This window comes from Dietzia sp. IBK-p2-16D, from assembly GCF_057773085.1.
Map to the genome: position 1 here is coordinate 630601 of NZ_JBYMTL010000002.1, position 56243 is coordinate 686843.

At 71.6% G+C, this 56243-nt stretch carries 52 protein-coding genes and 1 pseudogene (1 of these 53 running past the window's edge); 36 read left to right on the forward strand and 17 right to left on the reverse strand.

The genetic code is table 11. The features are described 5' to 3' along the window. Nucleotides 1-275 precede the first annotated feature (275 nt). Together AC3DE3_RS07305 and AC3DE3_RS07310 are read left to right on the forward strand one after the other, a co-directional pair. On the forward strand, nucleotides 276-1130 hold the full coding sequence (locus AC3DE3_RS07305; RefSeq protein ID WP_488369512.1) for a nitrilase-related carbon-nitrogen hydrolase: 855 nt from the start codon (nucleotides 276-278) through the stop codon (nucleotides 1128-1130). Further along, nucleotides 1127-2287 (forward strand): hypothetical protein, encoded by a 1161-nt coding sequence (locus tag AC3DE3_RS07310; RefSeq protein ID WP_488369513.1) that lies wholly within the window; start codon nucleotides 1127-1129, stop codon nucleotides 2285-2287. Before AC3DE3_RS07305 ends, AC3DE3_RS07310 begins: the two co-directional genes overlap by 4 nt. 121 nt (nucleotides 2288-2408) lie before the next feature. Here the strand turns inward: AC3DE3_RS07310 and AC3DE3_RS07315 are convergent, their stop codons facing one another. Next, nucleotides 2409-3716, reverse strand: a complete 1308-nt coding sequence (locus AC3DE3_RS07315; protein WP_488369514.1) for an FAD-binding oxidoreductase — start codon at nucleotides 3714-3716, stop codon at nucleotides 2409-2411. Between the two features lie 155 nt (nucleotides 3717-3871). After that, nucleotides 3872-4555: a hypothetical protein gene (locus AC3DE3_RS07320; protein ID WP_488369515.1), complete on the reverse strand. Its 684-nt coding sequence runs from the start codon at nucleotides 4553-4555 to the stop codon at nucleotides 3872-3874. 180 nt (nucleotides 4556-4735) lie between these two features. Here AC3DE3_RS07320 and AC3DE3_RS07325 point away from each other — a divergent pair, with 180 nt between their 5' ends. Continuing rightward, complete coding sequence (locus AC3DE3_RS07325) at nucleotides 4736-5857, forward strand: DUF368 domain-containing protein (RefSeq protein ID WP_488369516.1); 1122 nt, start codon at nucleotides 4736-4738, stop codon at nucleotides 5855-5857. On the opposite strand, the gene AC3DE3_RS07330 is transcribed toward AC3DE3_RS07325, so the two are convergent. Both AC3DE3_RS07330 and AC3DE3_RS07335 read right to left on the reverse strand, forming a co-directional pair. Then, nucleotides 5818-6801 carry an SRPBCC family protein gene (locus AC3DE3_RS07330; protein WP_488369517.1) on the reverse strand — a complete coding sequence of 328 codons (984 nt, stop codon included), beginning with the start codon at nucleotides 6799-6801 and terminating at the stop codon, nucleotides 5818-5820. The two genes, AC3DE3_RS07325 and AC3DE3_RS07330, sit on opposite strands and share 40 nt — an antisense overlap. 39 nt (nucleotides 6802-6840) lie before the next feature. Continuing rightward, the gene (locus AC3DE3_RS07335) at nucleotides 6841-7233 is read right to left on the reverse strand and encodes an ArsR/SmtB family transcription factor (protein ID WP_488369518.1); all 393 of its coding nucleotides are present in this window, start codon (nucleotides 7231-7233) and stop codon (nucleotides 6841-6843) included. 157 nt (nucleotides 7234-7390) lie between these two features. On the opposite strand from AC3DE3_RS07335, the gene AC3DE3_RS07340 reads away from it, so the two are divergent. Then, a complete protein-coding gene (locus tag AC3DE3_RS07340) occupies nucleotides 7391-10777 on the forward strand; it encodes a DEAD/DEAH box helicase (RefSeq protein WP_488369519.1) in 3387 nt (1128 codons plus the stop codon). Nucleotides 10778-10820: 43 nt separating this feature from the next. Here the strand turns inward: AC3DE3_RS07340 and AC3DE3_RS07345 are convergent, their stop codons facing one another. Further along, the gene (locus AC3DE3_RS07345) at nucleotides 10821-11612 is read right to left on the reverse strand and encodes an ROK family protein (RefSeq protein WP_488369520.1); all 792 of its coding nucleotides are present in this window, start codon (nucleotides 11610-11612) and stop codon (nucleotides 10821-10823) included. 156 nt (nucleotides 11613-11768) lie between these two features. Between AC3DE3_RS07345 and AC3DE3_RS07350 the strand changes: the two genes are divergently transcribed. After that, nucleotides 11769-12386: a malonic semialdehyde reductase gene (locus AC3DE3_RS07350; protein ID WP_488369521.1), complete on the forward strand. Its 618-nt coding sequence runs from the start codon at nucleotides 11769-11771 to the stop codon at nucleotides 12384-12386. 27 nt (nucleotides 12387-12413) lie between these two features. On the opposite strand, the gene AC3DE3_RS07355 is transcribed toward AC3DE3_RS07350, so the two are convergent. Both AC3DE3_RS07355 and AC3DE3_RS07360 read right to left on the reverse strand, forming a co-directional pair. Further along, entirely contained in the window at nucleotides 12414-13271 is an 858-nt protein-coding gene (locus AC3DE3_RS07355) for a hypothetical protein (protein ID WP_488369522.1), read from the reverse strand. Nucleotides 13272-13275: 4 nt separating this feature from the next. Then, nucleotides 13276-13875 carry an Ltp family lipoprotein gene (locus tag AC3DE3_RS07360; protein ID WP_488369523.1) on the reverse strand — a complete coding sequence of 200 codons (600 nt, stop codon included), beginning with the start codon at nucleotides 13873-13875 and terminating at the stop codon, nucleotides 13276-13278. 223 nt (nucleotides 13876-14098) lie between these two features. Here AC3DE3_RS07360 and clpB point away from each other — a divergent pair, with 223 nt between their 5' ends. The 12 genes from clpB to AC3DE3_RS07420 all read left to right on the forward strand — a co-directional run bounded on the left by clpB (nucleotide 14099) and on the right by AC3DE3_RS07420 (nucleotide 26094). After that, nucleotides 14099-16651, forward strand: coding sequence for an ATP-dependent chaperone ClpB (gene clpB, locus AC3DE3_RS07365; protein ID WP_488369524.1), 2553 nt, complete (start codon nucleotides 14099-14101; stop codon nucleotides 16649-16651). 533 nt (nucleotides 16652-17184) lie between these two features. Beyond that, a complete protein-coding gene (locus tag AC3DE3_RS07370; RefSeq protein WP_488369525.1) occupies nucleotides 17185-17868 on the forward strand; it encodes a hypothetical protein in 684 nt (227 codons plus the stop codon). A 1-nt stretch (nucleotide 17869) separates the two neighbouring features. Beyond that, nucleotides 17870-18844: a hypothetical protein gene (locus AC3DE3_RS07375; protein ID WP_488369526.1), complete on the forward strand. Its 975-nt coding sequence runs from the start codon at nucleotides 17870-17872 to the stop codon at nucleotides 18842-18844. Nucleotides 18845-18981: 137 nt separating this feature from the next. Further along, the gene (locus AC3DE3_RS07380) at nucleotides 18982-19866 is read left to right on the forward strand and encodes a sulfurtransferase (protein WP_488369527.1); all 885 of its coding nucleotides are present in this window, start codon (nucleotides 18982-18984) and stop codon (nucleotides 19864-19866) included. Nucleotides 19867-19968: 102 nt separating this feature from the next. Then, the gene (locus AC3DE3_RS07385) at nucleotides 19969-22176 is read left to right on the forward strand and encodes a hypothetical protein (protein ID WP_488369528.1); all 2208 of its coding nucleotides are present in this window, start codon (nucleotides 19969-19971) and stop codon (nucleotides 22174-22176) included. Between the two features lie 134 nt (nucleotides 22177-22310). Next, complete coding sequence (pyrE, locus tag AC3DE3_RS07390; protein WP_154829749.1) at nucleotides 22311-22868, forward strand: orotate phosphoribosyltransferase; 558 nt, start codon at nucleotides 22311-22313, stop codon at nucleotides 22866-22868. A gap of 5 nt (nucleotides 22869-22873) precedes the next feature. After that, nucleotides 22874-23638, forward strand: a complete 765-nt coding sequence (locus tag AC3DE3_RS07395; RefSeq protein WP_488369529.1) for a lysoplasmalogenase family protein — start codon at nucleotides 22874-22876, stop codon at nucleotides 23636-23638. Next, entirely contained in the window at nucleotides 23635-24447 is an 813-nt protein-coding gene (locus AC3DE3_RS07400; RefSeq protein ID WP_488369530.1) for an SDR family oxidoreductase, read from the forward strand. Before AC3DE3_RS07395 ends, AC3DE3_RS07400 begins: the two co-directional genes overlap by 4 nt. Next, complete coding sequence (locus AC3DE3_RS07405) at nucleotides 24444-25133, forward strand: TrmH family RNA methyltransferase (protein ID WP_260488920.1); 690 nt, start codon at nucleotides 24444-24446, stop codon at nucleotides 25131-25133. Before AC3DE3_RS07400 ends, AC3DE3_RS07405 begins: the two co-directional genes overlap by 4 nt. 72 nt (nucleotides 25134-25205) lie before the next feature. Then, complete coding sequence (locus AC3DE3_RS07410; RefSeq protein WP_488369531.1) at nucleotides 25206-25685, forward strand: DUF2975 domain-containing protein; 480 nt, start codon at nucleotides 25206-25208, stop codon at nucleotides 25683-25685. Beyond that, nucleotides 25685-25891 (forward strand): helix-turn-helix domain-containing protein, encoded by a 207-nt coding sequence (locus AC3DE3_RS07415; RefSeq protein WP_260488918.1) that lies wholly within the window; start codon nucleotides 25685-25687, stop codon nucleotides 25889-25891. The genes AC3DE3_RS07410 and AC3DE3_RS07415 overlap by 1 nt, the downstream gene beginning before the upstream one ends. Further along, complete coding sequence (locus AC3DE3_RS07420; RefSeq protein ID WP_260488917.1) at nucleotides 25888-26094, forward strand: hypothetical protein; 207 nt, start codon at nucleotides 25888-25890, stop codon at nucleotides 26092-26094. The genes AC3DE3_RS07415 and AC3DE3_RS07420 overlap by 4 nt, the downstream gene beginning before the upstream one ends. A 19-nt stretch (nucleotides 26095-26113) precedes the next feature. Here the strand turns inward: AC3DE3_RS07420 and AC3DE3_RS07425 are convergent, their stop codons facing one another. Continuing rightward, a complete protein-coding gene (locus AC3DE3_RS07425) occupies nucleotides 26114-26806 on the reverse strand; it encodes a DedA family protein (RefSeq protein ID WP_488369636.1) in 693 nt (230 codons plus the stop codon). Between the two features lie 78 nt (nucleotides 26807-26884). Here AC3DE3_RS07425 and AC3DE3_RS07430 point away from each other — a divergent pair, with 78 nt between their 5' ends. From AC3DE3_RS07430 to AC3DE3_RS07440, 3 genes are all read left to right on the forward strand, one after another. After that, on the forward strand, nucleotides 26885-27880 hold the full coding sequence (locus AC3DE3_RS07430) for an MsnO8 family LLM class oxidoreductase (protein ID WP_488369532.1): 996 nt from the start codon (nucleotides 26885-26887) through the stop codon (nucleotides 27878-27880). 130 nt (nucleotides 27881-28010) lie between these two features. After that, a complete protein-coding gene (gene fbaA / locus AC3DE3_RS07435) occupies nucleotides 28011-29054 on the forward strand; it encodes a class II fructose-bisphosphate aldolase (protein ID WP_260488915.1) in 1044 nt (347 codons plus the stop codon). A 217-nt stretch (nucleotides 29055-29271) separates the two neighbouring features. Continuing rightward, nucleotides 29272-30885, forward strand: a complete 1614-nt coding sequence (locus AC3DE3_RS07440) for an HNH endonuclease signature motif containing protein (protein WP_488369533.1) — start codon at nucleotides 29272-29274, stop codon at nucleotides 30883-30885. A 54-nt stretch (nucleotides 30886-30939) separates the two neighbouring features. Here AC3DE3_RS07440 and AC3DE3_RS07445 read toward each other — a convergent pair whose 3' ends face one another. The 3 genes from AC3DE3_RS07445 to AC3DE3_RS07455 form a co-directional block, all read right to left on the reverse strand. Continuing rightward, the gene (locus tag AC3DE3_RS07445; RefSeq protein ID WP_260488913.1) at nucleotides 30940-31533 is read right to left on the reverse strand and encodes an Rv0361 family membrane protein; all 594 of its coding nucleotides are present in this window, start codon (nucleotides 31531-31533) and stop codon (nucleotides 30940-30942) included. Between the two features lie 143 nt (nucleotides 31534-31676). Beyond that, a complete protein-coding gene (locus tag AC3DE3_RS07450) occupies nucleotides 31677-33317 on the reverse strand; it encodes an alkaline phosphatase D family protein (RefSeq protein WP_488369637.1) in 1641 nt (546 codons plus the stop codon). Between the two features lie 209 nt (nucleotides 33318-33526). Then, nucleotides 33527-34921, reverse strand: a complete 1395-nt coding sequence (locus tag AC3DE3_RS07455) for a trimethylamine monooxygenase (RefSeq protein ID WP_488369534.1) — start codon at nucleotides 34919-34921, stop codon at nucleotides 33527-33529. Between the two features lie 290 nt (nucleotides 34922-35211). Here AC3DE3_RS07455 and AC3DE3_RS07460 point away from each other — a divergent pair, with 290 nt between their 5' ends. Then, nucleotides 35212-35628, forward strand: a complete 417-nt coding sequence (locus tag AC3DE3_RS07460) for a DUF3151 domain-containing protein (RefSeq protein WP_260488911.1) — start codon at nucleotides 35212-35214, stop codon at nucleotides 35626-35628. Next, nucleotides 35585-36874: an FUSC family protein gene (locus tag AC3DE3_RS07465; protein ID WP_260488910.1), complete on the forward strand. Its 1290-nt coding sequence runs from the start codon at nucleotides 35585-35587 to the stop codon at nucleotides 36872-36874. The genes AC3DE3_RS07460 and AC3DE3_RS07465 overlap by 44 nt, the downstream gene beginning before the upstream one ends. On the opposite strand, the gene AC3DE3_RS07470 is transcribed toward AC3DE3_RS07465, so the two are convergent. Continuing rightward, entirely contained in the window at nucleotides 36819-37487 is a 669-nt protein-coding gene (locus AC3DE3_RS07470) for a hypothetical protein (RefSeq protein WP_260488909.1), read from the reverse strand. The genes AC3DE3_RS07465 and AC3DE3_RS07470 overlap by 56 nt on opposite strands. A 44-nt stretch (nucleotides 37488-37531) precedes the next feature. Here AC3DE3_RS07470 and AC3DE3_RS07475 point away from each other — a divergent pair, with 44 nt between their 5' ends. The 6 genes from AC3DE3_RS07475 (at nucleotide 37532) to AC3DE3_RS07500 (ending at nucleotide 43109) form a co-directional block, all read left to right on the forward strand. Beyond that, on the forward strand, nucleotides 37532-38404 hold the full coding sequence (locus tag AC3DE3_RS07475) for a LamB/YcsF family protein (RefSeq protein WP_488369535.1): 873 nt from the start codon (nucleotides 37532-37534) through the stop codon (nucleotides 38402-38404). After that, nucleotides 38401-39195 carry a 5-oxoprolinase subunit B family protein gene (locus tag AC3DE3_RS07480; RefSeq protein ID WP_488369536.1) on the forward strand — a complete coding sequence of 265 codons (795 nt, stop codon included), beginning with the start codon at nucleotides 38401-38403 and terminating at the stop codon, nucleotides 39193-39195. The genes AC3DE3_RS07475 and AC3DE3_RS07480 overlap by 4 nt, the downstream gene beginning before the upstream one ends. 16 nt (nucleotides 39196-39211) lie before the next feature. Next, a complete protein-coding gene (locus AC3DE3_RS07485; RefSeq protein WP_488369537.1) occupies nucleotides 39212-40111 on the forward strand; it encodes a 5-oxoprolinase subunit C family protein in 900 nt (299 codons plus the stop codon). A 107-nt stretch (nucleotides 40112-40218) separates the two neighbouring features. Further along, nucleotides 40219-41505 (forward strand): adenylosuccinate synthase, encoded by a 1287-nt coding sequence (locus AC3DE3_RS07490; RefSeq protein WP_488369538.1) that lies wholly within the window; start codon nucleotides 40219-40221, stop codon nucleotides 41503-41505. A gap of 157 nt (nucleotides 41506-41662) precedes the next feature. Continuing rightward, nucleotides 41663-42280, forward strand: coding sequence for a hypothetical protein (locus AC3DE3_RS07495; protein ID WP_488369539.1), 618 nt, complete (start codon nucleotides 41663-41665; stop codon nucleotides 42278-42280). 277 nt (nucleotides 42281-42557) lie between these two features. Beyond that, complete coding sequence (locus AC3DE3_RS07500) at nucleotides 42558-43109, forward strand: hypothetical protein (protein ID WP_488369540.1); 552 nt, start codon at nucleotides 42558-42560, stop codon at nucleotides 43107-43109. A 60-nt stretch (nucleotides 43110-43169) separates the two neighbouring features. Here the strand turns inward: AC3DE3_RS07500 and AC3DE3_RS07505 are convergent, their stop codons facing one another. Together AC3DE3_RS07505 and AC3DE3_RS07510 are read right to left on the reverse strand one after the other, a co-directional pair. Then, the gene (locus tag AC3DE3_RS07505) at nucleotides 43170-43604 is read right to left on the reverse strand and encodes a GntR family transcriptional regulator (protein ID WP_488369541.1); all 435 of its coding nucleotides are present in this window, start codon (nucleotides 43602-43604) and stop codon (nucleotides 43170-43172) included. Nucleotides 43605-43607: 3 nt separating this feature from the next. Further along, nucleotides 43608-44705, reverse strand: a complete 1098-nt coding sequence (locus tag AC3DE3_RS07510; protein WP_488369542.1) for a CaiB/BaiF CoA transferase family protein — start codon at nucleotides 44703-44705, stop codon at nucleotides 43608-43610. A gap of 343 nt (nucleotides 44706-45048) precedes the next feature. Here AC3DE3_RS07510 and AC3DE3_RS07515 point away from each other — a divergent pair, with 343 nt between their 5' ends. The 5 genes from AC3DE3_RS07515 (at nucleotide 45049) to AC3DE3_RS07535 (ending at nucleotide 49883) form a co-directional block, all read left to right on the forward strand. Further along, a complete protein-coding gene (locus tag AC3DE3_RS07515; RefSeq protein ID WP_488369543.1) occupies nucleotides 45049-45816 on the forward strand; it encodes a hypothetical protein in 768 nt (255 codons plus the stop codon). 113 nt (nucleotides 45817-45929) lie between these two features. Beyond that, nucleotides 45930-47198, forward strand: a complete 1269-nt coding sequence (gene purT / locus AC3DE3_RS07520) for a formate-dependent phosphoribosylglycinamide formyltransferase (protein ID WP_488369544.1) — start codon at nucleotides 45930-45932, stop codon at nucleotides 47196-47198. A gap of 41 nt (nucleotides 47199-47239) precedes the next feature. Continuing rightward, a complete protein-coding gene (locus tag AC3DE3_RS07525; RefSeq protein ID WP_488369545.1) occupies nucleotides 47240-47806 on the forward strand; it encodes a DUF1648 domain-containing protein in 567 nt (188 codons plus the stop codon). Between the two features lie 147 nt (nucleotides 47807-47953). Then, the gene (locus AC3DE3_RS07530) at nucleotides 47954-48403 is read left to right on the forward strand and encodes a hypothetical protein (RefSeq protein ID WP_488369546.1); all 450 of its coding nucleotides are present in this window, start codon (nucleotides 47954-47956) and stop codon (nucleotides 48401-48403) included. Continuing rightward, entirely contained in the window at nucleotides 48381-49883 is a 1503-nt protein-coding gene (locus tag AC3DE3_RS07535; protein WP_488369547.1) for an alpha/beta hydrolase, read from the forward strand. Before AC3DE3_RS07530 ends, AC3DE3_RS07535 begins: the two co-directional genes overlap by 23 nt. Nucleotides 49884-50083: 200 nt before the next feature. On the opposite strand, the gene AC3DE3_RS07540 is transcribed toward AC3DE3_RS07535, so the two are convergent. After that, on the reverse strand, nucleotides 50084-51553 hold the full coding sequence (locus tag AC3DE3_RS07540) for an FAD-dependent oxidoreductase (protein WP_488369548.1): 1470 nt from the start codon (nucleotides 51551-51553) through the stop codon (nucleotides 50084-50086). A gap of 80 nt (nucleotides 51554-51633) precedes the next feature. Here AC3DE3_RS07540 and AC3DE3_RS07545 point away from each other — a divergent pair, with 80 nt between their 5' ends. From AC3DE3_RS07545 to AC3DE3_RS07555, 3 genes and pseudogenes are all read left to right on the forward strand, one after another. Then, nucleotides 51634-52050 (forward strand): rhodanese-like domain-containing protein, encoded by a 417-nt coding sequence (locus tag AC3DE3_RS07545; RefSeq protein WP_488369549.1) that lies wholly within the window; start codon nucleotides 51634-51636, stop codon nucleotides 52048-52050. Nucleotides 52051-52087: 37 nt separating this feature from the next. Next, nucleotides 52088-53374 (forward strand): annotated as a pseudogene (locus AC3DE3_RS07550) (O-succinylhomoserine sulfhydrylase); the annotation flags it as partial. 17 nt (nucleotides 53375-53391) lie between these two features. Further along, nucleotides 53392-54543, forward strand: a complete 1152-nt coding sequence (locus AC3DE3_RS07555) for a glycosyltransferase family protein (protein ID WP_488369550.1) — start codon at nucleotides 53392-53394, stop codon at nucleotides 54541-54543. 61 nt (nucleotides 54544-54604) lie between these two features. Here the strand turns inward: AC3DE3_RS07555 and AC3DE3_RS07560 are convergent, their stop codons facing one another. Together AC3DE3_RS07560 and AC3DE3_RS07565 are read right to left on the reverse strand one after the other, a co-directional pair. Next, nucleotides 54605-55234: a hypothetical protein gene (locus AC3DE3_RS07560; RefSeq protein ID WP_488369551.1), complete on the reverse strand. Its 630-nt coding sequence runs from the start codon at nucleotides 55232-55234 to the stop codon at nucleotides 54605-54607. Nucleotides 55235-55402: 168 nt separating this feature from the next. Next, nucleotides 55403-56243 carry the 3' portion of a hypothetical protein gene (locus tag AC3DE3_RS07565; RefSeq protein WP_488369552.1) on the reverse strand. The gene runs 662 nt beyond the window's last position, so the window shows 841 of its 1503 coding nt (coding positions 663-1503); its start codon lies off the right edge, out of view; it ends in the stop codon at nucleotides 55403-55405.

Sequence of the window (56243 nt, forward strand, 5' to 3'; positions counted from 1 at the left end):
GCGGTTCCATCGCCAGCCTGGTCGGAATCGGGGCAGGCAGCCTCGCGGACAACCTCGAGCCGGTGCTCGAGGCCCTGACCTCGGCCAGTGATCGGGCCCCTGACGCCGGGAAGTAAGACTCCCGCGCATCCGGAGAATCGGCAACCGGCACCACCCTGTGCCCGACAAGTGGCGCGGGTAGCGTCGGGGCGACGAACGACCGGGATAGGTCGGCCGCCCGGCCATCCCGTAGCCGAAACCCCGTAGCCGACCCCAGCCGACGAGGAGGACGACCCGTGCGCATCGCCGCCGCCCAGATCCTGACCGGACGCGACCCGCAGGACAACCTTCGGCTGGTCCGCGAGTCGGTCGCCGAGGCCGCCGCGCAGGGGGCCCGGATCGTGGTGTTCCCCGAGGCCACCATGCGGGCGTTCGGTGCGGGCCGGCTGGACGAGATCGCCGAACCCCTTGACGGCCCGTGGGCGACCTCGGTGGCTGAATCGGCTCGGGAGCACGGTGTCCTCGTCGTCGTCGGCATGTTCACGCCCGGGCAGGGCGGCCGCGTCCGCAACACCCTCCTGGTCACCGGGCCGGCCGGCGACGCCGACGGCGGGCCGGACCGCGACCTCCACCTGGGGTACGACAAGATCCACCTGTTCGACGCGTTCGGGTTCGCGGAGTCCGACACCGTCGAGCCGGGCGACGCCACGCACGTCGTGACGGTCGACGGCGTGGGCGTGGGTCTGAGTGTCTGCTACGACATCCGCTTCCCGGGCCAGTACACGGCGCTCGCCACCGCCGGCGCCCGGATCACCCTGTGCAGCGCCTCGTGGGGCGCGGGCGAGGGGAAGGTCGACCAGTGGCGGTTGCTCGCCCGCGCCCGCGCGCTCGACTCGACCACGTTCCTGTTCGCCGTCGGGCAGGCCGATCCCGAGGTGGAGGGCGTGGAGGTCAAGCCCGGCGCCCCCACCGGCGTCGGCCACTCGCTGCTCGTCGGACCGGACGGGACCGTGCGCGCCGAGGCCGGCGCCGGATCGGAGCTACTGGTGGTGGATGTCGACGACGACGAGGTCACCGGCATCCGGAAGGTGATCCCGGTGCTCGCCAACGGACGGGTCACGGAGCCCTCCGGCGGGGAGGTCCCGCAGTGACCGGGCCGGACGGCCCGGACCGGGGCGGCCGACCCGCTGATCCGGAGCAGCCGGGCGACGACGCCGTCACCGAGCCGAATCCGGCGGTCGAGCCGGGTGCCGACCCGCCGACGCAGCACCTCCCGCCCACCGACCCGCCGACCGAGCACCTCCCGCCGGTCGGCTCGGGCGAGGGCAGCACGGCATGGTCGCAGTACCCGGCGGACGGTGGAGCCGCGGCCGCGGGTGGGGCTGCCGGTGCGGCCGGTGGTGCGGGGGCGTTCGGCGCGGCTGCCGGTTCCGGGGCGTCCGAGGTTGGTCCCGGCACGTCCGGCTATCCTACCGCCGCGGGCGTCCCCGCCTCTGGCCACCCCGCCGGGGACGTGCCGCCCCCGGGGGATGTCCCGCCTCCGGGGGACGGCGACGCCTGGGACGACGGTGGCGGTGACGGAGGGTCCACGCCGTGGATGATCGCCGCCATCCTGCTCGCGGTCGCATTGGTGGCGGCACTAGTGGTGTGGCTGGTCTCCGCGACCGGCGGCGAGGACCCGGTCGCCACCCCCACCACGACGACGCAGACCACCACCTCGCAGACCACCCGGACCACGCCGCCGACGACGCAGCCCACGACGACCGGCCCGCCGAGTCCCACCGAACGCTGTAGCCCGGGTTTCGTGGCCGACGAGCTGGGCAGCGGCACGACCGTGCGGGAATGCGACGAGCGGTTCCTGCTGGTCACCCGCGACGACGGGGAGATCGAGCTGCTCTCGTGGCGCGACGACGACTGGGAGTTCCTGGCCGAGCCCACCTCGGACGTGTGCCGCGAGCAACTCGAGCAGCTGGGCGTCCCCGACCGGTTCCGCCGCGTGTTCCAGCCGTGCGAGGCGCCCACCAGCACCACCACCTCGCAGACCAGTCCCACCACCACGACGGGGGCGACCACCTCCACTCCGCAGACCAGCACCGAGACTCCCGTCCCGCCGGCGGGTGAGCCCCAGGCCGGCGACGGCGACGGCCAGGGCGACGACGGCGGCGGCGGCGACGGGGACGGGGACGGCGGGGACGACGATGCGGGCGGCGGTACCGCAGCCGGCGACGGCGGTGACACGACCGACGACTCCGACGAGGGCGCGCCCGGCGCCGGCGAGGACGCCGACACCGTCGCGGCGGCGCGCTGATCCGGCCGCCGCGGCGCGTTCCCGCATCGAGAAGACAGTTCCGCACAGCCGCTCTCGGACGTCGTGTGCGGAACTGTCTTCTGGATGGCGACGTGGGTGGCTGCGCCGCGCGGCGGGATTGTCAGGGGCGGTCGTAGCTGATGTTCTCCCGCGGGGTGCCCGCCGCGACCAGGCCGCGGATCGTGGCACGCAGCATGTCGGGCGAGCCCGAGACGATCACCTGCCGGTCGGCCCACGATCCCCACTGCGTGACGGCCTCGACCAGGGTCCCGGACTGCCGTCGGTGCAGCGTGCGGGGCAGTTCCTGCCGGGGGCCGGCCCACCAGGGGTCCTCGTCGGACTCGGAGACGGGCTGGATGGTCAGCCACGGGGCGGTGGCGGCGAGGTCGACCAGGGTCGGCAGGTCGTAGAGGTCACCGGGGTAGCGGGCCCCGTAGAACAGGTGCACCCGCGGGTTGTGGGCGTGGCGCATCATGTCCAGCAGCAGGCACCGCAAGGGAGCGATCCCGGTCCCGCCGCCGATCATGAGCACGTCGCGGAACGGCTCGGTCCGGTCCACCTCGAGCAGTCCGAGCGGGCGGGCGACCACCCAGCGGTCGCCCACCCCCACGCCGCGGACCAGGGATCCGCTCAGCGCGCCGCCGGGTACGTCGCGGATGTGGAATTCGATCTGGCCGGCCGGGTTCGACGGGATCGACGGGCTGAGCCGTCGCCACACGCCGGGAGCGTAGGGCGTGAGCACGCTGAGGTACTGCCCCGGGTGGTAGTCGACCATCACGTCGCTGAGGAGCCGCACCACCACCACATCGCGGGTCGGCCGGAGGACCTCCACCACGGTCGCTCCGACGCGCGCGGGCCCCCGGTCGTCGGCGGCGGCGCCCTGCTGCAGCGCGGTCGACAGCACCCGGTAGGCGGTGCCCAGGGTCGTCTCGAGCCGGTCGTCCCAGCCGCGTCCGGTGAGGTGGCGCAGAGTGTGGGCCAGCGCCTCCCCGAAGCGCTGGTGATGCCCGGGCGTCAGTTCGAGCTTGCGGTGGTCGGCTCCCAGGTCGCGGGCGAACTCGACCACCTCCTCCACCTTGTCCCGGTCGCCGCGCGCGTGTTCGGTGGTCTCGAACGCCCACCGCATCGCCCGCGCGAAGTCCCGGAGCACCGGTGTGGCGTCGCGGGGGAACAGTTCACGGAAGTCGGGGTCGGCCGCCCGCAGGGCCCGGGCGAACAACGCGGGGAACCGCTCGTCGGCCAGCAGGTCGCGTAGAGCGAGCAGCGGCGGGGTCTGCGCCTCGACGGGGACCGGCTGCTCGAGCGGCTCGGCCAACGGATCGACGGGCGTGCCGAGGAACGGGTCCAGGTCGATGTCTCCCACGAGGCGCTCCAGCTCGGAGGCACGGAACGGTTCCTCGGCATGGTCCGGTCCGGGGCCGTTGCTCACCGTCGCACGCCTCCGTCCTCGTCGTCGTCGCTCTGGTCGTCGCTGCTGTGGTTCTCGCGGGCGTCGTCCTCGCGCCGTCCGCTGGCCCCACCCTATCCGCGCACGCGACCCGCCCGCCCGGTCACTGATCAGGGAGGCTCACCGATCAGGGCGGCTCACCGGCCCAGGGTGATGTCGACCCCCGCGCGCAGTTCGTCCTCGGTGTAGGTCAGTTGGCCGCGGCCGGCCAGTTCCACCATGTAGAACGAGCCACCGGCGGGGACGTCGGGGAACTCGAAGGTGAAGGTGCACGAGGACAGGTCGCCGCCGGAGTAGACGAGCATGGCGGTGCCGATCTGCGTGGTGCCGCCCTTGATGAGCGTGATGGTGGTGCCCTCGCCGATATCGGACAGTGTGATGGGCATGTCGCAGCCGGTGCGGTCGCCCGAGACGGGTTCTGCGGGGGTCGAGACGACGGTGAACGTGCCGTCGACGGTGAATGACCCGGACCCCGGCGCGCTGTCGGCCGGGGGGAGGACCTGGGGGAAGGGGCCGCGCGAGGGGTCGGTGCGGCGGCCGGGGTCGGATCCTGGTCCGAGGAAGACCACGCCCAGAGCCACGACGACGACGAGGGCCGCCACCCCGATGATCGCCGCGGCCGCGCCGGTGCCGCGCGGGCGGTCCTCTGCCGGGGCAACGGCGGGCGGTGGGCCGTCGCCGGGGCGGCCATCGGGGGCCACGGGTGTCCCGGGGGTCGCGGGGGTGTCCGGATCCGGCCCCGGGACCGGGGAGGGCAGTGGCCGGGGCGGGTCGCCGTAGCGGTAGGTGCCGTCGGACAGCGGGGGGTAGTGCATCGGCATCGTGCGCGCCCCCTTCCGGTCCGGCGCTCGCTCGCCGGCGTCGCACGGGTCCATCTCGCGTGTGGCGCCCGTCCAGGGGGCCGATTCTAGTCGCCGGGCAGGTGACGGGTTGGTCACAGGAGAGGTCGAGGAGCGGGTGGCGAGTAGTCGCGCGAGCGGTTCTTCGGGGATGGTGGAGGAATGTCTGCCGAGCAACCCCGTTCCGCCCCAGCTGCCACCGGTTCGGTGCACCACGACCCGGTGGCCGATTCCGACCTCGATCCCGCCACCCCGGTCCCGACCCGACCGGGGCCGATCGAGGCCGTCACCAACGTCGTCCGCGGCGCGCTCATCGGTCTCGCCGAGCTCGTGCCGGGCATCTCCGGTGGGACCGTGGCGTTGGTCGTGGGCGTCTACCCGCGCCTGCTGGACACCGGTGCGCACCTCGTCGACGGGATGCGGTCTGCCGTCCTCGGCCCTGACCGCCGGGTGCGGACACGGGCGGCGTTCCGACACGCCGACCTCTGGCTGCTGGGTCTGCTCGCGGTGGGCATGCTCGCGATGGTCTTCACGATGGCCGGTGTGATGGTGGGATTCGTCGAGGACTTCCCCGAGGTCTCGCGTGGGCTCTTCCTGGGCATGGTGACGATGAGTGTCGCGGTGCCGTGGGGGATGGCCCGCCGGGTCCCGGGTGGTCGGACGTGGGTGCTCGGCCTGCTGTTCGTGGTGGGCGCGGCCCTCGCGTTCGTTCTGTCCGGGCTGCCGAGCGGCACGATCGACGACCCGTCCCACCTCCTCGTGTTCGTCGCCGCGTCGGTGGCGATCTGCGCGCTCGTGCTTCCCGGGATGTCCGGTTCGTTCCTGCTCATGGCCATGGGTCTGTACGCGCCCACGATGAGTGCGGTGGAGAACCGCGACCTGGGGTACATCGGTGTGTTCGCGGCCGGTGCGTTCGTCGGCATCGCCTTGTTCGTCAAGGTGCTGGACCGGCTGTTGGAGGACTTCCGCAAGCCGACCCTGATCGTCATGGTGGGTCTGATGATCGGGTCGCTGAGGGCCCTCTGGCCGTGGCAGGACGATCAGGGCGGCATGCTCGCGCCGGGCGACAACTGGCTGACGGTCGTGGCGGCCGCGGTGGCCGGCGTGGCTGTCGTCTCGGTGGTACTGGTCGTGGAACGCAGGCTGTCCGAGACGATCGCCCATGAACACGAGGAGATGGACCACCATCACGACACGGCGAACGGCGGCGCCGCCACGACCACCGGCGGCGCCGCCACGACCGGTCAGGCGCGGGACAACACCTCCGACTCCAACCTCCGGTAGCCGGTCTCCATCCCGTCGACCATGCCGGTGCCGAGGATCATGTCGCGGAGCTCGGCGCTGTCGTAGGTGATGACGAGTGTCATGAGGGTCCCGCCCTCGACGGGCGTGAGGGTCTGTTCGTTGAGCGTCGGGGGCGCGCCGGCCCCCTCCATCGTCTCGGTGAACACCTCGCGGTGCGGGGGATCGGTCGAGACGAGCTCCCCGGTGAGCGCGAACGCTTCACCCTCGACGCCGTCGTCGGGGGCCCACTCGAATCGAGTGGTCTCACCGGGCGCCGAGGCGACGCGGCAGCCGACCAGGGCCCAGCCGTCGGGCCCGTGGAACCACCGGTCCAAAAGCTCCGGATCGTGGTGGGCGTCCCAGACCTGTTGCGGCGTGCCGCGCAGGATGCGGGAGAACCGCACCGTCCGGTCGTCGAGGAACCGGGACTGCGTGCCGGTGTCGGCCGCGAAGGTGGTGTCGTCGGTGACCACGGCCTCGATCTGGCCCATCGCCTCGCGGGTGCCCTCCTCGATGCCCATCTCGATGAGCTTCTCGAGTTCGTCCACGCTGTTGAAGTGGGTGGTGGTCTCGAGGCGGGAACCGGTGGCCGTCTCGCCGAAGGTGAACACCGCGCGCGTGGTGGGCAGATCGGTGTTCGGGCGGCCGTCGTCGTGGCTGAAGCCGTCGAGCACCTCGAACGAGCGGCCCTCGTCCACGGACAGGAATTCCCAGTACCCGCCGGCCCGGGTGCCGTCCGGGCCGGTCATGTAGTAGTCCGAGCGGCCGCCGGGGAAGACGTCGTGCCGGGTGAAGGTGGCCGGCCAGGTGGGTGGCCCCCAGAACTTCTCGAGCTGGCGTGGGTCGACGTACGCGTCCCACAGGCGGCGGACCGGCACCGGGAACTCCGCGGTGATGGTCAGGGTCAGCCGGTCGAGGTCTCTGTCTACGGATGTCACAGGCATGGCCTGCCTCTTTCCTCGTGATACTGCCGATGTGATGGGTCAGTCCTCGGCGAGGAGGGCGTCGAGCCTGTCGATGCGTCCCCGCCAGATGTCCTCGTAGGCGTCTAGCAGGCGTTGTGCCCCGTGGATCGCCCTGAGGTCTCCTCGGATCCGGCGTTCGCGCCCGATCCGGTGGTCTGTGATCAGTCCCGCCTCCTCCAGTACGTTGACGTGTTTGCGGACGGCCGCGAACGACATGTCGTAGTGGTCCGCGAGTTCGGAGACGGTGGATTCGCCGGCCAGGGTGCGCCGGAGGATGTCCCGCCGGGTCGCGTCGGCCAGGGCCCGGAAGATCCGGTCCACCTCGTCGTCGCTGAAGTCCGGCCCACTGGGGTCCGGCTCAGTGTGGTCCGGCCCACTGTGGTCCACTTCGTGTGCTCGATATGAAACCATGTGGTATCACGATAGGCCGGTGGTCGGTCACGGTCAATAGTCAGCCGGACACGCTGCCCGCATCCGGTTCTCCACAACCGGTTCCGCCTCCACAGGGACCCGGCCCACGGATCCGGTGTCCGGGCATCTCGTCGTCGTCGTCCTCTAGCCTGGCGGCGTGCCGGCATCGATCCCCCGGGTTCCCGAATCCCACGTCGCGTCCTTCGTGGGCTCCGCGGCGCTGGGACGTGCCCGCGCCTACGCGAACGCGACGCGGGTCCGAGACGTCGCGTACGACGCCGGCACCCACCGGCTCACCGCGAACGTCGAGGGCAGCGGAGGCAGGGGCGGCCGTGGTTGGTACTCCACGAGCGTCCACCTCACCGCGCCGGCCGCGGACGGCTCGGCCCGCCCGCTGCGCAGCATGTGTTCGTGTCCCGTCGCGCTGAACTGCAAACACGCCGCCGCACTCATGCTCTTCGCGGGAGCGCAGGCGAACCACGACGAGTCGGTCCCCGCCTGGCGCCGCCAGGCGGAGGAGTCGCTGCGCGCGCTCGACGCCCCGCGGCGGCAGCCCGAGGCCCCGGTGGTCGGACTCCAGCTCTCGGTGGTCCGGGACGAGCTGGCACCGGACGACGGCTCGGGCGGGTTGCGTCCCGGGCTGGGCAACCGCCTCAAGGCCCGGATCGTCGTGCCGGGCAGCGGTGGGCGTTGGAAATCGGCCGGCGTGGAGTGGGACCGGCTGCGCTACGGCTGGGACGGTGCACTGTCGATGGCGCAGGCCGGCTGGTTTCGCGCCGTCGACGCCCTCGCGCGGAGTCACCGACAGGCGCGTGTGTGGCTGGACCTGTGCGACGCCGAGGTCCCGGCGCTGTGGCCGCTCATCGCCACCGCGGCGGAGGCGGAGATCGAGATCGTCCCCGGTGACGGCCTGAGGGAGGTTGTGCCCGGACCACCCCGTCGCGTGGGACTGACGGCGTGGAGCCCCGACGGCGCGGAGCTCGTGTTGGTCGCCGCGGCAGAGGTGGAACCGGAACCGGGCGACGACGGCGACGACGAGGGCGACGACGACGACGAGGTCATCGACCGCCCCCTGCCCGGCGCCCTCGTGGGGGAGCACGGGGACATGGTCGCCCTGGTCAGGGGTCGCGTGCTGGAACTCTGCCCCGTCGGGCGTCTCGACCCCGGCGTGGCCCGGCGGCTCCGCGACTGGCAGACGCTGACCATCCCGAACGAGGCGGTCGGGGAGTTCTGCGCCGACTTCCTCCCCGACCTAGCCGACCGGTTCCCGGTGGTCGACCGGGTCGGGCGGCTCGAACTGCCCGAATTCGACCGCGTGGAGCTCGAGCTTACGATCCGCCCCCTCGCGGGAGCGGGCGCAGGCGGCGCCGGTGCGGCGGCCGCTGCGGGGCAGGGCCTCGAGCTGGTCCTGCAATGGCAGCGCGTCGACGTGATGCGGATGTCCGACGGCTCCGAGGCGGAGCGCCGGCGGCCGCTGACCGCGGTCGACCTGGGCGAACGGAGGCCTGCCCCTGCCGATCCCGCCGTCGTCACGCTGGCCGCCACGGTCGAGGCCGCGGGCTGGGAATGGACGATCGCGGAGGGCGCAATCCGGGTCTCCGGGCGCGACGCCGGGATGGTGCTCACCGACGGGATCAGGGAGCTCGGTGCCCTGGACGGCATCCGGGTGACGGTGCTCGACGGCGTCCCGCAGATCCGGCGGGCCACCGAGGGGCCGCGGATCCATGTGGCGACCGAGGACGACAGGTCCGGGATCGACTGGCTCGGGCTGACGGTCACGGTGACGGTGGAGGGACGCCCGGTGCCGTTCGCGGCGGTGTTCCGGGCGGTCGTCACCGGCCAGGAGGAGTTCATCACCGACGACGGGCTGCTCGTCCCGGTGGACCTCGAACGGTTCGGGGAGCTGCGCGTGCTGCTCGAGGAGGCGATGGAGGCCGCGGCCGACCGGGTGGGCAGGGAGCCGAACTCCACGGGCGTGCGGATCGGCCTGGGTCAGGCGGGCCTGCTCGCGGACCTGGCCGAGTTGGCCGACGACCTGGCCCCGCCCTCGGGCCGCGCCGAGGCGTTGCTCGAACTGGCCTCCGACACGCCCGCCCCCGTGCCGGTCCCCGCGATGCTCGAGGCCGACCTGCGGCCATACCAACAGCACGGTCTGGACTGGCTGGCGATGCTGTGGCGCCACCGGATCGGAGGCATCCTCGCCGACGACATGGGCCTGGGCAAGACCGTGCAGGCGCTCGCGCTGATCGCCCACGCGCACGAGACGGCCTGCGCCGCACCGGCCGGGGTCGACGAGGCCGGATCGCCGGGCCCGTTCCTGGTGGTGGCGCCGTCGTCGGTCGTGCCCAACTGGGAGGCCGAGGCCCGCCGGTTCGTCCCCTCACTCCGCGTGGCGCGACGATCGGCGACCGAGGCCAAGTCCGCCTCCACGGTCGCCGAGGACGCCCGCGCGCACGACATCGTGGTGACCTCCGCGACCGTGCTGCGTCTGGACGCCGAGTCCTACGCCGGCATCGACTGGGCCGGGGTGATCCTCGACGAGGCCCAGCAGGCCAAGAATCCCACCTCCAAACTCTTCGCGGCGCTGGCCGGGCTGCGCGCCGACTTCCTGCTGGCCGTGACCGGCACGCCGATGGAGAACAACCTCACGGAGCTGTGGGCGGTCGCGGCGCTGTCGTGCCGCGGTGTCCTGCCCGACGCCAGGGACTTCCGGTCCCAGTACCGCACGCCCATCGAGAAGTACGGTGACGCCGCTGCGCTGGAACGATTGCGGCGGCGGCTGCGACCGTTCCTGCTGAGGCGTCGCAAGGAACTCGTGGCCGGCGATCTGCCCCCGCGCACCGATGCGGTGATGGAGATCGAACTCTCGGCGACGCACCGCCGGATCTACGAGCGGGAACTGGCCAGGCAGCGGGCATCCCTACTGGCGTTGCTCGACGACTTCGAGGCCAACCGCATCAGCATTCTCGCCGGGCTCACGGTGCTCCGGCGGTTGTGTCTGGACGCCTCGCTGATCGACCCGGACCACGCCGGGGTCGGCTCGGCCAAGACCGATGAGCTCATCGCCTCGCTGCGGGAGGTGGTGGCCGAAGGGCACCGCGCGCTGGTGTTCAGCCAGTTCACCACCTACCTCGACACGGTGGTCGACAGGCTGCGCGACGAGGGGATCACCGTGGCCCACCTCGACGGCCGGACCACCGACCGCGCCGGCGCAGTGGGGGAGTTTACCCAGGGCGGTGCCCAGGTGTTCTGCCTCAGCCTCAAGGCCGGCGGCGTGGGGCTGAACCTCGTGGGCGCCGACTACGTTTTCCTGCTGGACCCGTGGTGGAACCCGGCGACCGAGGCGCAGGCCGTCGACCGGGCGCACCGCATCGGCCAGACCCGGCCGGTGCTGGTATACCGGATGGTCGCCCGCGACACCATCGAGGAGCGCGTCGTGGAGTTGCAGCGGCGCAAGGCCGAACTGTTCGCGTCCGTCCTGGACAGCGGGGAGCACTTCTCGGCGGCGCTCACCGCCGACGACCTGCGGGGGTTGCTGGACTAGAGACGGCCGGCCGGGTGTCGGGGACCCGACCGCGAGCGTGAACTCAGAGCCGCCCGGGGAACGCCAGTCCCGCGGCCACGGCCGCCCCGAACAGGGCGGTGTCACGAGAGGGTGAGTAGACCACCCGCGGGGTGGACACCGAGATCGGCAGCGACTGCAGCTGCTCGGCGACCGGACCGTGAAGCGCCTTGCCCAGGCCCACCACGATCCCGCCGGTGAGCAGTACGGTCTGTGGCCGGAACAGCTGGACGGCGTCCACGAGGAACGACCCGAGCCGGTAGGCGTAGATCTCGGCGGCACCGTCGCCGTGCTCGCGCTCGAGGTCGTACAGCCCGTGCCCGCCGAGCCCCCACCACGCCTCGGTGTTGGTGCCGTCCCCGACGATGCGCCAGTGCCCGAGATCCCAGCCGGTGTGACCGCACGGGTGGATGAGCGCCCCGTGGTGGTTGAGTGCCCCGAATGCCAGGGACGATCCGAGCGAGATGGCGATCCCGCCGAACTCGACATCCGGGAGCCGCGTCAGTGCCAGGGCGTGGGCGTCGCCGTCGCCGATGACGGAGACGGGCGCGTCGATCAGCGACACGAGTTCGGTTCGCAGGTCGCCCTCCGCCCAGGCGGCGGCCCGCGAGGACACCACGCGTCCCCGGTCCGCGTCGACGTGGCCGTGGAGGGACACGCCCACGCCGGCGGGGGAGTCGTCGACGGCGAGGACCGCTGCGGCGAGGTCCTCGGCCGTGGCGACCTCGGCCCCGTGGACGCCGACGACGTTGCCGTCGACGACCGCGCCGATCCGTGTGCCACTGCCGCCGATGTCGACGACGACGCCGTTCCTCATCGCGCTACCTCCGGTTCCTCCGCCAACATTCTCCCCACTTATTCGTAGCGGCCGCGGCGCGGGCTGGGTGGCGACTCCGGCTGACCGGGCCGGATGTGCCCGGAATCACAAGCGCTCTCGGGCATCGCCTGCCCGCCTACCTCGTTGATAGTAGATATGACTACAACTTTTGAGACCCAGAACGCGCTCGTGCTCGACGAGCAGGCTCAGGACCTGCTGTTCCGCGAGGCACGCTCCGCCAACGCGTTCAGCGACGAGCCCGTCACAGATGACCAGATCGCCGCGATCTTCGACCTGGTCAAGTGGGCTCCGACCGCGATGAACACCCAGCCACTCCGGGTGGTCGTCATCCGGTCCGACGAGGCCAAGGCCCGGTTGCTTCCGCACCTGGCGGAGGGGAACAGGGCCAAGACCTCCAACGCCCCGGTTGTCGCGCTGCTCGCGGCCGACATCGACTTCCACGACGAGCTGCCCACGCTCTTCCCGCATTTCCCCGGCGCGCGCGACCTCTTCGTCGGCGACGAGGCGACCCGCGCGGACGCCGCTCGACTCAACGCCGGACTGCAGATCGGCTACGCCATCATCGGCATCCGTGCCGCCGGACTCGCGGCCGGCCCGATGACGGGATTCGACGCGGAGGCCGTGTCCCGGGAGTTCTTCCCGGACGGTCGCCACCAGGTCCTCGTGGCGGTCAACATCGGCAAGCCCGCCGAGGACGCCTGGTTCGACCGGTTGCCCCGACTCGACATCGACGAGGTCGTCGAGACGATCTGACGTTCCACGTGGTCGGCGCCGGGCACCTCAGCTGGTGGGGGCGCCCGGGCAACCGACCACGTGTAGCGCGAAGCGGTCGCCATAGCCGAGGAGAACCTGGGGCTGGTGTCCCGGCCGCTCGGCCATGACCTCGGGCCCGTACGGCACCGCATGGGTGACCCCCAGTGCGTGCATGAGTTCGTGCAGAGTGAGGCTCCGGGTCCAGGCGTCGCCGGGGACGGGGGCGACGTGTTCGGGCCGAAGGGTGACGAATCCCTGGAGTACCAGCCCGCGTGGCCAGACCGCGACACCCCCGATGCCGGCCACGTCCGTCCCGTGGAAGTCCGGATGGTCCCCGTACGTGACGGAGATGGCCCCCTGGCCCTCCTTGTCGGCCTCCGAACCCGGCCCGACGAATCGCAGGGGCAACCCACTGGCGAACGCGAGCGTCTCGACGGCCCAGGCCAGGTCCGCGGCGCTGCCCGGGGGCGCCTGGTAGGACCGAACCGGGATCTCGTGTCCGCACGGCCAGTGCGCGATGAATCCGTCGTCGCCGGTCTCGATGGAGTAGTCGACCCCGTCGATGAGCCCGGCAGGCGGCCGGTAGTCCTCCGGGCGGCGTGGTGACCATTCCCCCTCCAGAGGCACCGGCGCGCCCGGGATGGTGGTGTCCACGGCGTGCGCGTCGCCGGCGCGGAAAATCCCGCCGTCGCCGCCGTCGCCGCCGGAGAGCCGGACCGCGCCGTCGCCGATCGCGGCGATGGTGTCGCGGTGTTGTTCCGGCACCTTGTCCAGAAGGGACGGGGTCGTCCCGACCACCGCGAGGGCGATGGCGACCGGAACGGTGACCGCCAGGAAGTAGATGACGCCTCGTGTGGCCCGTGCGACGGGACTGTAGTAATCCACCTCGCTACAGCCCGGCCGCGGTCGCCCCGTGGGCGGCTTGGTCCGCGGAGTAGCCCTCGTACTGGAGCTGTTCGATGAGGCCCGAGCGCGAGAACCCCGAGATCGACAGGTACTGCTCGGCCGATCGGGCGGCCTGGACGTTCCAGTCCACCGTCAGAGAGTCCACGGCGGCGGCGGCGTCCGCGACGGAATAGCCCTCGTACCCGAGCTGCCCGATCAGACCGGAGCGCGAGAACCCCGAGATCGACAGGTACTGCTCGGCCGACCTCGCAGCATTGCGCTGACCGGCGCTGACTCCTGTTCCGGCTCGGGGTGCGGCCGCGGGTGCCGCGGTGGTGGCGGCGGGGACGACGGCGTCCGTCGCGGCGGCGGTAGCGGTGGACCCGGTAGGGCCGGCGGTGACGGTGACCTCCCTCGTCACGGTGCTCGTCGTGGTGGCGGTGACGGTCACCGCGTCCGCCGCCTGCGCGGCGATCTGCGGATCGTCGCCGGGGGAGCAGGCGGTGGTGACGACGACGAGGGCGGCGAGTGCGGCGGCGGCCCGCGGTCTGCCGGGGGCACGGAACCGGCCGGGCGCGATCGTAGTCGGGGCAGGGGAGGGCATGGGGACGTGGTTAACGGGATCTGCCTGGGGCTCGAGGGGTGGAACGGGTGAGGGCGCCCGTCGGGATCTAAGAGTGTACTCATAGCGGACGGTGTTCACATCACATCGCACGACTTGAGTGGAATAGACTCAAGGTGGCTGTGGTTAAAGAGAGTGTCCGGCCGAATCCGAGCCGGTGTTGATTCACGTACGCTCAACCATACGTCGAAGAAAGGACCGGTCGATGAGCCAGTTCAACCCCACGACCAAGACCCAGGCGGCTCTGTCGGCCGCCGTCCAAGCCGCCTCCGCGGCGGGCAACCCGGATGTGCGTCCGGGACACCTGCTGGTCGCCCTGCTCGAACAACAGGACGGGATCGCGGGTCCCCTCCTCCAGGCCTGCGGGGTGGACCCGCAGCTCGCCCTGACCCAGGCGAAGGGCCTCGTCGGCGGCTACCCCAAGGCGTCCGGCTCGGGGCTCGCGGCCCCCAACTTCAACCGGGACGCCCTCGCCGTCATCAACTACTCCCAGACCCTCGCGGCGGAGATGGGCGACGACTACGTCTCCACCGAACACGTCCTCGTCGGGATCGCGGCCGGTCACACCGGTGGCGACGCGGCCAAGCTCCTCACCGAGCTCGGTGCCACCGAGGACGCCCTGAAGGCGGCGTTCACGGCGGTCCGCGGGAACACGCGCGTGACCACGGAGAACCCTGAGGACCAGTATCAGGCTCTCGAGAAGTACGCCACGGACCTCACCGCCCGTGCCCGCGAGGGCAAGATCGACCCGGTGATCGGGCGCGACTCCGAGATCCGGCGCGTCGTCCAGGTCCTCTCCCGCCGCACGAAGAACAACCCGGTGCTCATCGGCGAGCCCGGGGTCGGCAAGACCGCCATCGTCGAGGGGCTGGCCCGTCGCATCATCGCGGGCGACGTCCCCGAGTCCCTCAAGGGCAAGACCCTGCTCTCGCTCGACCTGGGGTCGATGGTCGCCGGCGCGAAGTACCGCGGCGAGTTCGAGGAGCGCCTCAAGGCGGTGCTCGACGAAATCACGGCGGCCGAGGGGCAGATCATCACGTTCATCGACGAGATCCACACGATCGTCGGCGCGGGAGCGACCGGCGAGGGCTCGATGGACGCCGGCAACATGATCAAGCCGATGCTCGCCCGCGGTGAGCTGCGGCTGGTCGGCGCCACGACCCTCGACGAGTACCGCAAGTACATCGAGAAGGACGCGGCCCTGGAGCGCCGCTTCCAGCAGGTGTACGTGGGCGAGCCGAGCGTCGAGGACACCGTGGGGATCCTCCGCGGCCTCAAGGAGCGGTACGAGGTGCACCACGGTGTGCGCATCACCGACTCCGCCCTGGTCTCCGCCGCCGCGCTCTCGGATCGCTACATCACGCAGCGGTTCCTGCCGGACAAGGCGATCGACCTCGTCGACGAGGCCGCCAGCCGCCTCAAGATGGAGATCGACTCGCGGCCCGAGGAGATCGACGCCGCCGAGCGGATCGTCCGCCGGCTCGAGATCGAGGAGGTGGCGCTGCAGAAGGAGACCGACGCGGCGTCCAAGGATCGACTGGTGGCCCTGCAGGCCGAGCTGGCCGACGCCAAGGAGAAGCTCGCCGAGCTCACCGCCCGCTGGCAGAACGAGAAGACCGCGATCCAGGGTGTGCAGCTGATCAAGGAGGAACTCGACGCGTTGCGCACCGAATCCGAGAAGGCCGAGCGCGATGGCGACTATGCCCGGGTGGCCGAGATCCGCTACGGCCGGCTGCCGGAGCTGGAGAAGCAACTCGCCGACGCAGAGGAGTCGGAGGCCGCGGCCGGGGCGATGCTCAAGGAGGAGGTCGGCCCGGAGGACGTCGCCGAGGTCGTCTCCGCCTGGACCGGGATCCCCGTGGGCAAGATGCTCGAGGGCGAGACCGAGAAGCTGCTGCGCATGGAGGACGAGATCGGCCGCCGGGTCGTCGGCCAGGGTGAGGCGGTTCAGGCCGTGTCCGACGCCGTGCGCCGGGCCCGTGCCGGGGTCGCCGACCCCAACCGTCCCACCGGCTCGTTCCTCTTCCTCGGTCCGACCGGCGTGGGCAAGACCGAGCTGGCGAAGGCGCTCGCCGAGTTCCTGTTCGACGACGAGCGGGCGATGGTGCGCATCGACATGAGCGAGTACTCCGAGAAGCACAGCGTCTCGCGGCTCGTGGGCGCCCCTCCGGGCTACGTCGGCTACGAATCCGGCGGCCAGCTCACCGAGGCGGTGCGGCGCAGGCCGTACACGATCGTCCTGCTCGACGAGGTCGAGAAGGCGCACCCCGACGTCTTCGACATCCTCCTGCAGGTGCTCGACGACGGTCGCCTCACGGACGGTCAGGGCCGCACGGTCGACTTCCGCAACACCATCCTGGTCCTCACGTCAAACCTGGGCGCGGGCGGCACGCGGGAGCAGATGATGGACGCGGTCAAGCGTGCGTTCAAGCCGGAGTTCATCAACCGACTCGACGACGTGGTGATGTTCGACCCGCTCAGCGAGGAGCAGCTCGAGCACATCGTCGACATTCAGATCGGCGAGCTCGCGCGGCGCCTCAAGGGCCGGCGCCTGGTCCTGCAGGTCGACGACGCGGCCAAGGGCTGGCTCGCCCGCCGGGGTTACGACCCGGCCTACGGCGCCCGCCCGCTGCGCAGGCTGGTGCAGCAGGCGATCGGCGACAAGCTCGCCCGCGCCCTGCTCGGCGGCGACATCCGGGACGGCGACACCGTCACGGTCTCGCTGGCGGAGGACGGCGAGTCGCTCAGTCTCAACTGACTATCGTCTGACGAGTCCGGTGTCTGACGGGCCCGACCACCCGGGATGGTGGCCGGGCCCGTCTCTCGTCGTGACAGGGCGTCCGCACGGCGTTGCCGAGCTGGTGTGATGTATATCACATCAGCGATTCCAGGGGTGGGTGGGCGGCGGCCGGGGTGCTCCCGGGGCGGCGCTCAAGTTCGGTCGAGGGCGGTGATCGTGATCCGGGGACGGGCTCCCGGGGCGAGTGACCGAGGGCTCAGTGTCTGCTGCGGGCCGTGGTGGCGGAGTCGGGCCAGGCACATCGCCGCTGGTAGAAAATGTGCCGATATGTCCATTCGTCCGGACTTTCGCTCCGCACCATTTATTCGAACATTTCAGGGCCTTTCCGGTCCGCGAAACCGAGGAGATTTCTGGAATATCGACCCTCTTCCAATCCGGGATTTTCCTGGGTCTTTACCGGCACAAATGCTGCTTGACCTGTGTTTAGCTGTGTGGTCCTCTTGTGGTCAGCGGGCGCCCGTCCCGCCCATCCGGAGACCACAGGAGCCCTCGTGAACAACTACCACCATTCGAACATCGTGCCCTTCCCGCATGCCCGCACCGAATCCGTCTCGGTGATCGTGGACGGATGGAACGTCCTACTCGGAGCCGCAGACGGATTCGGCTACTCGCGACGCCCACTCTCGACTTTCACGCTCGACATGCCCCGCCTCGCGGATGGCGTCGTCGCCCGTCGCCGATGGGCGGGCAGGGCGGTGCGGATCGGGATCATCCTGGGGAGGCATGAGAGGGCCGCCAACCCGGCGGCCCGTGCCTCCCAGGACGCCGCCGCGCGACAGTGGGCCCGTGACTCCCGGGTCACCCTGATCGACCCCGGGATGGTCCCGGTCGGCCGGGCAACGGCCGAAGTTGCCACCGCGGGAGACCGGACGACCCACAACACCGTGGTCCCGATCCGCCGATTTCGCGAGGAGTACGGGGACGCGGCGGTCCAACAGTTGCTGACGCAGTGGACGGATGACGGTCTCACCGACGCCGCGATCCTCCTCAGTGCGGACGCGGACCACGCCGGGTGCGTAGCCGATATCCGCAGGAGACGCCGGACATACGTGGAGGTCGCACGCTGGGAGTGGCAAGCCTCCACGCTGTGGCAACCCGGCCTCTGGGTGCACCACCTGGCTCCCGACCTTCTCGACTCCGTCACCACTTACCGCGATCCCCGAAAGGCGGCCTGAGATGACCGACCCTCGCGACCCCATCCCGTCCGACCCCGACCCCGAGGGCCTGCCGCCCACTCCGCTGAGCCCCGCGCCTCCCAACCTGGGGGGACCGACGGACGGTGACTCGACGGGAGGCACCCCGGTCCTGGTCACGGTGTCCCATCTGTGGGAGGAGCAGGATCGGGGCATGGACTACGCCCTCGAAGTGGTGGAGTACCTCACCGTGGACCTGGCCACCTGGCTCTCGGACATCGCCCCGGACGGTTCCGGACGAGGTCAGGAGGCCTCTGAGCGGGCCCGCCACCTGGGCAGGATGGTGGACCAGCTCTGCACCATGAGCACCCTGGTTGAGCTGTCCCTGCGCCAGCGCCGCGAGCTGGGTGACCCCACCACCGCCTGGGTCCTGCTCGAGCAGGCCCGCCAGCAGCTCGGCTGGGCGGCCCGCACCGCCGGGGCTCTCGCCCGGTCGATCGCCGGGGAGGAGGGGGACATCGCCGCCGGCCCGGCCGGTGCCGACGCCAGCCCGACGGACGACGCCCTCTCCGACCAATCGCTGCCCGGCGACGAGACGACGATGGTCGGCGACGCCGTGGAGTTCCTCCTCGAGCGGGATCTAGACCCCCGTCCGGACCACGCGAATGAGTTCCTGGACATGGGCGACGGCGTCGGAGTGATCCCCGACCCGCGGCCCCTGACCCCGCTCGAGATGGTCCCGCTGCAGTTGCTCTCCGCGAGCGCCATGCAGCGCGGATCGGTGATCGACGATCCGGCCCCCCGGGCACTCGTGGACCGGATGGCGTACGGGACCTACGTGGCCAGGGTGCTCGACGAGGCGTCGGAGCTCCTCCGCGAGCGAGGTCGCGCGGCCGGCCAACGCGAGCTGGAGCGTCTCGCCGACACAGGTCAGGAGGCCGCAGACATGATGTGGCAGCTGACGCCGGGGCCGATGGAGGTGTTCGCCCCGCGCAGCGACGGGCCTGCGGCAGCCTGAACCGCGGTCCCAGGTGGCGGCGGGTCCACCTCCGGGCCCGGCTCGCTCGGACGGCATCCCCGGTGTCCCGCGACGCCTGTCCTCCGCGGCGCTGCGGGGAGGGGTCACCTCGTCGTCACAAGGACTATCCTGGCCACGTGACCAGAGAACCCGCCCCCGCCCCCACCCCCCAGGTCAGTCCCCTTCTCGTCACGGCCCGCGAGCTGATCGAGGACGTCGCCACGCTGCCGACCCCCGTCATCCTCGACGTGCGCTGGCAGTTGGGCGACACCCGCGGCCGCGAGCACTACTGGTCCGGTCACATCCCCGGTGCGCAGTACCTGGACCTGCCCGGTGACCTCGCGGGGCAGCGCAACGTCCGCGAGGGCCGCCACCCGCTCCCGTCGCCGGAGGACTTCGAGGACGCGATGCGCCGGGTCGGGATCGACGAGGACAGTCGCGTGGTGATCTACGACGACTGCGGCAACACCTCCGCGGCGCGCGCCTGGTGGCTCATGCGCTGGGCCGGCAAGACGGACGTCTACCTGCTCGACGGCGGGCTCAAGGCGTGGATCGCGGAGGGGGAGGACCTGGCGGTGGGGCCCGGGAACCCGGTCTCCCGCGGCAACGTCACCTTCGACCTGGACCACATGCTCACCGTTGGCATCGAGGACGCCGCCGCGTGGCCCGAGCGGGGAGTGCTCATCGACGCCCGCACCCCGGAGCGTTACGCGGGTCGCACCGAGCCGATGGACTCGCGGGCCGGGCACATCCCGGGTGCGGTCAACATGCCCACGGGGAACTTCCTCGATGAGCGCGGCCACTTCCTGCCGGCCGACGAGATCCGGAAGATGTTCGCCGACGTGGGCGTCGCCAGTGGGTCGGACGCGGTCGTGTACTGCGGTTCGGGCATCCACGCCTGTCACGCGTTGGCGGCCATGGAGGTCGCGGGGCTCGAGACGGGCCGGTTGTTCCCGGGTTCGTGGTCGCTGTGGTCGGCGGACCGGAAGCGGCCCGTCGCGATCGGTGATCAGCCCCGCTAGTCGCCCTCCGCTCCACCCCACGCCCGTTCTCACGCCGGTCGCGCCCCCACGCGCCGCTGCGCCTGGCCGGGCAGACCGCCGCCGCTGACTACCCTTGAGGGCATGGTCTGGATCTGGTTCCTCGTGGCCCTCGTGCTGCTCGCCGCGGCGCTCGTCCTGTTGCGCCTGGACGCCAAGCAGCGCGGCGGCGCGCCGGGCGTCCCTCGTCGCGCGAAGCGGCGGGCTGTCGCCTCGTCGCCGGTGGGGGAGGCGCCGGGCGATGACGCCGACGCATACGACGACAACCGGGACGACGACGAGGACCCGCTCGTCGGCGCGCCGGCGGGCGAGGTCGAGCAGGACGCCGGGTCCGCCGATCGGTCGGGGGAGCCCCGTCTCGCGCCGTTCCAGCGGTCCGAGGCGCCCGGCATCGAGGGCGAGATGGCAGCGGGCGGGGTGACCGACGGCGGCGCCGAGCCGGCGGTGGACGACCTGCCGGAGCCCGCCGCGGCCGTCGTCGCTCCTGAAGGTCCCGACGCCGACGCCGGCGCCGACTCCGACGCTTACGTCGACACCGGCGCCGACGTCGACACCGACTCCGGCGCGGACGCCGTAGCGGACGTGCACGCCGACGCCGATGCCGGGCCTAACGCGCTGACCGGTCCGACCGCTCCCGCGCCGCTCGATCCGGCCGAGCCCACGGCGGAGTCGTCCCCGCGGCTGCTGGACCGGGTCCGCGCGCTGCTGCCCGCGCGACGGTCGCGGGGCGCCGCCCCGGAGCCGGTCGCGGAGCGCCCCGCCGACCCACTGGCCGATTCGCCGGTCGTGCGCTGGCTGGAGGACCGCGAGTTCGCGCCCACCCCCACGCCGGCGCCGGAGTTCATGCACGGTGACTTCGCCGGTGGGCTCAGCGCCCTGGGCACGGTGTCCCACGGCGTGTTCCGGGGCCGCCGGGCGATCATGGGCGTCACCGGGGGGCGTACCGTCCTCGCGCTGCGCCGCGACACGGCCTCCGACGTGGTCCTCGACCTGAGCCGCCCGGACGTCGACGCCGAACCCGGATTCCACGACGCCGGCGAGGTCGGCGCACTGGAGGCCCGGACCTCGGACTACGGACGTCTGGACCTCATCGACCGCGACCGACTGGCCGACTCCGTCCGCGGGGTCCCTGCCGGGGTGCGGCGCGTCTGGGCCGAGGGCGAGTGGGTCGCGGCGACGATCGACGGCGTCGACGATCCCTCCACCTGGGATGACGTGGTGGTGGCGCTACACGGGGCGGCCGATGTGTTGGCCCCGTTTCCGCCTATCGGTGGGCGGGCCCGCGCGCTGCCCTCGGAGATCGATCCCGGGTCGCCCGGTGCCGCGGCGGGACCCGAGGCCGACCCCACCGTCGGGATGGACGGCGAGGTCGGCACCGGCACGAACGGCGCCCCGGCGACCGCCGCGCTGCCCGACCCGGAGGACTTCGCCGTCGTCGACGACGAGGGCACCGACCCGGTGGCCGGCGAGACCAGCGACACCGACACCGACGGACAACCGGAGGATGTCGCCGGCGACTCCTCCGCCGCGGAGGCCTCCGCGCCGGCACCCGAGCCCCGGCGGGCCGGCCACCTACGCCTGGTCCCCGACCGGACGGGCGTACGCGACCTGACCGACGTGCCCGTCGTGGCCGACCGGGGGGACCCCGCCGATGACACCGCGGACGGCGCCGAGCCGGGACAGACCGCGGAGCGCGCCGTCGAGGAACCCGACCCGTTCGCCGAGATCATGGAGCCGTCGGGGCCGGTCCCGGCCCGCGGCGACGTCGCCGCCGACCACCTGGCGCCCAGGCCCCCGCTGTCGCGCCCGACCCGCGGTGTCGGGCAGGCCTATCCCGAGGACGCGTCGGTCCCGCCGCTGGCCGCGGGTGCGACGACCGGCGCCGCCGGTATCAAGCCGCTCGGCTCGGAGGACGACGAGGACGAGATCCGCGACGAGGTCGAGCGGTTCGACGCCGCCCGCATCGACGGTGGCTCCGACCTCGATCGCACGTCGGGCGGCCGGCATGGGGCCGACGCCGCCGAGGAGAGCCAGGAGGGCGAGTCGGGCCGGCTGACGGTCGCGGACCTCGCGGCCAAGGTGGGGGCGTCGCCGTCGAGCGGGCGGCGTCATCATCGGCGCGCGGAGCCGGACGAGCAGGCTGACGAGCAGGCTGACGAGGTGACTGCCGAGCAGTCCGACGACCAGGCCAGCGAGCAATCGGACGAGGCCACCGGCCGCGAGCGTCCCGGCATCGACCCGGACGTGGAGCAGACCGCGAAGCTTCGGCTCCCGCCCGACATCAGGGACTGACCCGACGCCGCAGCGGGTCGGGGCGTTCCGGGGGCGGACTAGAGTCGGGGGCAGCCGTTCCGCCCACCGTGTCACCACAAACCGTGTCACCACACAACCGTGTCAATGAACACCGTGTCCCCGCGAGGAGTCCCATGACCGATCCCGTCACCGTCGACGCCCAGGCCCGCACGCGACTGTCCGAGCTGGTCGCCGAGCTGGCCGTCGTCCACGGACGCGTCACCCTCTCCTCGGGGCGCGAGGCCGACTACTACGTCGACCTGCGCCGCGCCACGCTGCACCATGAGGCCTCGCCCTTGATCGGACGGCTGCTGCGCGAACTCACCGCGGACTGGGACTTCGACGCCGTCGGTGGATTGACGCTGGGCGCCGATCCGGTGGCCACGGCGATCATGCACGCGCCGGGCCGGCCGATCAACGCGTTCGTGGTGCGCAAGGAGGCCAAGAAGCACGGGATGCAGCGCCGCATCGAGGGCCCCGACATCGTCGGTCGCCGCGTCCTGGTCGTCGAGGACACCACGACCACCGGGAACTCGCCGCTCACGGCCGTGGCCGCCCTGCGCGAGGCGGGCGCCGAGGTCGTGGGCGTGGCCACCGTGGTGGACCGCGCGACCGGCGCCGACGACGTGATCCGGGCCGAGGGCGTGGAGTACCGCGCGTTGCTGGGCCTGACCGACCTGGGACTGGAGTAACGAGGATGAAGACCACGACGACGACGAGGGCATTCCGTGATCGCCTGGTGCAGGCGCTGACGGAGCGGGTGGGCGCACTCACCGACACCTCCCGCCCGGAGGGGCCCGCGTTCCTCGCGGCCACCGCGGGGACGGAGATCGCCAAGGCCACCGGGGTCGGCGCGCTGGAGAAGCTGTGCAAGCCGGTGATCGTGCCGGCGGCGCTGACGATCGCACTGCGCGACGGCCGCCTCTCCGCGGTCGACACCGCGCTGCTGTCCGTCACCGGGGCGGGGTACACGGCGGGCGACGTGATCCTCATGCTCGGCGGCGGCCATGCCAGCCGATCGACATCCCGTCTCGTCGCGGGGGCCGCTGCGTTCGGGGTGGGGCACCTCGCACTCGGTGGACTGATGCTGCGTTCGGGGCTGCGGTTCAAGCCGGTGCAGTCCGCGGTGCACGGCGTGGTCGCCGGTGTCGCCGGTGCGGTGCTGCTCACGGAGGACCGCCGCAACGCCCCGCTCGCGGCATACGGCGGGTTGCTCGCCACGCTGTCCGCGCTCGCCACCTCCGTCGACCGGTCGCACGGCCCGGCGGCCTCGGTGCTGGCGGTCGCCGGGCCGGTGTTCCTGCTCAGCGATTCGCTCATCCTGGCCCGCCGCCGGGCCGAGGGCGGGACCGCCCTCGCCCGGGCGCTGGACGTCGGAGTGATCGACACCTACGCCACGGCGGCGCTCCTGCTGCTCACCGGCACCGCCGCGGCCGCCCGGAACGCCGGGAGCAGGCCGTGACCGCCTCCGGAATCCCCCGCACCGTCCTCGTCACCGGTGCCGGGCGAGGAATCGGTGAGGCGACCGCCCGCCGGTTCGCCGACGCCGGCTACCTGGTCGGCGCGTACGACCTCGAACCCTGTGCGTGGGCCGAGGGTGACGACCGCGTCGTCACCGGTGCCCTCGACGTCACTGACCCGGGCGCGTGGGAAGCAGCTCTGGCCGAGCTCACCTCCCGCAGCGGCGGCGCGCTGGACGTGCTGGTCAACAACGCCGGACTGCTCTACGGCACGCCGTTCATGGACGCGAGTTTCGAGAAGGACTCCGCGCTGGTGGACGTCAACGTCAAGGGCGTCCTTTACGGCTGTCGGGCCGCGTTCCCGTTCCTGCGGAAGGCCTCCACCCCCACCGTGGTGAACCTCTGTTCGGCGTCGGCGATCTACGGCCAGGCCGAGATGGCGACGTACTCGGCCACCAAGTTCGCGGTCCGCGGTATCACCGAGGCCCTGGACCTGGAGTGGGCGCCCCACGGCATCAGGGTGTGCTCGGTGTGGCCACTGTACGTGGGCACGGGGATGCTCGAGGGCGTCGACACCGCCGGGATGCGCACCATGGGCGTGCGCCTCACCGAGGGCGACGTCGCCGGCGAGGTCCTCGACCTGGCCGAGCAGACGCGACGGAGGCCCACCGGGATGGTGGGCCGGATCCGCAGCGCGCTGGGCCGCGAGGTCCATCGACCGGTCGGGGCGCAGGCCACCGCCATGTATCTCGCCTCGCAGGTCGCCCCGGGTCGCCTGGTCAAGCTGTCCAACCGGCGCCTGACCTCGTGACGGAAGTGGATCCGCAGGGCCCGGCGGACTCCACGGAGCCCGCGGCGGGCCCCACCGAATGGGGCGAGGGCGCGGTCGGCGTCGGCCCGTGGGAGCTCGAGCACCCGGACGAGCCGCGTCCGGTCGGCGACCGGTGGGATCCCGACCTCCTCGACCAGGGGGATCGCCGCAACGTGGTCGACCGCTACCGGTACTGGCGCCGCGAAGCGATCGTCGCCGACCTCGACACCCGGCGGCACCCGTTCCACGTGGCGATCGAGAACTTCGGGCACGACGCCAACATCGGCACCGTGGTGCGCACCGCCAACGCCTTCCTGGCGGCCGAGGTGCACATCGTGGGGCGGCGACGCTGGAACCGGCGCGGAGCCATGGTCACCGACCGCTACCAGCATCTGCGTCACCACGAGGACGTGGCCGCGCTCATGGACTGGGCCGAGTCCGAGGGGCTGCCGGTCGTCGCCGTCGACAACCTTCCCGGCGCCGAGCCGCTGGAGACCGCTCGCCTGCCGCGCGCCTGCGTCCTGCTCTTCGGTCAGGAGGGCCCCGGGGTGAGCGACGACGCCCGCCTGCGTGCCGCGAAGACCGTCTCCATCGCCCAGTTCGGCTCGACCCGGTCGATCAACGCGGGGGTGGCCGCCGGGATCGCGATGCACGCCTGGATCCGCGAACACGCCGCTCCGGCCTGAGCGCCTCGCCCTGAGCGCCCCGCCCGGGCGACGCCTATTGATTTTCGATAGATAGTGGCCCATAGTCGTTGCATGGAGATCGAAAGACGAGCGGTACTTCCGCTGCGGGTGTTCCTGGTGGTGCTGTTCGCGATCCTGGTCCTGTTCGAGGTGATGTCGCTGCCGGGTCAGTTCGCGCACATGGCGGAGACGACGCCGGAGGCGGCGCATCTGCGCTGGCCGCTGACGGCCGTATCGATCTACTGGGTGGTGTGCACCCAGGTCGTGGTGGTGGCCACCTGGAAGTTGCTCTCGATGGTCAAGGCCGACCGCATTTTCACGGACGCGTCCCTGGTCTGGGTCGATGTGATCCTGGGGGCGATCGTCGCGGCCTGGGCGATGCTCGTGGTCGTACTGGTGCTGGTCGGCATCAACGCTGACGACCCAGGTCTCCCGCTCCTGCTCTTCCTCGTCGTCGTCGTCATCACGGTCGCCGCGCTTCTCATGGTCGTCATGCGCGCCCTGCTGCGGCAGGCCACCTCCCTGCGCTCCGAGATGGACGCGGTGGTCTGATGCCGATCGTCGTGCGGATCGACGTGGAACTGGCCAGGCGCAAGATGAGCGTCGGCGAGTTCGCGGAGCGGGTGGGACTGACGCCGGCGAACGTCTCGGTGCTGAAGAACGGCCGGGCCAAGGCTGTGCGGTTCAGCACTCTCGAGGCCATGTGCCGCGTCCTCGAGTGCCAGCCCGGGGACCTGCTGGAGTGGGTGGAGGAATGAGGCGCGCGCTGCACTTCGCACTGGTGCTGACCGCCGTGCTGGTCGCGATCGCGCTGGGGGCGACGGCGGTCGTTCTCGGCGAGGCCGACGACTCTCCGGGGCTGCAGGGGATCGGGGTGCTCGTGGTGATCGGGGCGACGGTCGCCGCGCTGCGCTGGCGCGGACCGGGGTGGCGAGGGCCGGGGCGGCGCGGGCCGGACTAGGCGGCGGGCCGGCGACGACTCAGGCGGCCGGGGCGGCCGGCCCGTTGCGGATCCGGGCGAGGAGCTTCGGTCCCGCGGTGATCAGCATCGGCAGCACCGACACCAGCACGATCCCGATGAGGATGAGATCGATGTGCTCCTTGATGAAGGTGAACTGGCCGAGCCACGCGCCGAGCGCGGTCACGCCCGCCGCCCACAACAGGGCCCCGATCACGTTGAACGCGACGAAGACCCGGTAGCGCATCCCGGCCATGCCCGCGACCAGTGGCGCATAGGTGCGGACGATCGGCACGAAGCGGCACAGGATGATGGTCGCAGGGCCCCACTTCTCGAAGAACTCGTGGGACTCGTGGATGTAGGTCTGCTTGAAGAACCGCCCGTCCGGCCGCTCCCGCAGGTGATGTCCCCAGCGGTTGCCGATGAAATACCCCACCTGGTCCCCGAGGAATGCCGCGATCGGCGCGGTCACCAGCACCACCCACAGTGGGGCGAAGGGATTGTCCTGCTGTGTGAGCAGGCCCGCCGTGAACAGCAGGGAGTCCCCGGGCAGGAACGGGAACAGGAGGCCGGACTCGATGAAGACCACGGACAGCAGTGCCGGGAGGATGGCCTTGCCGAACGGCCCGTCGCCGGACAGCCAGAACTCGGGATCCATGAAGCCGGGGCCCAGCGCGAGGACCTGAGGGGCCTGCTCGGCCAGGAGGTGCGTGATCACCGGGGCATCATAATCCGCCCGCCCGTGATCCTGCAGCGCGCGGGACCCCGCCACCCGCGGCGCTACGGTGGGGTCGTGGCCCCCACAGACCTGCCGGACACCCTCCGACTGTCCCTCCTGGACAGGTCGCGGACCCGCGTCGGCGAGTCCCACGCCGCCGCGATCGAGGGCACGCTGGTCCGCGCGGAGCGGGCCGACGCCCTGGGGTTCCACCGCTACTGGACGGCGGAGCACCACTCCGTCCCCGGCATCGCGAGCGGGAGCCCGCCCCTACTGGTCGCGGCCGCCGCCGCGCGCACCACGCGCATCCGGCTCGGCTCCGGGGGCGTGATGCTCGCCCATCACCGGCCGCTGGTCGTCGCCGAACAGTTCGCCATGCTCGAGGCCATGCACCCGGGCCGGATCGACCTGGGGGTGGGGCGTTCGCTCGGGTTCACCGCGCCGGTCCGCGAGGCGCTCGGTGTCACCGACTACGGCACCGACGCCTTCGCCCGCGACATCACGGCCGTACTCGACTTCCTCCACGGCCGCGGCCCCGTCACCTCGCTGCCGGTCGTCGAGGACCCGCCCCCGGTGTTCGTGCTCGCCACCGGCCGGGGCCTCGAGGTCGCCGCGCGCGCCGGCCTGCCCGTCGTGGTCGGGGGACCGCGACTGCTCTCCGACCCCACGCCGCTGGACCGCTACCGCGAGACGTTCCGGCCGAGCGACGCCACGCCGGAACCGTACGTGGTGGTGAGCCTGGAGGTGATGGTCGCCGACTCCATCGAGGACGCGAGGGGCCTGCTGCTGCCGGAGGCCTGGGCGATGGCCGAGTCGCGGGAGACCGGGGTGTTCGGCCCGCTCCGGTCGCCGGCGGAGATCCTGGACCGAAGATTCCGTCCGCAGCAGCTCCGTCGGATGGAGGACTGGATGGCGGGGGCCCTCCACGGGGAAGCCGGGAAAGTGGCGGGGGAGCTCGCCGCGCTGGTGGAGCGGACCGGGGCCGACGAGATCATGGCCTCGACCTCGACATTCGACCGCGACGACCTCGCCCGGGCCGACACCGCGCTCGCCGAACTGCTCCGCCGGTAGCGTGTCGCACCCGGCTCGCGGGTGCGCCCCGTCACGCTGGCCTAGGCTGGAGGGTGTGCGCCCACCTCCACAGGGGTGCGGCGCCCCGAGATGCGCACGTCGCACAGCCGAGAACCCTGGAGGAGACCACATGCCCATCGCAACTCCCGAACAGTACAAGGACATGCTCGACCGGGCCCGTAACGAGGGCTTCGCCTACCCGGCGATCAACTGCACGTCCTCGGAGACCATCAACGCGGCCATCAAGGGCTTCGCCGACGCCGGGTCCGATGGCATCATCCAGTTCTCCACCGGCGGTTCCGAGTTCGGCTCGGGCCTGAACGTCAAGGACATGGTCACCGGCGCGGTCGCGCTCGCCGAGTTCGCGCACGTCATCGCTGCGAAGTACGACATCCTGGTCGCGCTGCACACCGACCACTGCCCCGAGGACAAGCTCGACGGCTTCGTACGACCGCTCATCGAGATCTCCCAGGCGCGCGTCGACCGCGGCGAGAACCCTCTGTTCCAGTCGCACATGTGGGACGGCTCGGCCACCCCGCTCGACCGCAACCTCGAGATCGCCAAGGAGCTGCTCGAGAAGACGGCCAACGCCAAGCAGATCCTCGAGATCGAGATCGGCGTCGTCGGCGGCGAGGAGGACGGTGTCGAGAACGAGATCAACGAGAAGCTCTACACCTCCCGTGAGGACTTCGAGGCCACCATCGACGCACTCGGCGCCGGCAACACCGGGCAGCGTTATCTGCTGGCCGCGACCTTCGGCAACGTCCACGGTGTCTACAAGCCGGGCAACGTCAAGCTCAAGCCCGAGGTGCTGAAGATGGGCCAGGACGTCGCGGTCGAGAAGCTGGGGCTCAACGCCGGTGACCTGCCGTTTGACTTCGTCTTCCACGGCGGTTCGGGCTCGGCCAAGAGCGAGATCGAGGAGGCGCTGTCCTACGGCGTCATCAAGATGAACGTAGACACCGACACCCAGTACGCGTTCACCCGTCCGATCGCCGCTCACATGTTCGGCAACTACGACGGTGTGCTCAAGGTCGACGGCGAGGTCGGCAACAAGAAGGTCTACGACCCGCGTTCGTACCTGAAGAAGGCCGAGCAGGCCATGTCCGAGCGCGTTGTCGAGGCGTGCAACGACCTGAAGTCGGCGGGTAAGTCCAAGGGTGCCGCTGCTTGATCGAACGCGGCCTGATCGGTACGGCCTGATCCCGCCCGTCTGACCGATCAGTCCTCACCGCGGTCCGACCCCGCCCCACCAGCGGCGCTCCTCCACTCGGAGGGGCGCCGCTGTCGTACGCGGACCCTTCCGGGGTCGAACTCTTGTGCTAGTTCCGCAGCGCCGGTACAATCGCTTGTATGTTCGATTACGGCGCGGCGTCGGAGGGGGTGCGGTGATGAGCGAGAAAACGGGAACGACGACGAGCTCGGCCTCCGCCGGGGCGCTTCGCGCCGTGTCGGAACCCCTCGACACGCTGGGCGCCGAGGCGCTGAGCGAGGTGGCGCGCTCGGCCACGCTGGCACAGAACCTGGCAGCGGCGACCCGGCTGCACGCTGCCCACCTGCTGGTCGAGGCAATGGGGCGTCTCGACCGGGAGGCCCGGGAGTCGGCGCACGGGCAGCAGTCCACCGACTCCCGTCCCGACTATTCCCGGCTCGAGCCCGCCGATCGGGCGCGCGATCATCTGGCCACGGCCATGTCGCTGACCGGGTGGCACGCCGCGCGGCTGGTCACGGCCGGCGTGCAGATCCACACCCGGCTACCGCGGCTGCGCAAGGCGGTCGAACGGGGACTGGTCCCCGAACAGTTGGCGATCGACGCCGCCTGTCGCCTGGCAGGGGTTCCCGACCAGATCATCGGCGCGGTGGAATCGGACGTCGTCGGCGCCCTGACCCGAGACCTCGACGGTGGTCACCGGCCAAGCCGGGTGGCACTGGACACCGCGGTCGACGCGTCCCGGGAGCGTCACGACCCGCAGGCCGCCGGCGATGCTGTGGCCGCCGCCATGGAGCAGCGCACGGTCCGGTTCCGTCCGGCACGCGACGGCATGACCAGCGTGTGGGCCTCGCTGCCCAGTGGCGACGCCGAGAAGTTGCGCCGCCGGATCGACGCCGCCGCCCGCGCCGCCTCCGAGGCGGGCCACCCCCGCACGCGGGACCAACTGCGCGCCGACGCGCTCTGCGCACTCGGGGACCCGACCACCGACGACATCGGCACCAGCCTGTACGACCCGGAAGGGCCCGCCGACAGCGGCAGCGACACGGATGCTGCTGCTTCTGCTGCCGCCGCCCGCGCCGGCGACGCCCCTGCCGACACCGCCCCTGCAGACACCGCCCCGGCCGGCGCCGGCAGGCCGCAGCTGGGCGCGTCGTGGGGCACGGAGCAGCCCATCCGGATCTCCGTCATCGACAGCGTCGCCCAAGGACTGCCCAACCGCGTGCAGTTCGTCAACGGCGCCTACTCGAGCTTCGACTGGCTGTGCGAGGAACTCCTGTCCGGCGGCGACGCGAAGGTGAGGTTCGAACTGATCGACCCGCAGCCGGGGGCCCAGGACAAGCCGGACGCGATGCTCAAGTACGCCATCACCCCGGCGCTGGCCGAGCGGATCCGGCTACGCGACGGGACCTGCCGTCACCCCGGCTGCACGGTGGACGCGTATGACTGCGAGATCGACCACGCCATCGCCTTCGACCACCAGCGTCCTGAGCTGGGCGGGCCTACGGCCGAGTGGAATCTGTTCTGCCACTGCCGGAAGCACCACCGGGAGAAAACCTTCGGCCACTGCGCCTACCGGCCGGGGCCTCTGGGCGAGCTGACGATCATCACCGAAACCGGACACGAACACCGCACCACACCCCACGGGCCACTGGCCCAGGCACGTGACCGGATTCTCGACCACCAGTGGCGACTTCACCTCGACCGCCTCATCGCCGATGACGGCCACTTCACCAACCCGCCCGGCATCGAGCGGGACAGCCGCAACGGTCAGCGGCCGACCCGGCCAGCTTGAGCGTCGGCAGGTCGCCGGGCGGCCGGGCCACCTCCTGACGGCCGGCGGGGCGGCTCAGCCCGGCTGCTGGTCCTGCGGGACGGCACCCATCCCGACGCCGGGCTGGCACATCTTCCACGCACCGTCCTCGTCGCGCATATGGATCTGCTCCGGGCCCGAACCGTCCGACTCCGACTCGACGGTCGCGGTGGCCTCGGTCCCGTCGCCCGAGATTTCCACCCCGAGGACCTCGAGATCCTGGGGGAACGACCCCGCGATCGACTCGCGGAACATCGAGTCGAGGTCGGAACCCGTCGCCTCGCTCGACGCGGTGATGGTGTCCACGAGCTCCTGCGGGACGCGGTTCTCCGCACACATGTGACCGTTGAACTCGGCGAACGACTCCGCCGAGCTCATGCTCTCCAGCGTCTGCTCGACCTCCCGCTCGGCCCGCGCGGACGACGACAGCGGTCCGGCGAGGACGAGCCATGCGAGCGCGGCGATCACGAGGAGCGCCACCACCACGGCCGCCGCGACGGCGCCACGGCCCCGCCCGCCGCGACCGCCCAGCTGGCCACTGCCCGGACGTGCCCCACCCTCCGGGCCCCCGCCCGACTGTCCCGCGGGGTTCGGATCCCCGGCGGCCGGCTGCTGGCTCGTCGTCGTCATCTACTACTCCCGGTGCGCGTCGCCGGCCCCGGACGGGCCGCGTCGACCCGCCACCGTAGTCGACCGACCCGTGATTCCGGGGGTGCAGGGGCCCCGCCGGATCGGGCGAGTGGCCATGCCGTTCGGGGGACCGGCCCCGCCGTTCAGGGGAGCAGTCCAGCGGGTTCCAGGCGGTCGGTGCCGTGCGGGGAGCGCCAGCTGGCCATCGGATACGCGCCACTGTTCGGGTCCTCGCGCGCGACGAGGGCCCAGTAGTCGGCGTGGGCGTAGTCACGGGTGAACTCGACGACGGTGAAGCCGTGGCGGTCGAGGTCCGCCCAGCGTACGTGCCGGTTCACGCCGGTCAGCGCACCCTGGGCAGCCTGGGAGAGCGGGTTGCCCTCGGGAAGCCCGCCCACCATGTCGTTGATGTTGTTGCTCGTGATGGACGGGGTGACGAATTCGACCGCACCGGTGCCGGCCCCCGGGTAGTCGGCCGGATCGAACGGCACCTCGTTCGCCCAGGACGTGTGGATGTCCCCGGTGAGGAAGACGTGGTTCCGGTTACCGGTGCCGCGGATCACCTCGAACAGGCGTCGACGCTCACCGGCGTAACCGTCCCACTGATCGGAGTTGTAGGTGATGCCCTCGCGGGGGACGCCCAGCAGTTCGGTGAGTGCGCCGGTCGTGCGCGGGTCCAGCGGCGGGATGAGCACGGGCGTGACCATCACCGAATTCCCGATGACGTTCCAGCGGGCCGTCGACGAATTCAGCCCGCGGGCCAACCAGTCGAACTGCTCCGGGCCGGTCATCGTGTTGGTCTGGTCGATCGCGCGGCCGTCGAGCCGGTCGGGGCTCTCGGAACGATAGGAGCGCAGGTCGAGCATGGAGATCTCGGCCAACGACCCCCAGCGCAGGCGTCGGTACAGGTGACCGCCATCGCGCAGGGACTCCGGCCGGACGGGCATCCACTCGAAGTAGGCCTGCGCGGACGCGGCCTTGCGATCGTGGAACGGTCCCTCGTGCGGCTGGTGGTTCTCAGCGCCGTGCTCCCAGGAGTCGTTGGCGACCTCGTGGTCGTCCCACGTGCAGATCCACGGCACGTGCGCGTGCAGGGACTGCAGGTCGGAATCGGTGTGGTACTGCGCCAGCCGGATCCGGTAGTCGGCCAGGGTGACGATCTCGTGCGGCGGCTCGTGCGGGCGGATCGCCCCGGCGGCGGCGGTGTACTCGCCGCGGCCGTACTCGTAGATGTAGTCGCCCAGTTCGATGATCGCGTCCAGGTCCCCGCGCGCCTCGAGGTGACGGTAACCGGAGAAGTACCCGGCCTCCCAGTTGGAACAGGAGACCACGCCCACCCGCCAGCGACCGGTCGTGGGCATGGCGCCGTCGGCGGGGGCGGTGCGGGTGCGGCCGGTTCGCGAGACCTCGCCGAGCGCGCGGAACCGGTAGTGGTACCAGCGGTCCGGCGCCAGGCCGGTGCAGTCGACCTTGACCGTGTGGTCGCGGCCGGCGTCGGTGACGAGGGACCCGGTGCGCACGGGCGAGGTGAAACCGGGGTCGGTGGCGACCTCCCACGCGACGACGACGGGGTCACCGATCCCGGAACCGGGGCTCGCCTGCGGGGTGGGCGTCACCCGCGTCCACAGGATGACGCGGTCCGCCATGGGGTCGCCCGAGGCCACACCGTGCCGGAAGACGACGCCGGGCGCTGCTCCGGCGAGAGCGGAGTGGCCCGCCAGCACGCCGGTCCCCACCGCGGCGCCGGCCAGGGCTCCCGCCTTGAGCAGGGAGCGACGGCCGATGCCGGCGGTGGGGCGGGCGGACTCCGTGGACCCGGGGGGAGTGGACCCGGGGGGAGTGGACCCGGAGGGAGTGGACCCGGGGGACGCGGGCGAGGAGGGCGCGGGCGAGGGGGGCGCGGGCGAGGATGCAGGAGACGCGGTCACGCGCTCAAGTCTGTCTCCTCGGGTCGGGCCCGGCAGCGGATTCGCCCCCAGACGCCACCGAGGGTTCACTCCCCGGCGACGGGGACGTCCACCTCCGCTGCGGAGTCGGCTCCCGACGCGAGCTGGTCCCCGGCCACGAGCTCCTCGAGCTCGGTCTTCGCCGGCGTCGAGAGGTACCGCTCGCGGGAGTCGTCCAACTCCTGGAGCCACGGGGTGTGATGGACGGACGCCATGGTCCCGGTGAGGACGGACCGGTACGGCTTGTCCCGGTAGGTCAGGATGTTCTTCTTCTTGTCCTCCTTCCAGGCGAGGAAGATCTCGACCACCTGGTCGAGGTCGAACATCGGGTAGTCCGTGGCCTCGATGAGGTCGCGGACGTAATCGGCCTGGAAGCGCACGTCGTCGGCGTCCCCTTCCAACTCCTGGAAGCGGTTCCGCCAGGCCCGCATGTGGGCGACCCGCTCCTCGGCGGACGGCAACTTGGCCCGGCCCAGGATGAGGTCGCGGACGTACCAGGCCTGGGCGTCGAACATGTTGAACGTGAACCACTGGTCCTGGGCGCCCAGGTAGTAGACCTTGGGGTTCTTCTGCCACACCACACCGCGGTACAGGCCCGCGGGATAGATGTTGTTGGGCGACTGTAGGGCTAGCTCCGCGGGCAGGAACGGGTACTTGTGGAGGTAACCGGTGCACAGGATCACGGCGTCGAACTCGCGGGTCTGGCCGCCGGTGAAGTGGACGGTCTCGCCGTCGAACCGCCGGACGAGCGGCAGTTCCTCCATCCCGTCCGGCCAGTCGTAGCCCATGGGGGCGGTGCGATAGGAGATCGTCACCGAGCGGGCGCCCATCTTGAAGGCCTGGACCCCGATGTCCTCGGCCGAGTAGGAGGCGCCGATCAGCAGGACGCGCTTGTCCGCCAGCTTCTCGGCTCCACGGAAGTCGTGGGCGTGGCGGATCGACCCGGGGAAGGTCTCGATCCCCGTGAAGTCCGGGATGTTCGGGTACGAGAAATGCCCGGTGGACACGATGATCCGGTCGAACTCCGACGAGGTCGTCTTCCCGGACTTGAGGTTCTCCACCGTGACGGTGAAGGTGTCCAGCTCGCGGTCGTAGTCCACCCAGCGGACGGCCGTGGAGAACTGGACCTTGTCCTTGACGTTCGAACCCTGGACCCGTCCGTCGATGTAGTCCCACAGGACCTCACGCGGCGGGTAGGACGAGATCGGCCTGCCGAAGTGCTCGTCGAACGTGTACTCGGCGAACTCGAGCGCCTCCTTGGGGCCGTTCGACCACAGGTTGCGGTACATGGAGGAGTGCACCGGCTCGCCGTACTTGTCGGTGCCCGACCGCCAGTTGTAGTTCCACTGGCCGCCCCAGTCGTCCTGCTTCTCGTAGGCCACGATCTCGGGGATCTTGGCCCCGGACCGCTGCGCCGACTCGAAGGCCCTGAGGGCCGCCATCCCACTGGGGCCGGCTCCGATGATCGCAATACGCTGTCGTGACACAGGTTTCCTTCCGGCCCACGTGCGGCCTGTCCGTTGACTCCGTCCGGTTCCGGTGGAAGCTCGTCCGACGCGTTCTGGTACTCCGCGTTACGGGGCCTCGACACCGGGACCATGATCGCTCCGAAGGGGCGTGCACTGCTGCCCGCGACGAGCGCACGGCGCCCCCCGCGGGGACGCCGTATGCCCTCCACCATAGCCAACGGGGCCGAAGGTGGCGATCCGGCGGATTCATGGACAATGGGGTCATGACCCAGTTCGGAGATCTCCTCGGCCCCCCGCCCACCCGTCTCACCGGTGACCCGGAGGCGGAGGCCGCCGTCGCCGCCGGTGAGGATCCCCGCACCGTGGCGGCCTCCCACCCCACCGCGTCGATCGCCTGGGCCGAGCTCGCCGAGCGTGCGCTCGACTCCGGCGAGGTGATCAGCGCCTACGCGTTCGCCCGCACCGGTTATCACCGCGGGCTGGACCAGCTTCGCCGCCACGGCTGGAAGGGCTTCGGCCCCGTGCCGTACGACCACGAGCCCAACCGTGGCTTCCTCCGTTGCGTCGCCGCGCTGGCCCGCGCCGCGCAGTCGATCGGTGAGGAGGACGAGTACATCCGCTGCCTGGACCTGGTCAATGAGTCAGACCCGCACGCCGCCGCGCCTCTCGGCCTGGCGTGACCGGCTGGACGCCCGCGCGCTGGGCGTCTACGCCGCGCTTCCGGGCCCGCTGAGGGCGCGCACCCGGCGTCTCGGTTACGCGTTCCTGCCGATCCTGCAGTGCGGCCTCGCCGCGGGGCTGGCGTGGTTCCTCGCCCACGACGTGCTGAACCACGCGGCACCCTTCTTCGCGCCCATCGCGGCCGCCATCGCCCTGGGCACCGGCATGGGGCGTCGTGTGCGCAGGGGGGCGGAGTTGGTGCTCGGCGTCATCGTCGGCGTCGGGTTGGGCGACCTGCTTATCCGGGAGATCGGCTCCGGCGCGTGGCAGATCGTCGTCGTGGTGATCCTCGCGATGTCGGCGGCGGTGTTCGTCGACCGCGGGGCCATCACCGGCACCCAGTCGGCCTCCTCGGCCATCCTCGTGGCCACCATCCTGCCGCCGGGCAGTGCGGGCGGGTACGAACGCATGCTCGATGCGGCGGTGGGCGGCGTGGTGGCACTGGCCGCGATGGCGCTCATGCCCGTCCATCCGCTGCGCCGCGCCCGCCGGGAGGCGGCGTCGCTGTTGGGGGTGGCCTCGTCGGTGCTCGCCGAGGTCGCGGACGGGTTGGAACGGCGGGACTCCGAGCTCATACGTTCCGCCCTGCAGGACGCCCGGGACACCCAGCCCGCCGTCGACGCGATCTCCGAGCAGCTCGCGGGAGCGCGCGAGTTGGTGCGGATCTCCCCGTTCTACCGGCGACGGCGCCCGGAGGAGATCGTCCTGACGAGCATGCTCAACCCGCTGGACAACGGCATCCGCAACATCCGCGTCCTCGCGCGCCGGGCGATCGTGGCGGCCGACGACCAGGTAGACGTGCCGCCTGCGCTGAGCTCGTTGATCGCGGGGCTGGCAGGGGCGCTGGAGGTGCTCACGAGGCGGGTGGCCGCGGACCCCGACGCCCCCACGGACGCCGAGGTCCACCGGGAGTTGCGGGCGGTGGCGTCCCGCGCCAAGCGGGAACTGGTCGCGGGATCGGGCCTGACCGAGACCGTCATGCTGGCTCAGCTGCGGTCGATCCTCGTGGACATGATGCAGGTCGCGGGGCTCAGCAAGATCTCGGCGCTGGCCACCCTGCCGCCGACCGTGCGTAGGCCCGCGGTCGAGCCGGAGTTGCTGGAGGAATGGCCGGACTCGCCGGACCGGCCCACGTCGGTGATGCCGCCGCTCAGGGCGACACGAGCCTCCATGGCTCGGTATGACGATAGAAAGTCGTCCTCTTGATGGCGCGCCTGCCGGTCACCCCGTCACGGGTGAGCAACCCGGCCTCGGTGCCCAGTTGTACCGCCCGGGCCGCCACCCACTGACGGCGTCGCAGCCTGCGTGGCCGGGCGGCGGTGGCGCGGACCCCCGGCATCTCGAGCGTGGGCCGGACGGTGAGGGTGGCGGTCTCCCCGGAGAAGACCACGGTGTCGTCGGCGTAGGCCTCGCCCACGAGTCGGGCGCCCCCGGTCCCGTGCACGAGGGCCTCGCCGACGAGGACCGTCCCGGTCTCGTCGCGCACGAGCGGAACCTCGCGGGCCGTGCCCCGGACGCCGAGCTTGGCGGCCTCCGACCCGGTCGGTAGGCCGTAGGCGCGGGTGGCGGGGGTGGGCTCGTCGGCGACGTAGGCGACCTCGGCGTCGAGGTTCTCGGTCCGCAGGAGGCGGGTGAGCAGTGCGGCCAGCGCGGCGTCGGTGCCGCAGAGCACGAGGCGGCGGCCCGGGCCCACCTCGGCGAGGGCCCGGTTGACCTCATCCTTGGTCGGCACCTCGCTGACCTGGATACGGGGACGTTCTCCGAGAACCGTCGGGACCGGCGACGAGCCGCAGCGGATGACGATCATGACCTCCATCATGACCGCCCCTCCTGCCAGGGGTGAACCTGGGGCAGGATGGAAGGGTGGTTGGACAGGCGCGCAGGATCGATCTCAACTGCGACCTCGGCGAGGCCCGCCGGGGGACGCCGCGCTGGACCGCGTCGCTCGCCCCCTCCGCCGGACCGGATCCCGATGACGCCGCGCTTCTCGATGTGGTGACCTCCGCCAACGTCGCGTGCGGCTTCCATGCCGGCAACCGGCCCACCATGAACGCCACCGCCGCCGCGGCCGCGCAGCGGGGGGTCGCGCTGGGTGCGCACCCGTCATACCGGGACGGCGCGAACTTCGGCCGGATCGAGCACGAGCTGGACCGGGAGGAGGTCGCCCGGCTGGTGGAGTTCCAGTTGGTCGAGCTGGACATGGCGGCTCGACGTCGCGGCACCCGGGTGCGGTACGTCAAGCCCCACGGTGCCCTCTACAACCGTATTGTCCGGGACGCCGAGCAGGCCGCGGGCGTCGTGGATGCCGTCCTCCGGTACGCCGACCTCGCCGACGAGGAGCCGCTGCCGATCCTCGGCCTGCCCGGTGCGGTGGTGCTCGCCCATGCCGAGGCGGCCGGCGTCCCCGCGGTGACGGAGGCGTTCGCCGACCGCGGGTACCGGCCCGACGGCACCCTGGTCCCACGGGGTGAGCCGGGTGCGGTGATCACCGATGCCGACGAGGTCGCCGACCGCGTGGTGGCGATGGCGACCGGCCGGGCGATCACCACCCACGAGGGCGCGCGGGTGGTGGTCACCGCTGCCTCGGTGTGCGTGCACGGTGACACCCCCGGTGCCGTCGACCTCGCCCGCCGCGTGCGCGGGTCGCTCGAGTCGGCCGGGGTGGAGGTGGCGCCGTTCACCCGGCCGGGCGGCGCGCATGGGCGCGGCGTGGTGGGGGAGCCGGGCACGGGATGACGACGACGAGGATCCGCCGCTGCGGGGAGACGGCGCTGTTGCTCGACTGTGCCGATCTGGCCGAGGCCGTCGCGCTGGCCGGGAGGATCGAGCAGTTGCGGCCCGAGGCGCTCGATGTGGTCGCGGCGGCCCGCACGGTGCTGGTGACCGCGCGGGACGCCTCCGCCCTGCGGGGGCTGCGTCGGCGGCTCGAGGCTCTGCTCGCCCAGGATCCGCCCGCCGCTGCGCCACCCTCCCGAGATCCGCTATCCGAAAACCGGATCGGCGCCTCTGATCCGAATAGCGGACCCGGAAGGGGAGTAGCGGATTCGGTGGGAGGTGGGGGGCGGGAGGTGACGATCGGCGTCCGCTACGACGGGCCCGACCTGGCCGCCGTCGCCGACCTCGCCGGGATGTCGACCGAGGCGCTGGTCCGCACCCACACGTCGATCACGTGGCGGGCCGCGTTCGGTGGGTTCGCACCGGGGTTCTTCTACCTCGTCGACGCGCGGGAGCTGGATGCGGGCGCGCGGGATGCGGGCCGGCCGGATGTGGGCGGGCCGGCCGAGGCCCCGGCGCCGACACCCGCCCTGCCTGCGGTGCCGCGGCTGGGCTCGCCGCGCGCGCGGGTCCCGGCCGGATCGGTGGGACTGGCGGACCGCTTCTGCGCCGTCTACCCGGGTGCCTCCCCGGGCGGGTGGCAGCTCCTCGGCACCACCGACGCCCCGCTCTGGGACCTCGACCGTCCGTACCCCGCCCTGCTCGCCCCGGGGATGACGGTCCGCTTCCGTGAGGAAGGCGGGCCCCGATGAGCCCGGAACGACCCCGATGAGTCTGCTGGTGCTGCGGGCCGGGCCGTCCGCGCTCGTGCAGGACCTCGGTCGTCCCGGCCACGCCTCTCTCGGGGTGACGGCCTCCGGGGCCGCCGACCGCGCCGCCGCGGCCACCGCCCTGCGGGCCGTCGGCACCGACCCGGCGGCCGCAGTGCTCGAGGTGCTGCTCGGCGGGCTCACGCTCATGACGGACGCGCCCGCGATCGTGGCGGTCACGGGGGCGGAGGCCCTCGTCGTCGTCGTGACCCCGGGCGGTTCCCGACGCACCGCCGCCACCGGTGAGGTCCTCCGGCTGGAGGCCGGGGCGAGCCTGGAGATCGGCCGGCCCGTCACCGGGGTGCGCAGTTACGTGGGCGTCCGCGGGGGAATCGACGTCCCGGCGGTGCTGGGCAGTCGATCGCGCGACACCCTGGCGGGGCTGGGCCCACCGCCGGTCGTGGCCGGCGATGTGCTGGACGTCGGCGACGCCGTGGTGGGGCCGTGGGCAGACGGGTGGCAGGTCTCCGCCGGGACCGATGCGAGCGACAGCGGGCGGCGCACAGTCGAGCTGGACGTCATCCCCGGGCCGCGCGACGACCTGTTCCCGGCCGGCGCGTGGGACGTACTCGCCGCGACCGGACACGTCAGCGGGCACGCGGACAGGGTGGGCGTCCGCATCGACCCCGCCCGCCCCGTGCCCCGACTGCGACGCGGTGAGATCCCCAGCGAGGGCATGGTGCGCGGAGCGGTGCAGATCCCCGCCGACGGTTCGCCCGTGGTGTTCGGGCCCGACCACCCCGTCACCGGCGGATACCCGGTGATCGGGGTGCTCACCGCCCGCTCGGCGGACAGGATCTCGCAGCTCCTGCCCGGAACGCCCGTGCGACTGCGCAGGCTGCGGGGGGTCGGCGACTAGGGTGAGAGCGCGAATGCGACTATTCTGGAGCGCTGGTGTGCGCGGAATCACGAGAATGTGCCCGTCCCTCACCGTGTAGACGACTCATTTCGAGGTGAAAGCGAACCATGCCAGCGATCGTTCTGATCGGCGCCCAGTGGGGCGACGAGGGCAAGGGTAAGGCCACCGACATCCTGGGCGGCCGCGTCGAGTACGTGGTCAAGCCCAACGGCGGGAACAACGCGGGCCACACCGTGGTGGTGGGCGGCGAGAAGTACGAGCTCAAACTCCTTCCCGCCGGCATCCTGTCGCCCACGGCCACCCCGGTGATCGGCAACGGCGTGGTGGTCAACCTCGAGGCGCTGTTCGAGGAGATCGACGGACTCGAGGCCCGCGGCGCCGACACCTCCCGGCTGCGGATCTCCGCCGACGCCCACCTCGTGGCCCCGTACCACCAGGCGCTGGACAAGGTCACCGAGCGATTCCTGGGCAAGAAGGCCATCGGTACCACCGGCCGCGGCATCGGCCCCACCTACGCGGACAAGGTCTCGCGGGTGGGCATCCGCGTGCAGGACATCTTCGACGAGTCGATCCTGCGCCAGAAGATCGAGGGCTCACTGCACCTCAAGAACCAGATCCTGGTGAAGATCTACAACCGTCGGGCGGTCGAGGTCGAGGAGATGGTCGAGTACTTCCTCGGCTACGCCGACCGACTGCGGCCCATGGTCTGCGACGCCACCCTGATGCTCAACCAGGCGCTGGACCGCGGCGAGTCCGTCCTCATGGAGGGCGGGCAGGCCACCATGCTCGACGTCGACCACGGCACCTACCCGTTCGTCACCTCGTCCAATCCCACCGCCGGCGGCGCCTGCGTGGGCGCGGGCATCGGGCCCACCCGGATCACCCACTCGCTGGGCATCGTCAAGGCGTACACCACCCGCGTGGGCGCCGGACCGTTCCCCACCGAGCTGTTCGACAAGTGGGGCGAGTACCTGCAGGTCACCGGTGGTGAGGTGGGCGTGAACACCGGCCGCACCCGCCGCTGTGGGTGGTACGACGCCGTGATCGCCCGCTACGCCGCGCGCGTCAACGGCTTCACCGACTACTTCCTCACCAAGCTCGACGTGCTCACCGGCATCGGCGAGATCCCGATCTGCGTGGCCTACGACGTCGACGGCGTCCGGCACGACGAGATGCCCATGACGCAGACCGACTTCCACCACGCCACACCGATCTACGAGACCATGCCCGGCTGGGAAGAGGACATCACCGGGGCGCGGGAGTTCAGCGACCTGCCGCCCGAGGCGCAGGCCTACGTACTGCGGCTCGAGGAGCTAGCCGGCTGCCACATGTCGTACATCGGCGTGGGGCCGGGGCGCGACCAGAACGTGGTGCGGCGCGACATCCTGGGGTAGACGGGACGAGCGGGGACAGCGGGACCGGTGGGGCGAGCTTTCATGTGTACGTATGACACATGCCATGCGAACAGGGGACAGCGCAGGTCACGGCTGTGCGGTTGAGTCGATGACAGGCGGTCGGTAGGCCGCCGTTCCCCGAGCATCGGAGCAGCACATGCGTCCCCTCTCCCGAATGGCCGTCACCGCCGCGGCCACCGCGATCGCGTCAGCCACCGCCCTCTCCGGAGCGGCGCTGGCCAACGCCCAGGTCGCTTCCCCCGTCTTCAACAGCCCCAGCAGTGTCAGTGTCGAAGGCAAGGGCGCGAGCACCAAGGTCACCTATCGGAACGAGTCCGAGCGCGATCTCCTGTGTACCGCGTTCGCCGGCCCGGATCGGTTGATCGCCGACTTCTACAGCTACACCAAGAAGACCGGGGACACCGGCGGGGCCGAGCTCCCCGCCGAACTGAACCTGCGGATGCTGACCGCGCTCACGACGGGAAAGCTCGGCCTGTACATGGGCACGGTCGACGACGGTCAGAGCGCTGTTCTCCCGTCGGCCTTCGACCTCCCCGGGCTGGAGCTTCCGGACGGGGCCGTGGGACTCACCGACGGTTCGTTCACACCGGCCGCGATGGCCATCTGTATGAATCCCGATGGCGGGGAATACGTCGAAATCGAGAGCTCCGCGGGGGCCGGCGTCCCCACCGGCCTCGGGTCGCTGGACTCCGCCCTGGCGGGGCTCGGGAGTTCAGGTTCGGTCGCCGAGACGACGGGTTCACTCGGGAGCTGACAGCAGGCGTGTCTCTGCAGACCTCGCCCCCGGCCTCTGCGAAGGCCGGGGGCGAGGTCTGCGTGGGGCGGGGGCGGTGGACAGTCGCCTTGGACGCCTGTGGTCATACGAACGTACGACAGCGACGCCGTTGACCCGGGCGTCTAATGGACCACGCCGCGGCCGCCGGGCCGTACACGCTCAAAGATCGGAGTTCCCAATGCGATCCCTCAGACGCCTCGGCGTCATCGCCGCGACCACAGCACTGGCCGGGACGTCGGCCCTCGCCGGGGTCGGGATGGCCGGTGCTCAGAACTCGACTGCCTGGCGGCTCGACAGCCCCAGCACGGTCTTCGTCGAACGTGACGAGGGCGGTGATCTCGTCGTGTCGTATGACAACCGGTCGAATCACGACCTTCTCTGCTACGCGTATATCGGTACTCCCCGAACGGTTGAGGTGCTCTACGACGTCCATGTCGAGGCGGGGTTCTCCGGGGACCTCGACATCTTCCCGCCCGCGACTGACGTCGGGACGATAGGCGAAGAGCTCGGCGTCCGAGGGGTGGTGGGTGTCTTCGCGCTGGAGAACGGGGCGTCGGGTCCGGTGACATTCGTCAACCCGGAGGAAGGCCAGGACGGAGATGTCGTGCTGGTTCCCACACCGCTCCAACAACTCTCGGACAAGGCCTTCTCGCCCGAGATCGTCACGGTGTGCGCGTTCTCCGAGGACGGCGACGAGGGGCTTACCTACGCCGAGCTCGAGACGTCCAGCACGGGCGGAGGCGGCAGCGGTGGCGGCGGCGATGTCTTCGGTTCTCTGGCTGACCTGAGCGGGTCTCTCGGGTCGTAGGTCACGGCGACCATCTCATCGCTCGCTCATCGAATGCGCGGGAGCGATGATCTGGTCGGTTCACCCGCGCTGGGCGAAGGCGGCTCTGACGGCGTCCACGGCCTCGGCCTCGGAGAATCCGGCACCCGCCGCCTGGGCCGCGAACTCCACCGCGGCCCGGGCGAGCGCGTCCGACGGCAGATCTGGGGCGGCGACGAACGTGCCCGAGCGGCCGCGACCTTCCAGCTGGCCGGACTCCTCCAATTCGCGGTACACCTTGGCGGCGGTGGCCGTGGCGACGCCCACCTCCTGGGCGAGTCGGCGGACCGGGGGCATCCGAGTCCCCGTGGCCAGTTCTCCGAGCCGGATCGCCTCGACGATCTGGTCCTTGAGCTGGCGAAACGGTGCGTCACCGGAAGCGGGGTCTACGCGGAGCACCACACCCGCAACGCGGGAGCCCCCGGCGCCGGGGGAGTCGTCTCCCGCGGCGCCGGGACCGGTGACCGGCTCACCCATCGTTCAGGACCACACCGTGTCGATCGCGGTGACCTCGCGCGGCGGAGCGGCCGGGACCGGAGCAGCCGGGGTGCGGGAGAAGCGGGGCGCGGGGGCGGGCCCGGCATCGCCCGACACCTCGACGAAGGTCTGGCGGGCAACGTTGTGCGGGTGGTCGAGCGCCTCGGTGTAGGTCAGTACCGGCGTGGTGCAGGCGTCGGTTCCGTAGAACACTTCTGCCCACTCGTCACGCGTCTTCTCGGCGAATTTCCCGGAGATGATCTCGCGCAGTTCATCCCAGCGGTCCATGTCGAACTGGCCGGGCATTCCCTCGCCGTCGATACCCAACAGTCGGGCGAACTCGGCGTAGAACTGCGGCTCGAGGCAACCAACCGCCATGTACTTGCCGTCCGAGCAGGTGTAGACGTCGTAGAACGGGTACCCGGTGTCGAGCATGTTGGTCCCGGCGACGTCCGACCACTGGCCCCGGGCGCGCATCGCCCACTGGAACTGGCCCAGCACCGAGGCGCCGTCGGTCATGGCGGCGTCGATGACCTGCCCCTTGCCCGAGGTGGCGCGCTCGATGATCGCGGCGAGGATGCCCTGGATGAGGAACATCGACCCGCCGCCGAAGTCACCGACGAGGTTGAGCGGCGGCACGGGGCGCTCGCCCTTGCGGGCGGTGGCGTTGAGGTGGCCGGTCAGCGAGATGTAGTTGAGGTCATGGCCGGCGGTGTGTGCCAGCGGGCCGTGCTGGCCCCACCCGGTCATCCGGGCGTAGACCAGCTTCGGGTTGATTTCGAGGCACTCGTCCGGACCCAAGCCCATCCGTTCGGTGACCCCGGGACGGAACCCCTCGACCAGCACGTCGGCCTTGGCGATGAGCCCGCGCACCTGCGACAGGCCCTCATCGCTCTTGAGGTTGGCCTCCACGACGGTCCGACCGCGACGGGTGATGTGCGCCCAGCCGCCGACCTGGGTGTCGAGCTCGCCGGGGCGCATGACGGTCACGACGTCGGCGCCGAGATCGGCGAGCATCATGCAGGCGTGGGGTCCGGGGCCGATGCCGTTGAGTTCGACGACGCGGATGCCGGCCAGGGGGCCGGAAGAGGAACTGGTCACAGGTGTGCCCTTTCGTGTGGCTTTGGACACACGTTATCGCCTAACTGTCGAGCGGGTTTGAGACAGGTGGCCGGTACTGCTGTTGCGCCTGTGGCCAGTGATGATAAGAAAGTTAACATCTAGTTATAGAACCCTAAAGTTTGCGCCGCTTACGAGGCTGGTTGGTGTGATCTGTGCCACTCTCGGCGAAGGCGTTCTCCGGATCGCCCGTAAGTGTCACCGCGGTCCTCGATGTGGTGACTTTCCCTCACTGCAAGGAGCATTCATGTTCACTCGAAATCGATTCGTGGCCGGAGCATCGGCCGTCGCTCTCGCCGCTGGGGCCACTCTCGCCGGAGCCGGTATGGCCGGCGCCCAGGGGTCGTCGGAGATCGCGGCGGATCTCGAGCTCGCCGCCACCGCACTCAACGGCCCGGTGACGGTGACCCCGAATGACGAGGGTGGCCCGACCGTCACCTACACCAACGAGGGTGACGCGTTGCAGCACTGCGTGGGGTTCACAATGCCGTACAGCTCGGTCGACGAGGTCGGACTTGACCCCTCGGCCGGCAACCCCATGGACCTACTGCCACAGATCATCGAGATCCAGGCCATGGGCGGCGTGTCGATGCTCGGTGCTGCCGCTGACGGTGAACCGACTACCTATGACGCCACCGCAGACAACGGCATAGCGCAGGCCGCGCTTTTTCTGATCGCTATAAAGGCGGGCGTAGCGCTTGACGAGGGGGAGTCCGTGACCTGGGAGGCCACCGCGCCCGAGGAGCCGGCTGCCGCGGCTGTTCTCTGCATTCCCGACGCCGTGGCGGGAAATGAGGCGCGTATCGCGGCGATCGAGACAAACTTCGGCATCGATCCGGAGGTAGTCGCGAATCAGATCAACGACCGGCTCGGGCCGCTGGGTTCGATTACCGCAGGCAGCGTGAGCGGCGGCAGCGTCGAGATGGGCGCTAACGTCCTCGGCTCGCTCGCCGGAGCAAGCGCGGAGGACGAGCCCGTCGACGATGAGGGGACCGACGCCGGCAGCGCGGCCGCGAGCTCGGGCGTCAGCGAGGCCGGCAGCGGCGGGGACGAGCAGGAGAACGGCACGGTCGAAGCCACCACGGTCGGCTGATCCGATAACCATCCCCCATCATCCCGACCGGGCCCGGCACCTCACGGTGCCGGGCCCGGTCGTCTGTTCAGCCGCGCTCCGAGCGTCGCCGCAGGTCTACTAGCGTGGACGATATGACCGACCCCCATGATCCCCTCGCCCCGCCCGCCGTGGACCGCTTCGGCACGCCGGGCACGCCGACCGCGACCCGCGTGATGCTGCTCGGCTCGGGGGAGCTGGGCAAGGAGGTGACCATCGCGCTGCAGCGGCTGGGGGTCGAGGTCATCGCGGTCGACCGCTACGACGGAGCCCCGGCCCACCAGGTCGCGCACCGGTCGCACACCATCGACATGACCGACGCCGACGAGGTACGCCGGGTCGTCGAGCTGGAGAAGCCGGAGGTGATCCTGCCGGAGATCGAAGCCATCGCGACGGCCGCGCTCGCGCAGATCGAGGAGGATGGTCTCGCCCGCGTCGTGCCCACCGCCCGCGCGGTGCGTCTGACGATGGACCGCGAGGGCATCCGGCGCCTCGCCGCCGAGGAACTGGGCCTGCCCACGAGCCGCTACGCGTTCGCGTCCTCGTTGGGGGAACTGCAGGAGGCGTGCTCCCGGATCGGGTTCCCGTGCCTGGTCAAGCCCACCATGTCGTCGTCGGGTAAGGGACAGTCGTCCCTCCACGGTCCCGAGGACGTGGAACGTGCCTGGCAGTACGCGCAGTCCGGGGCCCGCGTCGCGGGCGCGCGCGTGATCGTGGAGTCGTTCGTGGACTTCGAGTACGAGATCACCCTGCTCACCGTCCGCAGTGTGGACCCGGAGACGGGCAAGATCCGCACCGACTTCTGCGAGCCGATCGGCCACCGGCAGGAGCGCGGCGATTATGTGGAGTCGTGGCAGCCGCAGGCCATGACCCAGGACGCCTACGACTCCGCACGGTCGGTGGCGGCGCGGGTGACGGGCGCGCTCGGTGGGGTCGGCGTGTTCGGCGTGGAGTTGTTCGTCAAGGGCGTCGACGTCTACTTCTCCGAGGTCAGTCCCCGCCCCCACGACACCGGCCTGGTGACACTGCGCAGCCAGGTGCTCAGCGAGTTCGAGATGCACGCGCGCGCCGTCCTCGGCCTTCCCGTGGTCACCACCATGGCCAGCCCGGGCGCGTCCGCGGTGATCTACGGCGGCACGGGGATCGCCGAGGGCGGCGCGGAGGAAAGCGGGACCGTCGAGGGAGTCGGCTTCGCCGGTGTCGCCCGCGCACTCGCCGTGCCGGAGTCCGATGTCCGCCTGTTCGGCAAGCCGTCCGCCAGCCGGTTCCGCCGGATGGGCGTGGCCTTGGCGACCGCCGAGGACGTGGACCTCGCCCGCGAACGGGCGCGCGAGGCCGCGTCGCGCGTGACGGTGGTGAGGTAGGTGCCGCCGGTCACCGCGAGGTGGTGGGAAGGCTCCGCCCGATGACGACGACGAGGTCCGCCGCTGACGACGCCCGCGATCTGCCGAAGGAGCCGACCGCGCCGTGGATCCTGGCGCTGTCGGCGGCGGTGATCCTGGTGTGGCTCGGTGTGCTGGCCTGGCAGGTGACCGCTCTGCCGGAGCGGGTGCCGACGCATTTCGGTGCCGACGGCGAGGCCGACGGCTGGTCGAGCAGGAACGGCGCGCTCGCCTTCTCGGCGTTCCTGCCGTTGCTGGTGGTTCTGCCGATTCCGCTCATGTCGAGGCTGGTGGTGTCGGCTCCCGAGTTCATCAACGCCCCCAACAAGGAGTGGTGGACGGCGTCCGGAGTCCGGCTGCGCAGGTTCGAGAGGCTGGTGCGGGAGGACCTGTGGCTCATCACCGCGATGACGCTCGCCCTGCTGGTGGCGGGGCAGGTGGGCATCGTGGTCGCCGCGCAGTCCGGGACCGACCGGATGCCGGGATGGGTGCTCCCGGGCGCTCTGGTGGTGTTCCTCGGCGGGCTGGCCGCGGTACTCGCGCGGATGCTGGTCGGCGGACGGTACGCCGACCAGCCCGACCTCGACTGACCGGCTCGCGACGCCCTGCTCGGAGTCCCCTGTGGATGGTCGTCGACCCCATCCACAGGACCTCGTTCCGGGCCGGTCCGTGACGGACTCCGCCCCTAGCGTGACCTTCGAACGGCGCGGGCATCCGGGCCGGAGGGGAGCGGGGCGATGGCAGCGCAGGACGGACGACCGGGGTCAGGGGGCGCGGCGCCCGCCGCGGCGGGCGCCGCGGCGGGCGAGGCGGCTGAGGCGGATGAGGCGGCTGTGGCGGCTGTGGCGGGGCCGCTGGGGGCGGCGCTGCTGGCGTTCGAGCAGGTGGCCGTGACGGCCGAAGCCGCCCGGGTCCGCGAGGCAGGCACGGACACGGCCGACAGTGCGGCTGGCCTGGTGGCGGCACTCGAGGAGGCGTCCGCGGCGGCTGCCGGAATGGGGGCCGGAGCGCGGACGACGCTGCTCACCGGTCCCGCGCTGGCCGAATGCGCGGCTCTGCTCGCCCGGCGGGCCCGGGAGCACGAGGCGGAGAGCCGGCGGATCGCGCAGGCGATGGTCCGGGCCGCCGGACTCCTCGTGGAGGCGGATGAGGAGGTGGCCCGCAGTGTCGCCGGGGCAACGGGCTGAGGCGCTGGTCGTGGCGCTCGACCACGCCGAATCGAGGGCGGCGGCGGTGGGTCGGCGAATCGCGGAGTCCGCCGAGGACCTCGACATGGTCGCCCGCCGGCTGGGCGGCGCGGCGGGTGGTAGCGCTGTCGGTGGTGGCGCTGTCGGTGATGCCGGGGCGGTGGGTGGCGGGTGGTCCGGCCGGGCGGGTGCGCGGGCACGCAGCCGCGTGGGGGACGCGGCCGCGGAGGCGAGGATGCTCTCGGGCAACTGCCTCTACCTGGCGGATGTGCTGCGGGCCGAGGGCTCCCGGTTGGCGCGGACGGTGATCAACTGGAGCGACGATGAACTCGCGACGCCCGGCGCGGGAGACTCCACCGCCGTAGAGGAGGCGGACCGCGGCCTCGCCGTGCGCCTGCGGGGGGCTGCCGATCACCTCGCAGGCCACGTGGACCCCGCGTCCAGGCCGTGCATCGACCTGTCGGGGTCGACCGACGACGATCCGCGAGCGGTCGCAGGCCTGTGGCACGCGCTGGGGCCGGCCGACCGGGCCCGGCTGGCCCGCGATCACCCGGACCTGGGCTCGGTGGACGGACTGTCGTCGGCAACGCGGGACGCGATCAACCGGACCCGGTTGCGCCGCATGCTCGACGCGGCGGACAGCGGCGGAGGCGGGGCCGACCTCGGCGGCGTCGCGCCGGCGCTGGCCGCTCTTACCGCGTACCTCGAGGCCGATCCGCGGCGGCACCTGCTCGACCTGCGCCCGGACGGCCGCGCGGTGGTCGCGAGCGCCGACCCCGACACCGCGGACCGGGTGGTCACGCTCATCCCGGGGACGGGGTCCTCGGTGGAGACGCTCGGCCGTACCGGAGAACGGGCGGAGGCGGTGTGCGAGGCGGCCGGCCCGGGAACCGGGGCGACGGTCTCGACGACGGATGCGCCGGTCGAGTCGTGCGTCGCGGTGTCGTGGCAGGGCTACGACGCGCCCGCGGACGTCGCCACCGCCGGGACTGCGACGGCACCCGCGCGGGCACACGCCGCGGACCTGCGGACGTTCGCGGCGGGCCTGGACGCGGTCGAGCGCATGGACGGCGACGACTCCCCACACGCCGCCGTCGGGTACAGCTACGGCTCGGCGGTCCTGGGTACGTCCGCCGCGGACCCACGCGGGGTGGCGGTCGACCGGATGATCCACGTCGGCAGCCCCGGCGCGGGTGTCGGGTCGATCGCCGAGCAGTGGGTGGACGAGGCCGGGACCGCGCGCCCGGCGGGGGAGGGCGAGGTGGTCGGCGTCGCGTCCCGCTGGGATCCGGTGCCGTGGTGGTCGGTCACCGGCGTGCTGGGCGGGCGGCCGGGAACGGACGAGTTCGGAGGCCTCGCGGTGGACGTCACCGAACCGGGCGCTGGTGCGGGGTCGGTGCGCGACGCCCACTCCCGCTACTTCGACCCGGGCACGGTGTCGCTGGCCGAGATCGGCCGACTTATCGCCGAGACCGACTGACCCCGGTAATGACAGAGCCCCGCATCCCCGACACCGTCTGCGCCCCGCATCGACCGGCCCGGCCGGAAAAATCGGCCCCCCGCAGAATTCGCTACCCCGTCTCCGGATCCGCTACCCGGATTCGGGTAGCGGATCGGGAATTCGAGTAGCGGATTCCTCCGGGGCTGGCGGTGGCGCGGATCCGGCAGGGGAGGGAAGGGTCAGCGGGCGGAGGAGCGCGCGGTGCGGGCGATCTCGAGCATCTCCGCCCGGCCCGGCAGCTTGGTGCGCTCGCGGCCCGCCGACTCGCCGAGGCCGCGCTCGTGGGCGTCGATCTGCAGCCAGGCGTCGCCGTCGACGAGGTCCACGCCCCGGTCGACGAGCAGGTCGCGCACGGCGTGCGGGTCCGGCTCGGCGGGTTCGGGCAGCGTGCCGGACTCGAGCTCGGTGGCCAGCTGCCCGACCGTCTCCACGGCGCAGGAGCGATTGGTGCCGATCACGCCGGAGGGGCCGCGCTTGACCCAGCCGGCGGTGAACAGGCCCGGGAGGTGCCGGCCGCCCGGGGAGTCCAGGACGCGGCCGGAGTCGTTGGGGATGGTCGCGGAATCCGCGTCGAAAGGCACGCCCTCCAGGGCGGCGGAGCGGTACCCGACGGCCCGGTAGACCGCCTCGACCTGCAGGTCCTCCGTGCGCCCGCTGGTGCGTACGCGCCCGCCGGCGCCCTCGGGTCCGGGGACGGGCTCGGTCAGCTCCAGGCGCAGCCCGGACACCCGGCCGTCGGAACCCAGGATCTCGACCGGGGACCGGTGGAAGCGGAACCGCACCACCCGCTCGCCGGCCGCGAGGGCTGCGGCCTCGGCCTCATCCGCCGTCTCCAGACCGGCCTCTTGCTGCGCCCCGGCCCATTTCTCGAGTTGCGTGCACACCTGCCCGACCCGGCGATCGGTGTCCCGGAGAGTGCGCGCCTCGTCGTCGTCGTACTCCAGGTCGGCCGGGTCCACCACCACGGTGACGCCCTCCACCTTGGCCATCTCCCGCAGCTCGAGTGGGGTGAACTTGGCGTGGACGGGGCCGCGGCGGCCGATCACCGACACCACCCGGGTCGTGTTGGTGCCGAACCCGGTGCGGACGTGCTCGGGGATGTCGGTGGGCTCGAGCTGCTCGGGGCTGCGCACCAGCATGCGCGCCACGTCGAGCGCGACGTTACCCACGCCCACCACGGCCGCCCGCTCGGCGGACAGTGCCCACTCCGGGTGGGAATCCGGGTGGCCGTCGTACCAGGTGACGAACTCGGCGGCCCCGTACGAGCCCTCCAGGTCCTCGCCCGGGATGCCGAGCCGACGGTCCGAGAGTGCGCCGGTGGAGAAGACGACCGCGTGGTAGAAGCGGTGCACGTCGTCCAGGGTGAGGTCGCGGCCGAACTCGACGTTGCCGAGGAACCGGATGCGCGGATCGGCGGCGATCCCCTCCAGCGTGCGGGCGATGCCCTTGATCCGGGGGTGATCGGGGGCCACGCCGTGGCGCAGCAGACCGTAGGGCACGGGCAGCCGGTCGATCAGGTCCACCACGATGCCGCGCCCGGACGGATCGCGGTTGTCGCTCCAGTCCAGCAGGGCCTCGCTGGCGTACACACCCGCCGGGCCGGAGCCCACGACAGCCACACGGAACGGGTTCTCTGTGACGGACGTCATGTCCGCGATCGTCGCACAGAACGGCGACCGGGGTACCTCGACCCCGCCGATCAGCGGTCGGGGGAGCATAATCGACACCCATGAGCGACTACGCCGGGGACCTCTCGCCCAGCCAGGCCTGGGATCTGCTCGCCACTGACCCCGACGCCGTGCTGGTCGACGTCCGGACGAGCGCCGAATGGCAGTGGGTCGGCGGCGCCGATCTGTCGGAGCTGGGCAAGCGCACGCTGGGCATCGAGTGGATGACCTCGGCGGGCCAGCCCAACGAGCGGTTCGTCGAGCACCTCGGCGAGGCCGGCGTCGACACGCAGGCCCCGGTGTTGTTCCTGTGCCGCAGTGGTGGCCGGTCGGCCGCCGCCGCGAGCCTGGCCACCGCCGCCGGATACCGCACCGCCTACAACGTGGCCGAGGGGTTCGAGGGCGACCCGGACGCCGCCGGACACCGCGGCACGGTCAATGGCTGGAAGGTCGCGGGTCTGGCCTGGCGCCAGTCCTGACCCGTACGCCCTCCGCGCCCCACGCTCCAACGCCCCCCGCCCCGCCGCCCAACGGCCCCACCCACGCACCACACACAAGAAAGCAGCGATGAGAAACAACGAGCTCCCCGACGGTCTCCACCCCGACACCCTGGGGGTCCGGGCCGGGCAGATGCGCACCGGCTTCGAGGAGACCACCGAGCCGATGTTCCTCAACTCCGGCTACGTCTACTCCTCCGCCGAGGCGGCCGAGGCCTCGTTCAACGGCGACCTCAAGCGATTCGTCTACTCCCGCTACGGCAACCCCACGGTCGCGATGTTCCAGGAGCGCCTGCGGCAGATCGAGGGCGCCGAGGCGTGCTTCGCCACCTCCTCCGGCATGTCCGCGGTGTTCGTCGCACTGGCCGCCCTGTGCGGCAACGGCTCCCGACTGGTGGCCTCGCGCGCGCTGTTCGGCTCCTGTTACGTCATCTGCGCGGAGATCCTGCCGCGCTGGGGCGTGGAGACGGTGTTCGTCGACGGCGCCGACCTCGACCAGTGGCGCGAGGCGCTCAGCGAGCCCACCGACGCGGTGTTCTTCGAGACCCCCTCCAACCCCATGCAGGAGCTGGTCGACGTCCGCGCGGTGTGCAACCTCGCCCACGCCGCCGGCGCGCAGGTCGTGGTGGACAACGTCTTCGCCACCGTCCTGCACCAGAAGCCGCTCGAGCTGGGCGCGGACATCGTCGTCTACTCCACCACCAAGCACATCGACGGCCAGGGCCGCGTCCTCGGCGGCGCCGTGTTGGGCACCGAGGAGTACATCTCCGGCCCTGTGCAGAACCTCATGCGCCACGCCGGGTTCGGGATGAGCGCGTTCAACGCGTGGGTCCTGCTCAAGGGCCTGGAGACCATGAGCCTGCGGGTGGAGCGGATGAGTGCCAACGCGCTGGAGGTGGCGCGGTTCCTGGAGTCGCATCCGGCCGTGGAGTGGGTGACGTACCCGATGCTCGAGTCGCACCCGCAGTACGAGCTGGCGCGGGCGCAGATGTCGGGCGGCGGGTCGGTGGTGACGTTCGGGTTGAAGTACGACGGCGGTGGTGACGGTGGCCGGGGCGACGACGACAAGGGCGGCCGCGGCAAGAAGGAGTGCTTCTCCCTGCTCAACGCGCTGGAGGTCATCGACATCTCCAACAATCTGGGCGATGCCAAGACGCTGGTGACCCATCCCGCGACGACGACCCACGCGTCCATGGAACCCGAGGCCCGCGCCGCGGTGGGCATCGGCGACAACGTGATCCGCCTGTCCGTGGGGCTGGAACACGCGGGCGACCTCATAGAGGACCTGCGTCGCGGTCTGGGGTGACGGTCTAGATTGATCGCATGTCTGATCGGGGTGAACATTCCCGGACCCGGGTAGCGGTCCTGCCCGCCGCCCATCCCGCGGTTCGCCGGATCACCGGCCTGGACGGGCTGGACCATGTGGAGCTGGTCCCCGCCCGGCCCGGAGTGGTGAACGGGCAGACACCGCCCGAGGCGGTGACCCCCGTCGAGCTCGATCCCGGGCACGAGGCGTCGGGTGAGATCCACCGCGACGGCGACCCGCTGCGCACCGTCGATCTGGCCCACGTGCACTTCGGATACGACTACCTCGAACCCGAGAGCGTGGACGAGGTGGTGGACCACCTGGCGCGGGCCGAGGTGCCCCTGGTGCTCACGGTCCACGACATCGTGTACCCGACCCACGAGGACGAGCTGCCGCACCGCGATCACACCGGCACGTTGGTCGAGGCCGCCGCCGCGGTGATCACGCTGACCGAGGTGGCGGCGCACGAGCTGTGGGTGCGGTGGGGCGTCGAGCCCGTGGTCGTCCCGCACCCGCGGCTCTTGGACGAGGACGAGGTGTCGTCGGCCATCCGCGCCGGAAAGCACCTGCGCGGCAGGGACGATCCGGTGGTGGTGGGGGTGTTGCTGGAGCGGATGGGCGAGAACATCGAGGGGCCCGAACTGCTGGACCAGCTCGCGCCCGTCGCGCAGGGGCGGCGGGGGGCGCACCTGCGGATCGTGGTGGAGGCGCAGGCCTGGCGCGACGCCTGCGGCGAGGATCGTGAGGCCGGCGGGCATCACCTGGTGGCGGAGCTGGCGGCGGAGGGCGGCTGGGAGTCCGTGCGCTTGGTCCGGTACGAGTCGCTGGATCTGGCGCCGGTGCTGCCCGAGTTCGCCGCGCTGGATGTCTGCGTCTTGCCGTACCGGTTCGCCACGCATTCCACCTGGTTGGAGTTGTGCCGCGACCTGGGCGTGGCACCGGTCTTCCCGGCGGTGGGATTCCTGCGGGAGCAGTGGTTCGACCGCTGCGACCCGGGCGACCACTCCGGCGAGGTCTACGACCCCCGCGCCCCGTCCGCCGTCGCTGTTGCGGTGCGGTCGGCGTTGGAGAACCCGCGGGCCGTCCCGCCGCGGGTGGCGGGGGCGGATCCGGAGGCGGTCATGGCGGCCCATGCGCAGATCTACCGGGAGGCTGCCGGGCGCCGCTGAGCGGCTGGGACGGGGCTGCGGCTGGTCGCTGAGTGGATGGGTCGGGCTGCGGGCGCCGCGCTCAGGACGCGGCGTCGCCGCGGGCGATGTCGACCGGCCAGGCCAGAGTGAGCATCGAGTCAGGGGCCGGGGAGGCCGCGTCCATGCTCAGTTCGAGGCACACCGTGACGGGGGCGCCGGGCGTGGTGCGGGTGGCGGCTGGCAGGACCAGGGGGTCGTCGACCGTCGGCGCGTCGAGCGGCACCGGCTGGCCCCCGCCACCGGCGAGGAGGCTCGGAGAGCCGAGTCCGAACGCGGGTGCGGCGCATGCTCCACCGCGGGCGGACACGGCTCGGATCCGCACGTGGGAGGCGGTCTCCGGATCTCCGTCGATCAGGGCTCCCTCGCCGATGGCCACGTGGGCGTCCGTACGGGAGTCGACGGTGGTCCGCAGGGTCAGCGGCTGGTATGCGGAACGGTTGCGCAGGCCGGCCGTGTCCACGCGGACGGGGAAGTGGCCGCCGTAGGACGAGATGGGCGCGGTCCAGGTGGTGCCGAAGTCGGTGGACGCCTGGACTGACCACGTGGAGCTGCGGAGCTCGGACTCGCGGGCCTGGTCGTCGCGGTCCTGGACGATCACCGTCGCGCCGAGTGCGCAGGCGGATGCGGCACCGAGTGCGACCAACGTGGTCGCCGCGTGCCGGATGCGCATGACTCCTCCGAGGGGCCGTCTTGGGGAGATCGGTCCAGAGGAGGGACTCTGGTGCGGGCGGGCCCGCGATGATCGCCGGTTCACCTAGTTTATGGTCGGCGCTCGCAGCATCGTTACAGCCGGTCCGAGTGTGGCCGAGATCACTGCCGGGCCTGCGTGGGCCGATCGTCAGCGGATGTAGACCAAGGTGCCGGTCTTCTGGTTGACGGCCGCCCAGCGCCAGCCGTCCTGCTCGGCATCGGCCGAGGTGAAGGACTTCCAGTTGTCGCCTGGGTCGCCGCCGCCCAGCCAGATTTCGAGCGCCGCGAGCCCCTGCCGCGCGTCGGTGGGGACGGTGTCGCCGGCGACGACGACGGCGAGGTCATCGCCGCCCACGGTCGCGGTTCCGACGTCTTCGAGTCGGGCTGTGGGCGAAAGGGTGCCGGGTTCGTCGGGAATGACGAGCGCGGGGGCTGCCGACGTGGTGGTGAGTGTCTTCGTGGCCGGCGGGGTGGTGGTCTTGGGCGTGGTGGTGACAGTGGGCACTGCGCTGGTGAGTTGTGTGGTGCGGCGGGTGCTGGCGGTTGCCGGAGCGGTGTTCGCTGCCGCGGTGGTCGACCCGTTCTCCCCGGACGGGTTCGGCGGGGTGGAGTTGGCTAGAACTGGCGGGTCGAGATCGCCAGTGCCCCGGTCCGGTACGTAAGTGTCCTCGACCTCGGCCAGCCTTTCCGTCGACTGGGCCGGGGGACTCTGGATTGTTACGGCACCTCGAGCGCTTTGCCCGTTCACGGGAAGTGTGATGACTTCGCTTTCGGGAAGATCTACCAGGGGTACGAGTCTGACCGGGCTTACCGAAGAAGGGCTATTCCCTACCGCGGGGGTCGGGACGGATATCCCGCACTCCGCTCGGGACAAGACAATTTCTAGGTGCCAGCGGTCGTCATTCGAGAGGTTCAAATCGGTTGTGACCGATAGGCTAACTTCCGAAGCGGCGTAGTTCAATCTTTGGATCTGCCGATTGTGAATTCGG

Bases quoted from the DNA above. Each gene is read 5' to 3' on its own strand.
- AC3DE3_RS07320 (WP_488369515.1), bottom strand. From the start codon at position 4,555: ATGCCGATGCACTACCCCCCGCTGTCCGACGGCACCTACCGCTACGGC.
- AC3DE3_RS07325 (WP_488369516.1), top strand. From the start codon at position 4,736: ATGTCTGCCGAGCAACCCCGTTCCGCCCCAGCTGCCACCGGTTCGGTG.
- AC3DE3_RS07330 (WP_488369517.1), bottom strand. From the start codon at position 6,801: ATGCCTGTGACATCCGTAGACAGAGACCTCGACCGGCTGACCCTGACC.
- AC3DE3_RS07335 (WP_488369518.1), bottom strand. From the start codon at position 7,233: ATGGTTTCATATCGAGCACACGAAGTGGACCACAGTGGGCCGGACCAC.
- AC3DE3_RS07345 (WP_488369520.1), bottom strand. From the start codon at position 11,612: ATGAGGAACGGCGTCGTCGTCGACATCGGCGGCAGTGGCACACGGATC.
- AC3DE3_RS07350 (WP_488369521.1), top strand. From the start codon at position 11,769: ATGACTACAACTTTTGAGACCCAGAACGCGCTCGTGCTCGACGAGCAG.
- AC3DE3_RS07360 (WP_488369523.1), bottom strand. From the start codon at position 13,875: ATGCCCTCCCCTGCCCCGACTACGATCGCGCCCGGCCGGTTCCGTGCC.
- clpB (WP_488369524.1), top strand. From the start codon at position 14,099: ATGAGCCAGTTCAACCCCACGACCAAGACCCAGGCGGCTCTGTCGGCC.
- AC3DE3_RS07375 (WP_488369526.1), top strand. From the start codon at position 17,870: ATGACCGACCCTCGCGACCCCATCCCGTCCGACCCCGACCCCGAGGGC.
- AC3DE3_RS07385 (WP_488369528.1), top strand. From the start codon at position 19,969: ATGGTCTGGATCTGGTTCCTCGTGGCCCTCGTGCTGCTCGCCGCGGCG.
- pyrE (WP_154829749.1), top strand. From the start codon at position 22,311: ATGACCGATCCCGTCACCGTCGACGCCCAGGCCCGCACGCGACTGTCC.
- AC3DE3_RS07395 (WP_488369529.1), top strand. From the start codon at position 22,874: ATGAAGACCACGACGACGACGAGGGCATTCCGTGATCGCCTGGTGCAG.
- AC3DE3_RS07410 (WP_488369531.1), top strand. From the start codon at position 25,206: ATGGAGATCGAAAGACGAGCGGTACTTCCGCTGCGGGTGTTCCTGGTG.
- AC3DE3_RS07415 (WP_260488918.1), top strand. From the start codon at position 25,685: ATGCCGATCGTCGTGCGGATCGACGTGGAACTGGCCAGGCGCAAGATG.
- AC3DE3_RS07420 (WP_260488917.1), top strand. From the start codon at position 25,888: ATGAGGCGCGCGCTGCACTTCGCACTGGTGCTGACCGCCGTGCTGGTC.
- fbaA (WP_260488915.1), top strand. From the start codon at position 28,011: ATGCCCATCGCAACTCCCGAACAGTACAAGGACATGCTCGACCGGGCC.
- AC3DE3_RS07440 (WP_488369533.1), top strand. From the start codon at position 29,272: ATGAGCGAGAAAACGGGAACGACGACGAGCTCGGCCTCCGCCGGGGCG.
- AC3DE3_RS07445 (WP_260488913.1), bottom strand. From the start codon at position 31,533: ATGACGACGACGAGCCAGCAGCCGGCCGCCGGGGATCCGAACCCCGCG.
- AC3DE3_RS07455 (WP_488369534.1), bottom strand. From the start codon at position 34,921: ATGGCGGCCCTCAGGGCCTTCGAGTCGGCGCAGCGGTCCGGGGCCAAG.
- AC3DE3_RS07460 (WP_260488911.1), top strand. From the start codon at position 35,212: ATGACCCAGTTCGGAGATCTCCTCGGCCCCCCGCCCACCCGTCTCACC.
- AC3DE3_RS07465 (WP_260488910.1), top strand. From the start codon at position 35,585: ATGAGTCAGACCCGCACGCCGCCGCGCCTCTCGGCCTGGCGTGACCGG.
- AC3DE3_RS07470 (WP_260488909.1), bottom strand. From the start codon at position 37,487: ATGATGGAGGTCATGATCGTCATCCGCTGCGGCTCGTCGCCGGTCCCG.
- AC3DE3_RS07480 (WP_488369536.1), top strand. From the start codon at position 38,401: ATGACGACGACGAGGATCCGCCGCTGCGGGGAGACGGCGCTGTTGCTC.
- AC3DE3_RS07485 (WP_488369537.1), top strand. From the start codon at position 39,212: ATGAGTCTGCTGGTGCTGCGGGCCGGGCCGTCCGCGCTCGTGCAGGAC.
- AC3DE3_RS07490 (WP_488369538.1), top strand. From the start codon at position 40,219: ATGCCAGCGATCGTTCTGATCGGCGCCCAGTGGGGCGACGAGGGCAAG.
- AC3DE3_RS07495 (WP_488369539.1), top strand. From the start codon at position 41,663: ATGCGTCCCCTCTCCCGAATGGCCGTCACCGCCGCGGCCACCGCGATC.
- AC3DE3_RS07500 (WP_488369540.1), top strand. From the start codon at position 42,558: ATGGCCGGTGCTCAGAACTCGACTGCCTGGCGGCTCGACAGCCCCAGC.
- AC3DE3_RS07505 (WP_488369541.1), bottom strand. From the start codon at position 43,604: ATGGGTGAGCCGGTCACCGGTCCCGGCGCCGCGGGAGACGACTCCCCC.
- AC3DE3_RS07515 (WP_488369543.1), top strand. From the start codon at position 45,049: ATGGCCGGCGCCCAGGGGTCGTCGGAGATCGCGGCGGATCTCGAGCTC.
- purT (WP_488369544.1), top strand. From the start codon at position 45,930: ATGACCGACCCCCATGATCCCCTCGCCCCGCCCGCCGTGGACCGCTTC.
- AC3DE3_RS07525 (WP_488369545.1), top strand. From the start codon at position 47,240: ATGACGACGACGAGGTCCGCCGCTGACGACGCCCGCGATCTGCCGAAG.
- AC3DE3_RS07530 (WP_488369546.1), top strand. From the start codon at position 47,954: ATGGCAGCGCAGGACGGACGACCGGGGTCAGGGGGCGCGGCGCCCGCC.
- AC3DE3_RS07540 (WP_488369548.1), bottom strand. From the start codon at position 51,553: ATGACGTCCGTCACAGAGAACCCGTTCCGTGTGGCTGTCGTGGGCTCC.
- AC3DE3_RS07545 (WP_488369549.1), top strand. From the start codon at position 51,634: ATGAGCGACTACGCCGGGGACCTCTCGCCCAGCCAGGCCTGGGATCTG.
- AC3DE3_RS07555 (WP_488369550.1), top strand. From the start codon at position 53,392: ATGTCTGATCGGGGTGAACATTCCCGGACCCGGGTAGCGGTCCTGCCC.
- AC3DE3_RS07560 (WP_488369551.1), bottom strand. From the start codon at position 55,234: ATGCGCATCCGGCACGCGGCGACCACGTTGGTCGCACTCGGTGCCGCA.